General features: G+C 71.1%; 54 protein-coding genes (1 of these 54 cut by a window edge). 21 read left to right on the top strand and 33 right to left on the bottom strand.

The genetic code is table 11. From position 1 onward, the window contains the following. The 12 genes from AUV07_RS16935 to AUV07_RS16880 form a co-directional block, all read right to left on the bottom strand. A protein-coding gene (locus tag AUV07_RS16935) for a DNA-3-methyladenine glycosylase (protein WP_062637918.1) crosses the window boundary here: on the bottom strand, nt 1-457 show its 5' portion. 266 nt of this gene lie to the left of the window's left edge; only the first 457 of its 723 coding nucleotides appear in the window; its start codon is at nt 455-457; its stop codon lies off the left edge, out of view. A 1-nt stretch (nt 458) separates the two neighbouring features. Further along, nucleotides 459-2,315 carry a hypothetical protein gene (locus tag AUV07_RS16930; RefSeq protein WP_102209777.1) on the bottom strand — a complete coding sequence of 619 codons (1,857 nt, stop codon included), beginning with the start codon at nt 2,313-2,315 and terminating at the stop codon, nt 459-461. After that, the gene (locus tag AUV07_RS16925) at nt 2,305-3,129 is read right to left on the bottom strand and encodes a TIGR03943 family putative permease subunit (protein WP_062637916.1); all 825 of its coding nucleotides are present in this window, start codon (nt 3,127-3,129) and stop codon (nt 2,305-2,307) included. The genes AUV07_RS16930 and AUV07_RS16925 overlap by 11 nt, the downstream gene beginning before the upstream one ends. Further along, nucleotides 3,122-4,162, bottom strand: a complete 1,041-nt coding sequence (locus tag AUV07_RS16920) for a permease (protein ID WP_062637914.1) — start codon at nt 4,160-4,162, stop codon at nt 3,122-3,124. The genes AUV07_RS16925 and AUV07_RS16920 overlap by 8 nt, the downstream gene beginning before the upstream one ends. Then, the gene (locus tag AUV07_RS16915; RefSeq protein ID WP_025102734.1) at nt 4,159-4,575 is read right to left on the bottom strand and encodes a Fur family transcriptional regulator; all 417 of its coding nucleotides are present in this window, start codon (nt 4,573-4,575) and stop codon (nt 4,159-4,161) included. Before AUV07_RS16915 ends, AUV07_RS16920 begins: the two co-directional genes overlap by 4 nt. 120 nt (nt 4,576-4,695) lie before the next feature. Next, nucleotides 4,696-5,541 carry a metal ABC transporter permease gene (locus AUV07_RS16910; RefSeq protein ID WP_062638045.1) on the bottom strand — a complete coding sequence of 282 codons (846 nt, stop codon included), beginning with the start codon at nt 5,539-5,541 and terminating at the stop codon, nt 4,696-4,698. 23 nt (nt 5,542-5,564) lie between these two features. Continuing rightward, nucleotides 5,565-6,416 (bottom strand): metal ABC transporter ATP-binding protein, encoded by an 852-nt coding sequence (locus AUV07_RS16905; protein WP_062637912.1) that lies wholly within the window; start codon nt 6,414-6,416, stop codon nt 5,565-5,567. After that, nucleotides 6,413-7,411, bottom strand: a complete 999-nt coding sequence (locus AUV07_RS16900) for a metal ABC transporter substrate-binding protein (RefSeq protein WP_062637910.1) — start codon at nt 7,409-7,411, stop codon at nt 6,413-6,415. Before AUV07_RS16900 ends, AUV07_RS16905 begins: the two co-directional genes overlap by 4 nt. A 63-nt stretch (nt 7,412-7,474) precedes the next feature. Beyond that, on the bottom strand, nt 7,475-9,166 hold the full coding sequence (locus AUV07_RS16895) for a glycoside hydrolase family 13 protein (RefSeq protein WP_062637908.1): 1,692 nt from the start codon (nt 9,164-9,166) through the stop codon (nt 7,475-7,477). 38 nt (nt 9,167-9,204) lie between these two features. After that, a complete protein-coding gene (locus AUV07_RS16890) occupies nt 9,205-10,083 on the bottom strand; it encodes a carbohydrate ABC transporter permease (RefSeq protein ID WP_025102739.1) in 879 nt (292 codons plus the stop codon). Then, on the bottom strand, nt 10,083-10,997 hold the full coding sequence (locus AUV07_RS16885; RefSeq protein WP_062637906.1) for a carbohydrate ABC transporter permease: 915 nt from the start codon (nt 10,995-10,997) through the stop codon (nt 10,083-10,085). The genes AUV07_RS16890 and AUV07_RS16885 overlap by 1 nt, the downstream gene beginning before the upstream one ends. Next, nucleotides 10,994-12,319 carry an ABC transporter substrate-binding protein gene (locus tag AUV07_RS16880; protein WP_062637904.1) on the bottom strand — a complete coding sequence of 442 codons (1,326 nt, stop codon included), beginning with the start codon at nt 12,317-12,319 and terminating at the stop codon, nt 10,994-10,996. Before AUV07_RS16880 ends, AUV07_RS16885 begins: the two co-directional genes overlap by 4 nt. Nucleotides 12,320-12,415: 96 nt before the next feature. Here AUV07_RS16880 and AUV07_RS16875 point away from each other — a divergent pair, with 96 nt between their 5' ends. Then, nucleotides 12,416-13,630, top strand: coding sequence for an ROK family protein (locus AUV07_RS16875; protein WP_062637902.1), 1,215 nt, complete (start codon nt 12,416-12,418; stop codon nt 13,628-13,630). 229 nt (nt 13,631-13,859) lie between these two features. Here AUV07_RS16875 and AUV07_RS16870 read toward each other — a convergent pair whose 3' ends face one another. Continuing rightward, a complete protein-coding gene (locus AUV07_RS16870; RefSeq protein ID WP_062638044.1) occupies nt 13,860-15,008 on the bottom strand; it encodes a TDT family transporter in 1,149 nt (382 codons plus the stop codon). A gap of 72 nt (nt 15,009-15,080) precedes the next feature. Between AUV07_RS16870 and AUV07_RS16865 the strand changes: the two genes are divergently transcribed. Then, nucleotides 15,081-15,971 carry a LysR family transcriptional regulator gene (locus AUV07_RS16865; protein ID WP_062637900.1) on the top strand — a complete coding sequence of 297 codons (891 nt, stop codon included), beginning with the start codon at nt 15,081-15,083 and terminating at the stop codon, nt 15,969-15,971. Between the two features lie 80 nt (nt 15,972-16,051). Here AUV07_RS16865 and AUV07_RS16860 read toward each other — a convergent pair whose 3' ends face one another. The 4 genes from AUV07_RS16860 to AUV07_RS16845 all read right to left on the bottom strand — a co-directional run bounded on the left by AUV07_RS16860 (nt 16,052) and on the right by AUV07_RS16845 (nt 20,722). Further along, nucleotides 16,052-17,416 carry a dihydrolipoamide acetyltransferase family protein gene (locus tag AUV07_RS16860; protein WP_062637898.1) on the bottom strand — a complete coding sequence of 455 codons (1,365 nt, stop codon included), beginning with the start codon at nt 17,414-17,416 and terminating at the stop codon, nt 16,052-16,054. 28 nt (nt 17,417-17,444) lie between these two features. Further along, nucleotides 17,445-18,410 carry an alpha-ketoacid dehydrogenase subunit beta gene (locus AUV07_RS16855; protein ID WP_062638040.1) on the bottom strand — a complete coding sequence of 322 codons (966 nt, stop codon included), beginning with the start codon at nt 18,408-18,410 and terminating at the stop codon, nt 17,445-17,447. 11 nt (nt 18,411-18,421) lie between these two features. Beyond that, nucleotides 18,422-19,549: a thiamine pyrophosphate-dependent dehydrogenase E1 component subunit alpha gene (locus AUV07_RS16850; RefSeq protein ID WP_062638042.1), complete on the bottom strand. Its 1,128-nt coding sequence runs from the start codon at nt 19,547-19,549 to the stop codon at nt 18,422-18,424. Nucleotides 19,550-19,654: 105 nt separating this feature from the next. Continuing rightward, nucleotides 19,655-20,722 carry a histidinol-phosphate transaminase gene (locus tag AUV07_RS16845; protein WP_062637896.1) on the bottom strand — a complete coding sequence of 356 codons (1,068 nt, stop codon included), beginning with the start codon at nt 20,720-20,722 and terminating at the stop codon, nt 19,655-19,657. A 67-nt stretch (nt 20,723-20,789) separates the two neighbouring features. Here AUV07_RS16845 and AUV07_RS16840 point away from each other — a divergent pair, with 67 nt between their 5' ends. From AUV07_RS16840 to AUV07_RS16830, 3 genes are read left to right on the top strand one after another with little or no spacing between them, the layout of a single operon-like run. Then, nucleotides 20,790-20,996 carry a ribbon-helix-helix protein, CopG family gene (locus tag AUV07_RS16840; protein ID WP_029989149.1) on the top strand — a complete coding sequence of 69 codons (207 nt, stop codon included), beginning with the start codon at nt 20,790-20,792 and terminating at the stop codon, nt 20,994-20,996. Nucleotides 20,997-20,999: 3 nt separating this feature from the next. Next, nucleotides 21,000-21,383: a type II toxin-antitoxin system death-on-curing family toxin gene (locus AUV07_RS16835; RefSeq protein WP_082750084.1), complete on the top strand. Its 384-nt coding sequence runs from the start codon at nt 21,000-21,002 to the stop codon at nt 21,381-21,383. 34 nt (nt 21,384-21,417) lie between these two features. Then, nucleotides 21,418-21,822: a phage holin family protein gene (locus AUV07_RS16830; RefSeq protein WP_062637894.1), complete on the top strand. Its 405-nt coding sequence runs from the start codon at nt 21,418-21,420 to the stop codon at nt 21,820-21,822. A gap of 26 nt (nt 21,823-21,848) precedes the next feature. Here the strand turns inward: AUV07_RS16830 and AUV07_RS16825 are convergent, their stop codons facing one another. Then, nucleotides 21,849-23,144 (bottom strand): hypothetical protein, encoded by a 1,296-nt coding sequence (locus AUV07_RS16825; protein WP_062637892.1) that lies wholly within the window; start codon nt 23,142-23,144, stop codon nt 21,849-21,851. Then, the gene (locus AUV07_RS16820) at nt 23,141-23,395 is read right to left on the bottom strand and encodes a hypothetical protein (RefSeq protein WP_062637890.1); all 255 of its coding nucleotides are present in this window, start codon (nt 23,393-23,395) and stop codon (nt 23,141-23,143) included. The genes AUV07_RS16825 and AUV07_RS16820 overlap by 4 nt, the downstream gene beginning before the upstream one ends. Nucleotides 23,396-23,559: 164 nt before the next feature. Between AUV07_RS16820 and AUV07_RS16815 the strand changes: the two genes are divergently transcribed. Continuing rightward, nucleotides 23,560-24,099, top strand: coding sequence for a low molecular weight protein-tyrosine-phosphatase (locus AUV07_RS16815; protein WP_197462170.1), 540 nt, complete (start codon nt 23,560-23,562; stop codon nt 24,097-24,099). Continuing rightward, nucleotides 24,096-25,478, top strand: coding sequence for an adenylosuccinate lyase (gene purB / locus AUV07_RS16810; RefSeq protein WP_062638036.1), 1,383 nt, complete (start codon nt 24,096-24,098; stop codon nt 25,476-25,478). The genes AUV07_RS16815 and purB overlap by 4 nt, the downstream gene beginning before the upstream one ends. A gap of 13 nt (nt 25,479-25,491) precedes the next feature. Here the strand turns inward: purB and AUV07_RS16805 are convergent, their stop codons facing one another. Then, a complete protein-coding gene (locus tag AUV07_RS16805; RefSeq protein WP_082803024.1) occupies nt 25,492-26,820 on the bottom strand; it encodes an alkaline phosphatase family protein in 1,329 nt (442 codons plus the stop codon). Nucleotides 26,821-27,108: 288 nt separating this feature from the next. On the opposite strand from AUV07_RS16805, the gene AUV07_RS16800 reads away from it, so the two are divergent. Next, nucleotides 27,109-29,328, top strand: coding sequence for an outer membrane protein assembly factor BamB family protein (locus AUV07_RS16800; RefSeq protein ID WP_082803023.1), 2,220 nt, complete (start codon nt 27,109-27,111; stop codon nt 29,326-29,328). Between the two features lie 19 nt (nt 29,329-29,347). Here the strand turns inward: AUV07_RS16800 and AUV07_RS16795 are convergent, their stop codons facing one another. After that, on the bottom strand, nt 29,348-30,322 hold the full coding sequence (locus tag AUV07_RS16795; protein WP_062637884.1) for an Lrp/AsnC family transcriptional regulator: 975 nt from the start codon (nt 30,320-30,322) through the stop codon (nt 29,348-29,350). A gap of 167 nt (nt 30,323-30,489) precedes the next feature. On the opposite strand from AUV07_RS16795, the gene AUV07_RS16790 reads away from it, so the two are divergent. From AUV07_RS16790 to AUV07_RS16770, 5 genes are read left to right on the top strand one after another with little or no spacing between them, the layout of a single operon-like run. Continuing rightward, a complete protein-coding gene (locus AUV07_RS16790; protein WP_197462169.1) occupies nt 30,490-31,866 on the top strand; it encodes an ABC transporter substrate-binding protein in 1,377 nt (458 codons plus the stop codon). After that, nucleotides 31,863-32,825: a carbohydrate ABC transporter permease gene (locus AUV07_RS16785; protein ID WP_062637880.1), complete on the top strand. Its 963-nt coding sequence runs from the start codon at nt 31,863-31,865 to the stop codon at nt 32,823-32,825. The genes AUV07_RS16790 and AUV07_RS16785 overlap by 4 nt, the downstream gene beginning before the upstream one ends. Then, entirely contained in the window at nt 32,822-33,691 is an 870-nt protein-coding gene (locus AUV07_RS16780; RefSeq protein ID WP_062637878.1) for a carbohydrate ABC transporter permease, read from the top strand. The genes AUV07_RS16785 and AUV07_RS16780 overlap by 4 nt, the downstream gene beginning before the upstream one ends. Continuing rightward, on the top strand, nt 33,688-35,076 hold the full coding sequence (locus AUV07_RS16775) for a Gfo/Idh/MocA family protein (protein WP_062637876.1): 1,389 nt from the start codon (nt 33,688-33,690) through the stop codon (nt 35,074-35,076). Before AUV07_RS16780 ends, AUV07_RS16775 begins: the two co-directional genes overlap by 4 nt. Then, nucleotides 35,073-37,256: an alpha-N-acetylglucosaminidase gene (locus AUV07_RS16770; RefSeq protein WP_062637874.1), complete on the top strand. Its 2,184-nt coding sequence runs from the start codon at nt 35,073-35,075 to the stop codon at nt 37,254-37,256. The genes AUV07_RS16775 and AUV07_RS16770 overlap by 4 nt, the downstream gene beginning before the upstream one ends. Here the strand turns inward: AUV07_RS16770 and AUV07_RS16765 are convergent. The 3 genes from AUV07_RS16765 to AUV07_RS16755 are packed head-to-tail and all read right to left on the bottom strand — an operon-like array spanning nt 37,219 to nt 39,696. Further along, the gene (locus AUV07_RS16765) at nt 37,219-38,640 is read right to left on the bottom strand and encodes an MFS transporter (protein ID WP_062637872.1); all 1,422 of its coding nucleotides are present in this window, start codon (nt 38,638-38,640) and stop codon (nt 37,219-37,221) included. The two genes, AUV07_RS16770 and AUV07_RS16765, sit on opposite strands and share 38 nt — an antisense overlap. Before the next feature lie 49 nt (nt 38,641-38,689). Continuing rightward, entirely contained in the window at nt 38,690-39,049 is a 360-nt protein-coding gene (locus tag AUV07_RS16760) for a hypothetical protein (RefSeq protein ID WP_062637869.1), read from the bottom strand. After that, entirely contained in the window at nt 39,046-39,696 is a 651-nt protein-coding gene (locus AUV07_RS16755) for a hypothetical protein (RefSeq protein ID WP_062637867.1), read from the bottom strand. Before AUV07_RS16755 ends, AUV07_RS16760 begins: the two co-directional genes overlap by 4 nt. A gap of 290 nt (nt 39,697-39,986) precedes the next feature. Between AUV07_RS16755 and AUV07_RS16750 the strand changes: the two genes are divergently transcribed. After that, a complete protein-coding gene (locus AUV07_RS16750) occupies nt 39,987-40,913 on the top strand; it encodes a hypothetical protein (RefSeq protein WP_062637866.1) in 927 nt (308 codons plus the stop codon). Here the strand turns inward: AUV07_RS16750 and AUV07_RS16745 are convergent. Beyond that, the gene (locus AUV07_RS16745; RefSeq protein WP_062637864.1) at nt 40,901-41,740 is read right to left on the bottom strand and encodes a sulfurtransferase; all 840 of its coding nucleotides are present in this window, start codon (nt 41,738-41,740) and stop codon (nt 40,901-40,903) included. The two genes, AUV07_RS16750 and AUV07_RS16745, sit on opposite strands and share 13 nt — an antisense overlap. Nucleotides 41,741-41,846: 106 nt before the next feature. Between AUV07_RS16745 and AUV07_RS16740 the strand changes: the two genes are divergently transcribed. The 3 genes from AUV07_RS16740 (at nt 41,847) to AUV07_RS16730 (ending at nt 43,398) form a co-directional block, all read left to right on the top strand. After that, nucleotides 41,847-42,497 (top strand): GTP cyclohydrolase II, encoded by a 651-nt coding sequence (locus tag AUV07_RS16740; protein WP_062637862.1) that lies wholly within the window; start codon nt 41,847-41,849, stop codon nt 42,495-42,497. A 17-nt stretch (nt 42,498-42,514) separates the two neighbouring features. After that, on the top strand, nt 42,515-42,985 hold the full coding sequence (locus AUV07_RS16735; RefSeq protein WP_062638035.1) for a MarR family winged helix-turn-helix transcriptional regulator: 471 nt from the start codon (nt 42,515-42,517) through the stop codon (nt 42,983-42,985). Between the two features lie 62 nt (nt 42,986-43,047). After that, nucleotides 43,048-43,398: a helix-turn-helix domain-containing protein gene (locus AUV07_RS16730; protein ID WP_062637860.1), complete on the top strand. Its 351-nt coding sequence runs from the start codon at nt 43,048-43,050 to the stop codon at nt 43,396-43,398. A 70-nt stretch (nt 43,399-43,468) separates the two neighbouring features. Here the strand turns inward: AUV07_RS16730 and AUV07_RS16725 are convergent, their stop codons facing one another. Together AUV07_RS16725 and AUV07_RS16720 are read right to left on the bottom strand one after the other, a co-directional pair. Further along, a complete protein-coding gene (locus AUV07_RS16725) occupies nt 43,469-44,071 on the bottom strand; it encodes a ClpP family protease (protein WP_025102764.1) in 603 nt (200 codons plus the stop codon). Then, nucleotides 44,068-44,682: a ClpP family protease gene (locus AUV07_RS16720; protein ID WP_062637858.1), complete on the bottom strand. Its 615-nt coding sequence runs from the start codon at nt 44,680-44,682 to the stop codon at nt 44,068-44,070. The genes AUV07_RS16725 and AUV07_RS16720 overlap by 4 nt, the downstream gene beginning before the upstream one ends. A gap of 136 nt (nt 44,683-44,818) precedes the next feature. Here AUV07_RS16720 and AUV07_RS16715 point away from each other — a divergent pair, with 136 nt between their 5' ends. Beyond that, nucleotides 44,819-45,289, top strand: coding sequence for an acyl-CoA thioesterase (locus tag AUV07_RS16715; protein WP_081811533.1), 471 nt, complete (start codon nt 44,819-44,821; stop codon nt 45,287-45,289). 94 nt (nt 45,290-45,383) lie between these two features. Here AUV07_RS16715 and AUV07_RS16710 read toward each other — a convergent pair whose 3' ends face one another. Then, entirely contained in the window at nt 45,384-46,790 is a 1,407-nt protein-coding gene (locus AUV07_RS16710; protein WP_082803021.1) for a hypothetical protein, read from the bottom strand. Between the two features lie 150 nt (nt 46,791-46,940). After that, the gene (locus AUV07_RS16705; protein ID WP_062637854.1) at nt 46,941-48,179 is read right to left on the bottom strand and encodes a trans-sulfuration enzyme family protein; all 1,239 of its coding nucleotides are present in this window, start codon (nt 48,177-48,179) and stop codon (nt 46,941-46,943) included. A gap of 112 nt (nt 48,180-48,291) precedes the next feature. Between AUV07_RS16705 and AUV07_RS16700 the strand changes: the two genes are divergently transcribed. Together AUV07_RS16700 and AUV07_RS16695 are read left to right on the top strand one after the other, a co-directional pair. Then, a complete protein-coding gene (locus tag AUV07_RS16700) occupies nt 48,292-48,759 on the top strand; it encodes an Lrp/AsnC family transcriptional regulator (protein WP_025102769.1) in 468 nt (155 codons plus the stop codon). 42 nt (nt 48,760-48,801) lie between these two features. Then, nucleotides 48,802-50,511, top strand: coding sequence for an AMP-binding protein (locus tag AUV07_RS16695; RefSeq protein ID WP_062637852.1), 1,710 nt, complete (start codon nt 48,802-48,804; stop codon nt 50,509-50,511). A gap of 3 nt (nt 50,512-50,514) precedes the next feature. On the opposite strand, the gene AUV07_RS16690 is transcribed toward AUV07_RS16695, so the two are convergent. Both AUV07_RS16690 and AUV07_RS16685 read right to left on the bottom strand, forming a co-directional pair. Next, entirely contained in the window at nt 50,515-50,916 is a 402-nt protein-coding gene (locus tag AUV07_RS16690) for a hypothetical protein (protein WP_146008259.1), read from the bottom strand. A gap of 114 nt (nt 50,917-51,030) precedes the next feature. Continuing rightward, on the bottom strand, nt 51,031-52,503 hold the full coding sequence (locus AUV07_RS16685) for an MATE family efflux transporter (RefSeq protein ID WP_062637849.1): 1,473 nt from the start codon (nt 52,501-52,503) through the stop codon (nt 51,031-51,033). 170 nt (nt 52,504-52,673) lie between these two features. On the opposite strand from AUV07_RS16685, the gene cycA reads away from it, so the two are divergent. Beyond that, nucleotides 52,674-54,143, top strand: a complete 1,470-nt coding sequence (cycA, locus tag AUV07_RS16680; protein WP_062637847.1) for a D-serine/D-alanine/glycine transporter — start codon at nt 52,674-52,676, stop codon at nt 54,141-54,143. Nucleotides 54,144-54,147: 4 nt separating this feature from the next. Here cycA and AUV07_RS16675 read toward each other — a convergent pair whose 3' ends face one another. Beyond that, on the bottom strand, nt 54,148-54,600 hold the full coding sequence (locus tag AUV07_RS16675) for a DUF2871 domain-containing protein (RefSeq protein ID WP_062637845.1): 453 nt from the start codon (nt 54,598-54,600) through the stop codon (nt 54,148-54,150). A gap of 78 nt (nt 54,601-54,678) precedes the next feature. Continuing rightward, nucleotides 54,679-55,302, bottom strand: a complete 624-nt coding sequence (locus AUV07_RS16670) for a response regulator (RefSeq protein WP_025102775.1) — start codon at nt 55,300-55,302, stop codon at nt 54,679-54,681. Between the last annotated feature and the right edge of the window lie 24 nt (nt 55,303-55,326).

Below are 55,326 nucleotides of genomic sequence, written 5' to 3'. Positions count from 1 at the left end.
GTCCGAGCCGCCCTGGTCCGCGCGCGAGGTCCCGGAGGGCGGTGCGGCCGAGCGGCGGGACCGCCCGTCGTCGTCGGGCCACCGCCTCCACGCCGGACACGATCTCCCCGGCACGGAGCAGGACGCCGTCGCCCTGCCCCTCGGGGCCACAGGCCACATTGACGCAGGAGTGGATGCCGTGACTCAGGTACACGTAGAGATGCCCGGGCTCGCCCCACATCGTGGCGTTCCGGGCCGTGCGCCCCATGCGGGCATGCGAACCGGGGTCGGCCACCGCCCCCGTGCCCTGCCCGTGATACGCCTCGACCTCGGTGATGCGCACGCGCACCTCGACCGGGAGGCCGTCCTCGATGACGACGGTCCGCAGCTCCGCGCCGAGCAGCGTCGGCGCGACGTCCACGGCGGAACGCATCACGTCCTCACGGGTGGCGCGGCGCAGGGCCTCCGGCTCCGTCACGTCAGAACCGCGGCGCCGTCTGGCACCAGGACGCGTCGAAGCCGGTCAGCGCGACGATCTCGTCCCCGGTCTTCATGTCGATCAGGTGCGTCTCGAGCTCCTCCGGGAGGGGCAGCAGCATCCCGTCATAGGCGTTGTCGGCCATGTCCGGGGCGATCACGACGGCGGCGTACTGGCCGCTCGGCGACGCGCAGGCCTGGAGGATCGAGTCGGCGGCACTCACCTCCACGAGCGGGGTCGCCGCACCGGAGTCGTCGACGCGGATCACGGCCTGGCCCACCGGGAGACCGCCCTCGTCCCGGGCGACGACGTGTCGCAGGGTCCCCCCGGGGAACGGGGTGATGGAGGTGGCGCTGCCGTAGTCCGGCTCGGAGGGGGCGAGCGGCTCCTCGGATCCGTCTGCGAGGTCGAGCTCGACGACCGACCCGTCCAGCCGCTCGACGATGGCGGTGTACGTGCCGCGGGAGATGCCCTGGATGGTCGTCGCGAGGCCGAGGGACTGCACGCCCGTGTCGGCGGACTGATCGACGAGCGAGAGCGCCCCGTCGAAGTCGATGAACAGCACAGCGGCGCTGTCGGGCACGAACTGCCACACGAAGACGCTCACCTCCTCGTCGCCGACCTCGATGATGCGGGGCTCGTCGTCGCCGCTCAGCGATTGGGTGACGAGCACGCTCGCCCGCCCCTCGGTGTCGCTGAGTTCGCGATCGGAGTAGCTGTAGCCGACGAGGTTGCCGCGCTCGGACACCTGGATCGCGCCCACGTAGCCCTCGCCGGGCAGCGGGAGTTCGCGCTGATCGGAGCCGTCCCTGTCCATCACGAGCATCCGCGACTGGTCGTCGTCCTCGACAGCGGCCACGAGCTGCGTGGACGTGGCCCGGAAGTCGTCGATGCGCGGGTGGGAGAACACGGGCTGCGCGTTCTCTCCGGTCAAGTCGGTGCGGAAGATGATGTCGTCGCCGTCGGGGTCGCGGCGCAGGAGGAAGATCGACGACGACGGCGTCTCGAAGGACGTCGTGAGGTCCGCGGCGGGGCCGCCCCCGGCGCCGGTCACTCCGGCCACGGTGACCGTGTAAGTCGTGTCGTCGTCGAGGGGCACGGTGAAACGCACGCCCACCCCGCGGCCGGCGGCATCGACCGTGAACGGCACGGAGGGCTCGACGGTGACCTGCTCGGGGTCGATGGCGGAGAGGGGCTGGTTCGCGGTGAGGATGACGCGGCTTCCGGACGATTCGATGGCCTGAGCGGCGTCGACCTGCACGTCGGTGACCCGCGGGCCCTGGAGGAGGCTCACGATTCCGAGTCCCGTGCCGACGAGGACGAGCACTCCGACGACGGCGCCGATCGTGACGAGGAACCGTCGGCGGGACCACGGGGCGCTCCGCGGCGCCTCGTCGTCGGCGGGGAGGTCGGTCGTGGGCGTCCAGCCCGGCTCCGCCGCGTCGTCCCGGGCACCGTCTGCTCGGGAGGCGGACGTCGGGCCCGCGGGGGTGAACACCGGTTCGGGCGCCTGCGGGATCGCGGGGATGCCTGCGGCCGACTCCTCTGCCGCACGCTCCGCGGCTTCGCGCTCCGCGGCACGCTCCGCCGCAGCACGCTCGGCCGCCGCACGCTCCGCGGCTTCACGCTCCGCTGCTTCACGGTCGACGGCCGCCTGCTCGGCCGCGACCTCCGCCGCCATGCGCTCCACGGCCGCACGCTCCTCGGCGACCTGCTCCGCTTCGGCCTGCTCGACAGCGGCGCGCTCGGCCGCGGTCTGCTCCTCCGCGGCGCGCTCCTCCGCTTCCCGGGCGGCGCGCAGCTCGGCGCGGGTCCGCGGGACGGCGGGCGGCTCCGGCCGCTCGTCGTCAGTACTCATACGGGTCCTTCGGCTCGTCGATCGCCACCACATCGGTCGGCTCGATGTGCAGGGAACCGTCGTCGTCGGCGCGGACCTTCCCCGTGATCTCGACCCATTGTCCGGTCTTGTAGGCGTCGGCGTCGACGCTCACCGGCAAGGCGGCGGTCTGGGCGTCGATGACGCAGTGCGTGATGACGAGACGGGTGAGGTTGACGCCGTCTCCCTCACCGGGCGTGACGAAGCCCTGCAGCGTGACGTCGGCCCCGTCGTAGGCCGCGGTGTTCGTCGCGGCGGCGAAGACGCTCGCCCAGTCGCCCACACCGAAGGTCGAGGTGTCCGCGACCCCGAGGGCGACGGTGTCGGCACCGGCGAACAGCGCGGTCTCCTCTCCGGCGCGAGACATCGCGAGCTCCACCGAGAGCGAGGCGGGAGGCAGGACGAGCGCGGAGACGACGACCCCGGTCGCGACCACGCCGCCGGCCAGCGCACCGACGCCCGCGAGACGCCGGCGCGACAGCCCGGACGGGCGGTCGGCTTCGTCGTCCACGGACGCCGCCGGCTCGGCGGAGCGCGAGGCCGCGGGACCGTGGTCGTGTCCGTGGTCGTGTCCGTGGTCCTCCTCGGCTCCCAGCGGCAGCGCGCACGACCAGATCGCCCCGGCGAGCGTCACGACGGCGGCCGCGCACGCGAACCACACCGACTCCGGGCTGATGTAGAGGCTGAGACGGTCGGTCACCGCGAGGCCGAGGGTGACGACCGCGACGACGGATGCCAGGCCGATTCCCAGCCACCGGGTGGCGAGGGCGCGGGAGCGGGCGGAGAACTCAGGCAAGGACGTTCACCCCGATCCCGATCGCGAAGGCCGATGCCAGCACGACAGCGGTGATGCCCACGAGCGTGCGGGTGGTGAAGGTCGTGCGCATCAGCGCGAGCATCTTGATGTCGACGAGCGGGCCGACCAGGAGGAACGCCACGAGCGCACCCGAGGAGAAGGTCGACGCGAACGACAGCGCGAAGAAGGCGTCGACGTTGGAGCAGATCGCCACGACGATCGCGAGCAGCATCATCGCGACGATCGACAGCACAGGGTTGGCGCCGATCGTGAGCAGGACGTCGCGCGGGATGAGCACCTGCACGGCCCCGGCGAGCGCGGAGCCGATCACGAGCGCCGGCATCACGGCCCGCAGCTCCACGAGGAACTGCGTGAGGCTGCGGCGCACGGGAGTCCCCGGTTCGTGCGTGACGCGCTCGCACGTGTCGACGAAGCGCTGTGTGAGCAGCGACTCCGGCGAGGGGTGGCGGCTGTAGATCCATCCGATCAGGTTCGCGATGAGGTAGCCGCCGACGAGGCGGGCGACGAGGATGCCGCCGTCCCAGCCGAAGGCGGCGTGCGTCGTGAGGATCACGATCGGGTTGACGATCGGCGCCGCGATGAGGAAGGTCAGCGCCTCCGCGGGGGCGAGCCCGCGCATCATGAGCCCGCGGGCGAACGGGACGTTTCCGCACTCGCAGACCGGGATGAGCATGCCGAGCAGGGAGAGCACCGCGCGACGGGCCCAGGCGCGGCGCGGGAGCCAGCGGTGGATGACGTCCGCCGGGAGCCAGACCTGCACGACGATCGACAGGAGCACGCCGAGCACGACGAAAGGCAGCGCCTCGATCAGCACACTGAGGGCGAGCGTCAGGCCGTCCTGCGCGCGGGTGGGCAGCGAGGCGGGGAAGAGGGTGGGGAGGAAGCCGTCGATGAGGAACAGGGCCCCGATGATCACGACGCCGATGCCGACGGCGATCCACGTCGAGCGCGGCGAGGGCGCTCGACGGTGCGTGTGGCCCGGACGGGTGGCCGTTCGTGCCGGGGCGGTCACGCTGTCGCAGCCCTCTCGGCGTCGCGCTTGTTGGCGCAGGGGGTGCAGAGCCCGAAGATGTCGACCACGTGGGCGGCTTCGGTGAAGCCGTGCAGGGCGGCGGTGCGGTGCGCCCACTGCTCCACGTCCTTCGCCTCGATCTCGACCGTGAGGCCGCAGGATCGGCAGATGAGGTGGTGGTGGTGGCCCTGGGTGGTGCACGCCCGATAGAGCGCCTCTCCCTCGGGGCTCTGCAGCGAGTCGGCGTCGCCCGCGGCCGCGAGCCCGGCGAGGGCGCGGTAGACGGTGGCCAGGCCGATCCCGGTGTTGTCGTCGCGGAGCGTCGCGTGCAGGCTCTGCGCGCTCACGAAACCGCGCGCGTCGGCCAGCGCTTCGCGCACACGTTCGCGCTGCCAGGTGTTCCGCTGAGCCATGCCATCGATTCTAGGCCGGGACGGTTGGCGAGGGCTGGGAGCGCCCCCACCGCGGATTCGAATCGCCCGATTGGCGGCATCTCCGGCCGAAATGGAGCCAGGTGCGCGATTTGAACGGGGTCAGACGCGGGTGACCCGGGACCGGACGCGCTGCACGATCCAGCACACGACGTAGATCGTGAAGGACAGGGTCGTGATGTAGGGGCTCACCGGGAGGGTTCCGGCGAGCGCGAGGAGGATCCCGCCGACGGCCGACACGAACCCGAACACGGCCGCCAGCACCGGCACCGCGACCGGGCCCGCCGTGATTCGCATGGCGGCGGCCGCCGGTGTCACCAGCAGCGCCATCACCAGCAGCGCGCCGATGATGTGCACGCTCACCGCGACGATGAGCCCCAGCAGCACCATGAACAGCAGGCTCACGGTGCGGGTGGGCACCCCGCGGGCGGCCGCCGACTCCGGGTCGAGCGAGTCGAAGCGCAACGGATTCCACATCACGAGCAGGCCGAGCAGCACCACGAGGCTGATGCCGATGAGCCAGCCGAGATCCGGGCTCGAGACCGACACGATCTGCCCCGTCAGGAGGCTGAACCGGTTGGCGCTCCGGCCGTCGTACAGCGACAGGAACAGGATGCCGAGACCGAGCCCGAACGGCATGAGCACGCCCACGATCGAGTTGCGGTCCCTGGCCTTGGCGCCGAGGACCCCGATGAGGATCGCCGCCACGAGGGCTCCGCCGAGGGAGCCGAGCACCACGCTGCCGCCGAACAGCAGCGCCGCCGCCGCTCCCGCGAAGGAGAGCTCGCTCACCCCGTGCACCGCGAAGGCGAGATCGCGCTGCATGACGAAGACCCCGATGAGGCCGCCGACGAGGCCGAGCACGGCACCCGCGATGATCGAGTTCGAGAGCAGGGCGACGAGCTCGCCGTAGTCCTGGAAGGAGAAGACGTCGCCCCAGCCGACCATCGGGACGAGGGCGGACGCGGCGGTCATGCGGCGCCCCCGTGCTCGTGGTCGTGATCGTGGTGCGGCTCCGCGTCGGGGACGCCGACCACGACGAGCCGGTCGCCGGCGCGCAGTACGAACACCGGGGTGCCGTAGAGATCCGTCAGCACACGGGTCTGCAGGACCTCCTCCGGAGTCCCGAGGAGGAACCGACCCCCGGCGATGTAGAGGATGCGGTCGACGCGGTTCAGGATCGGGTTGACGTCGTGTGTGACGAAGAGCACGGCGGCCCCACGCTCCCGACGCTGCCGGTCGATGATGTCGGTGACGGCGACCTGGTTGGCGAGGTCGAGGTTCGACAGCGGCTCGTCGCAGAGCAGCAGCGCGGGCTCGTCGGCCAGCGCCTGTCCGACCCGGAGGCGCTGCTGCTCTCCGCCGGAGAGCAGGCCCACGCGGCGGTCCGCGTAGGAGGTCGCCCCGACCGCGGCCAGCAGCCCGTCGACCTTCGCCCGGTCGCCGCGGTGCGGGACCGGGAAGCCGAAGCGGCTGCCCTGCACGCCGAGGGCGACGAGGTCACGGGCCCGCATGCTCGTGTCGGGCGCGAGCGCGCGCTGCTGCGGGATGTACCCGATGCGGGCGTTGCCGCGGTGCACGGGCTCGCCGGCCACGCGGATGCTGCCGCGGGACAGCGGCTGGAGTCCCAGGATGCTGCGCAGGAGCGTCGTCTTCCCGGAGCCCGACGGGCCGAGCACGGCGATGAACTCCCCGGGCTGCACCGTGAGGTCGAGTCCCGACCAGAGCTCGCGGTCTCCCCGCTGCAGGGCGCCGTCGGCGATCTCGAGGACCGGACCGGTCTCCCTCGCGGGTCGCTGAGCCTGTGAACGGGCTCCGCTCACGACTGCACGGCGGCGGCGAGGCTCTGGATCGCGTCACTCATCCACTCAGAGTACGACGATCCGTCCTCCAGCAGCTCCGTGAACGCGACGACGGGCACCCCGGCGTCCTCCGCGGCCTTCTCCACGCGCTCCGTCTCCGCGCCGCCGGTCTGGGCGTTGGTGAGCACGGCGGTCACATCGCCGGACCCGACGACCTGCAGCGCCTCGAGCAGCACGGCGGGCGCGACATCGCTGCCCTCCTCCACCGACTCCGCGAAGCCCTCGGGGGTGACGTCGGTGAGCCCGGCGGCGGTGGCCAGGTACCCGGGCAACGGCTCGGTCATGAACACCGTCGCACCGGCGGCGTCCGCCTTGATCGCCTCGAGGTCGCCCTCGAAGCCCTCCAGCTCCGCGACGAGCTCGTCCGCGTTCGTGCGGAACGTGTCGGCACCGTCGGGGTCGATCTCGGTGAGCTCGTCGGCGATCGCCTCGACGACGTGGATCATCGTGTGCGGGTCGAACCACACGTGCTCGTTGAAGCCCTCGATGTGATCGTGGCCGGCGTGCTCGTCCTCGCCCTCGGCGTGCTCGTGATCGTGCGGCTCCTCGGTCGCGGCCTCGTCGTCGCCGTGATCGTCGTGGCCCTCGTTGCCCGGGTAGTCGTGCGAGAACTCCACCGCGGTGACGACGTGCGGGTCCTGCGCATCCTGCAGGAGGCTGTCGATGAACGCGTCGTAGCCGCCGCCGTTCTCCACCACGAGGTCGGCCTTCTGCAGCGTGAGGCGGTCGCGAGCGCTCGCCTCGTAGGAGTGCGGGTCCTGGGTGACCGAGTCGATGATCGAGGTGACGTCGACCCGGTCTCCGCCGACCTGCGCGGCGATGTCGCCGTAGACGTTGGTGCTCGCGACGACCGTCACCGCGCCGTCGTCCTCCGCCGCGCCGGACGTCGACGAGCATCCGGCCAGGGAGAGGGCGGCGACGGAGGCGAGCGTGAGGGCGAGGGCGGGCTTCTTCATGGGTCCCACTCTAAACGCTAATGAGAACCGTTATCAAACCGTCCCTCGCCCGCCGGCGCCGCCTCAGTTCGTAAGTGCCCCCGGGGCGACCCACACCGTGGCCTCGCCCGGCAGTGCGGACCCGTCCAACGCGACAGTCGACAGCACGGCGTCGTCGGCCGCAGCGCCCAGATCGAACGGCACGGTGCCGAAGTTCGTCACGACCTCCCACCCGTTCGGGCGGCGGAACCGCAGCACGTCCTCCCGACCCGTGTCGAACCACTCGAGCGTCTCCCCGGTCTGCAGCAGTCGTCGCAGCCGCAGCGCCTCGCGGTACAGGTTGAGGGTCGAGCCGGGGTCGGCGTCCTCCACCTCCACCGCATGCTCCGCGAACCAGGCGGGCTGCGGCAGGTGCGCGCCGGCTGCGCCGAAGCCGTACGAGCTGCCGGACGCCGTCCACGGCAGAGGCACGCGGCAGCCGTCGCGGCCCAGGCCGTCGAAGTCCGCGCCGCGGAAGAACCCGGGGTCCTGACGCTGATCGGGCGCGATCTCCGCGACCTCGTGCAGGCCCAGCTCCTCGCCCTGATAGAGGTAGGCGCTGCCGGGCAGGCCGAGCAGCAGCAGCGTCGCGGCGTGCGCCCGACGCAGGCCGCCCTCGCGGTCGAGGCCCTCCTCCGGGCCGCCGGCGCGCACCCACTCGGTGCCCTGCTTGACCGCGCGGCCGCGCAGCGGCGGCAGGCCGTAGCGGGTGGCGTGCCGCGTCACGTCGTGGTTCGAGAGCACCCAGGTGGTCGACGAGCCCGCAGCCTGCGCCTGGGCGAGGTTGTCGGCGATGATGCGCTGGAAGTCGGCCGCGTCGAAGTCGGCGACGAGCAGGTCGAAGTTGAACGCCTGCCCGAGCCCCTCCGCGGACGCGTACTTCGCGCGGCGCTCCGGGGTCTCCACCCACGCCTCGGCGACCGCGGTGCGCGGCGGGTCGTACTCGTTGAAGACCGCGCGCCACTGGGCGTAGATCTCGTGCACGTCGTCGCGGTCGATCATCGGATGCGTGCCGGAGGTGCGGTCCATCGCGTCGAGCTCCGCGCGGGACGGCAGCGGCTCGGTGAGGTCCTTCGTCAGCATGTGGGCCACGTCGATGCGGAAGCCGTCCACGCCGCGGTCCGACCAGAAGCGGAGCGTCGTGAGGAAGTCCTCGCGCACCTCCGGGTGGTCCCAGTTCAGGTCGGGCTGCTCGACGGCGAAGTTGTGCAGGTACCACTGGCCGTCTGCGACGCGCTCCCAGGCGCTGCCGCCGAACACCGACACCCAGTCGGTGGGCGGCTCCGCGCCGTCGGGGCCGGTGCCCTCACGGAAGATGTAGCGCTCGCGGGCGGCCGAGCCGCGGCCGGCGGCGAGTGCCTCCTGGAACCAGGCGTGCTGGTCGGAGGTGTGGTTGGGGACGATGTCGACGACGACGCGGATGCCCCGCGCGTGCAGCGCCTCCACCATGGCGTCGAAGTCGTCGAGGGTGCCGAGACGCGGGTCGACGTTCCGGTAGTCCGCCACGTCGTAGCCACCGTCGGCGAGTTCCGACGGGTAGAACGGGCTCAGCCACACCGCGTCGATGCCGAGCTCGGCGAGGTAGTCGGCGCGCGACACGATGCCGGGGATGTCACCCAGGCCATCGCCGTCGGCGTCCGCGAAGCTCCGCGGATAGATCTGGTACACGGCGGCCTGACGCCACCAGGTCGCGGTCTTGTCGTCTTCGCGGGTCGCGGTGAGCAGCGAATCGGTCATGAGGAAGAGGCTCTCCTTGTTTCTTGCGGGGGGTCGGGTCAGCCCTTGACGGCACCCTGCGTGACGCCCTCCATCACCCAGCGCTGAGTGAAGAGGTAGGCGACGATCGCGGGAGCCATGGCCATCAGGTACGAGGCGAAGGCGACGTTGTAGTTGTTGCTGAACTGGTTCTGGAAGAGGTTCTGCCGCACCGGGAGCGTCTGCAGCGCCGGATCGGAGATGATCAGCGACGGCATCATGAAGTCGTTCCAGGCGTAGAGGAAGGCGAAGATGCCGACCGTGGCGCTCATCGGCGCGAGGAGCGGGAAGATGAGCCGCCAGAACGTCTGCCAGGTCGTGGCGCCGTCGATCCGCGCGCTCTCCTCCAGCTCGATCGGGATCGACCGCAGGAACGCCGTGAACAGCAGCACGCTGAAGCTGAGCTGGAACATCGTGGCGAGGATGATCACGCCGAACGGGTTGTCGAGGCCGACGCGTCCGGTGAGCTGGATCTGCGGAAGCGCCACGACGGGGAACGGGATGAACATCGCCGCCAGCAGATAGAAGAAGGAGTACCGGAACAGCCGGCGGTCCCAGTTGCGCACGATCGCGTACGACGCGAAGGCCGCGAGGACGATCGTCGCGATGACCGTCCCCGCCGTGACGAGCAGCGAGATCGCGGCGCCCACGGGGAACTTCGTGAGCGTCCACGCCTGGACGAAGCCGTCGAGGCTGAACGGCGCCGGCAGCGAGAACGCGTTGCCGTCGACCGCCTGCCCGGTCGTCTTGAACGCCATCGAGATCGTCACGTACAACGGGATGAGGATGGTCGCCGTGCACAGGATCAGGATGATGGTTCCCGACCAGTTGACGCGCTCCATCTTCTGCCGCTTCCGGCGTCCGTCCGCGGGGATGGTGGTGAGGGTCTCCGTCGACATCAGAACGTGTTCCTTCCGCGGGTCAGCGAGAGCTGGAGGACGGAGATGAGCACGGCCACGATGAAGAAGATCGTGGCGTTGGCCATCTGGTAGGCGTAGTCGCCGCCGTTGAACCCCGCGATGATCGTCATCGCGACGCTGCGGGTGGCGGTGCCCGGGCCGCCGTTGGTGAGGCCGACGATGATGTCGTAGGCGTTGAGGAAGCCCTTGAAGCCGAGGATCACGTTGATGACGACGTATCCGGCGACCAGGGGGATCGTGATGCGGGTCAGCTGCTGCGTGCGGCTGGCGCCATCGATGCTCGCCGCCTCGTACACCTCGCCCGGCACCGACAAGAGTCCGGCGATGTAGATGAGGAGGGTACCGGGGACCGCCTGCCAGGCGGTGACGATGACGATCGCGACCCAGGCGAGATCGGGATTGGCGAGCAGGCTCGTCTCCAGCCACGGGATGCCGGTGGCCGCGCCCGCCGCGGGGATCGAGTTCGAGAACAGGAAGTTGAAGACGTAGGCGATGATGATGCCCGAGATCACCATCGGGATCACGAAGATCGTCCGCAGCCCCGTCTTGAACCGGATGCGGGAGGTGAGGCCGACCGCCAGCAGGAACGCGATGACGTTGACGACAATCACGGTCGCGATCGAGAACCCGAAGGTGAAGAGGTAGCTCTGCAGGATCGCCGGGTCGCTGAACAGCGCGATGTAGTTCGTCAGCCCGTTGAAGCTCCACTCGCCGATGCCGATGGAGTCGGTGAAGCTGAAGAAGATGCCGATGACGCCGGGGACGGTGATCGCGAGCGTGAAGATCACGAGGGTCGGCAGGAGGAACAGGTAGTAGATCGGCTCGACGCGGCGGGCCTGGCGGCGGATCTTTCGCTGCTTTCCGGTGACGATAGCGGTCGTGGTCGTGCTCATGGCGCGGACTCCTCTGTCTCGCCCGATGCGGAGTCCTCGGAGCTCGGGATCGGGGCGCGGAAGGCGATGCGGGCCCAGTCCGCGTCCATGGTCCGGAGGATGGACGACGGGGCGGCGCCGAGGACCATGGCCTGCGCGTAGTTGAAGATCGGGAGGGTCTTCGGGACGAGCACCGAGGGGCCCTGATAGATCCGCCCCTCGTCGTAGTACTCGATCATGCCCTCGATGCGCGGGTCGTCCGGCGGCGCCGCGTCGGTCGTCGGGGTGAAGCCGAGCTGCGAGGCGTTGTACTCCTCGATGTTCTCGGGGAGGTAGAGGTACTCCAGGAAGTCGCGCGCGGCCTCCTGGTGCCGGGACTCCTCAGGGATCATGACTGCGAGGTCCATGTTCACACGGACCGCGAGGTCGTCCGGGTCGTCGGTCATGGGCAGCGGGAAGGTGCCGAGATCGAGGTCGGGGTCGGTCTTGGCGATCTCGCTGAACGCCCACGGCCCCTGCAGGTACATCGCGGCCTCGCCCTTCGCGAAGGCGAGGTTCCCGTCTCCGTACGCCCGGCTCGCGGCGTCCTCGTTCGTGTACTCGTTCGCGAGCACCATCATCCTGTCCATCGGCTCCGCGAAGTCCTTCTCGAAGGAGACCTCCGAGTCCGGGCCGACATCGGTGCCCTCGGCGGCGAGCGCGTCGAAGAACGCCAGCACGTCGAGCGAGCCGCCGACGGCGTAGTCGTACCACCCCTGTCCGACCGTCCAGTCGTCCTTGAAGGTGGCGTAGAACGGATCGATCCCGGCCTCGCGGAGACGGTCGCTGACGGCGAGGAGCTCGTCCCAGGTCTGCGGTACCTCCAGGCCCTGCTCCGCGAAGATCTGCTTGTTGTAGATGACCGAGGCGGCCATGACCGAGTACGGCAGGGCACTGGTGCGGCCCTCGCAGGAGCCGTACTGGTCCATGAGCGGCTGCAGGTCCTCGCGGATGCCGGCGGCCGCCTCGGTGTCGGAGAGGTCGGTGAGCGCGCAGCGCTGCACGAACCGGGCGACCTCGTAGTTGTAGTTGGCGAGCATGATGTCGGGCGGGTTGCCCCGGACGAAGCTCGCGGAGACGACATCGACGCCGGACGTGTCGATCTCCACCCGCACGTCGTCCTGCGACGCGTTGTACTCCGCGACGAGTTCCGTCATGAACGGGATGGCCTCGCGCTTGCTGAACGTGAAGCGGATGGTCTCCGCTCCCCCGCCGGCGGCGCAGCTCGTGAGCGCCGCACCGGTCAGAGCGAGGCCGAGCGCTCCGGCGGTCCAGCGCACCGCCCGTGGTCGTGTGGCAGACACCGTCGTCCTTTCGTAGATCCGCGGAGTAAATCTAGTGAGCGAATTTAGTCCGTCTAGAGGTACTGTCTCATCTGGACGACAGAAAGGTCAAGGGGAGTGGCAGAGGTCTCGACAGGACTCGGCACCGGCCGCGCGAGTGTGAGCGCGGTGCTCGACTTCGCCTGGACGGCCGGCGAGTTCACCGCCACCGAGGCGATGGCCGGCACCTCGCTCACCCGCTCCACGGCCATCGACGCCATCGACACGCTCGTCACCGCCGAGGTGCTGCGCGAGCTGCCGAACGCCCGCGCCATCGGCGACTACCGCTCCGGACGCCCGGCGCGCCGCTTCGCCCTCGCGGCGGATCTCGGTGTGGTGATGGGCATCGACGCCGGGGACACCCACCTCGCGGTCACCGTCGCGGATCTGCTCGATCGCACGCTCGTGCATCATCGCGTGGAGGTCGACCCCGCGCAGAGCGTCGACGACCGCCGGGCGACGATCCTGCGGCACCTCGCCGCCGCGCGCGACGAGGCCGGGGTGCCCCCGGAGCGCGTGCTCGCCGTGTGCGCGGGTGTCGCCGCGCCCGTGAACCGCGACGGCATCTCACCCCCGCACCCCGACGGCTTCTGGGAGCGCACGAACCCCGGCCTCGCGGAGGCTCTGCGCGACTGGGCCCCGGTGGTCGAGGTCAAGAACGACGCCCAGCTCGCCGCGATCGCCGAGGGGACGCTCGGGGTCGCCGTCGACTGTCGCGACTACGTGGCCCTGCTCGCCAGCGAGCGCTTCGGCGGCGGCGTGGTCGTGGACGGGCACGTGCTGCACGGTGCCCACGGCGGCGTCGGCGAGGGCGTGGTGTTCGACCACATCGTCGGCGTCGGATCGGCGGTCGGGCTGCGGTACGCGCTGGAAGAGCAGGCCCGGGATGCCGTCGCGGACGGCGAGGCCCCCGCCGACGGAGCCCTCGGCCGGCTCGTGGCGGACGGGCCGGTCGACCCCCGACTGGTGCTGACGCTCGCCGCCTCCGGAGACCCCGACGCCCTCCACGTCGCCGAGCGCGTGGGCGCGACCCTCGCCAGGGTCGTCGGCGTGCTCGGCAGCATGTACGACCCCGCGCGCGTGATCGTCTGCGGGGCCGTGGCGGAGAGCATCGAACCCGTGCTGGCCGCCGCCCGCCGCATCCTCCCCGACGAGCTGCACCTGCCCGCACCCGAGATCCTCGCTTCGACGCTCGGCGCGGAGGTCGTGTCGGCCGGGGCCATCGCGACCGCCCGGAAGGCTGCCAGGGAACGGGCCGTCCCCCGCCTCGCGGAACAGCGTCTCACCGCCTGACCTCCCTCTCCCTTCTCCCTCTCCCTCCTTCCCTCGCGAAAACAGGCGCCCGCGCGAGTTCAGGCTCTCCCACCCCTGACAGCCTGTTCTCGCGCGAACGCCTGTGTCGGCAGCCTGTCGCGGGGACAGGCCCCCGCGCGAACTCAGGCGAACGCGGGAGTTCAGGCTCTCCGCCACTCCAGAGCCTGTTGTCGCGCGAGAGCCTGTGTCGGCGACACGCGCTGGGGGGTCAGTCCGGCTTGACGGACGCGGGCACCAGCAGCCGCCCGCTGAGGACAGAGCCGTGGAATGTGCGACTGGCGACGATCACCCAGGCGAGGACCAGCACCCCGTACGCGGCGACGGCGAGGACGTCGATCAGGACGAGGCCGCTGTGCACGGCGAGCCCGCTGAGCCCCGTGACGCACGTCCCGATCGGGAATGTGAACGACCACCAGGTGAGGCTGAACGGCAGGCCGCGGCGAGCCGTCCGCAGCGTGACGGCCGACGCGATTCCCGCCCAGAGCAGGGCGAACCCGATCATCGCGAAGCCGTACACCTGCGCCCCCACCACCAGCACCCGGGCGGTGAAGGGATCGACGACGGTGTCGGCGTTCGTCGCCAGCAGGGTCGCCGCGGTCACCGACTGCCCGAGCGGGCCGAGCACGATCCACAGCGTCGGCACCAATGCCGCCGGCCCCACCTCATGGTGCATGAGGCGATTCCAGATCAGAGTGATGATGATCATGGACGCCACCAGGCTCACGCCGAAGAGGGCGCCGCACAGCGTGAGGAGCCCTTCTCGGACCGGTCCCGCCGGACAGTACGGGAGGAGGAGGGCGCCCGTCGACGCCGACACCATCGGCGGCACCACCGGCATGAGCCACCCGCCGAAGGCCGCGGCGGGGGCGTTCACGTGTCGGGTGAAGGCGAGGAAGGGCACGAGCACGGCCGTGCAGACGCCCAGCACGGTGCCCAGCACCCAGAGCACGGCATCGAGTGCGACCGCAGCCGTGACGCCGATGAGATCCTTGCCCAGCAGGACCGCGCCGGCTCCGACGGTCAGGAGCGCCATCGGGGGCGCCCCGTAGAAGTGCGCCATCACCGGATGCCGGTGATGCGTGCGCGCCACCGCTCGATACCGCAGCCAGTGCCACCCCGTCGCCGCCGTGATGGCGACGAGGAGGACGGTCGCCGCCAGCCAGACGATCGTCGCGGCGGCGCGAAGACCCGGGGGCTGTATGGGGAGCGACGCGGCCGCCGTGGCGACGATCCCCGTTCCCATGACGGAGGCGTACCAGTTCGGCGTGAGATGCGAGAAGAGGGCGAGGGGCCGGTCGAGGTCGCGGAAGAGCCCGCGGGGACGCAGGACGGCGGGCGCAGAAGTCGACGCTCTCATGACGTCGATCCTCCGCCGCCCGGTTCTCGAGCCGCTACGGCGATCGATGTGGCGGGGGTACAATCGGCGCTTGTGACGCAGCGACGGCTGACCGACCGGCTCCTCGATCTCGACACCCTCGAGGTCCTGCACCATGTCGCCGAGACGGGCTCCCTCACCCGGGCGGCGGCGATGATCGGCGTCACCCAGCAGGCCGTCTCCGCCCGGGTCCGCAGCGCGGAAGCAGCCGTCGGGCATCCCCTCGTGCGGCGCTCGGTCCACGGGTCGTCGCTGACCGACACGGGCAGGATGATCGTCGAGCTCGGCGGGGCGGTCCTCGAGGCATCACGGCGCCTGGAAGCCAGCGTGCAGGCGCTGCGACAGGAGTCGAGCGCGCTGGTGGTGGCCGCGTCGCAGACCATCGCCGAGCTGCTCATGCCGGACTGGCTGCTCCGCCTGCAGGCCGTGGAGCCCCCGACGGCCGTCCGGCTCATCGCGGGGAGCTCCTCCCGCGTGTCGGAGCTCGTCCGCGGCGGCGATGCGCACCTCGGGTTCGTGGAAGGGCCGACGGTCGATCCCGGGCTGTCCTCGGTGGTCGTCGCGGAGGACGAACTGGTCGTGGTGGTCGCCCCCGATCACCCCTGGGCCGGGACCACGATCGAGGCGCAGGAGCTGGCCGAGACCGCGCTGCTGGTCCGCGAGCCGGGGTCGGGCACGCGGGCCACCCTCGAACAGTGGCTCTCCGATCGGGGGCTCGGGCTGGCGGCCCCCGCTGCCGTCCTCGAGACGACGGGGATCATCCACGCGAACGCTCGGGCCGGTCTCGCGCCCGCGGTGATGAGCGTCCGATCCGTGCAGGTGGACGTCGCGAGCGGGGCGCTCGTCCGTGTCCCCGTGTCCGGCCCGCCGCTGACCCGCGCGTTCCGCGCCGTCTGGCGAGACCTGCCACCCGCCGGAGCGACCCTCGTGTCGCTCGCCCGCTGACGCAGGCGGTCGCGCGGGAGCAGGCACTCTCCCTCAGGAGCGCCTGTTCCCGCGCGGATGCCTGTTGCGGCGCAGGGGCCTCAGTCCACCAGGAGCGCGGGCTCCTCGAGGATGGAGGCGACGTCGGCGATGAAGCGGCTCATGCCGTCGCCATCGATCACGCGGTGGTCGAACGAGCCGGCGACCGTGGTCACCCAGCGCGGGCGCACCTCGCCGTCGACGACCCAGGGCTTCTGGCTGATCGTGCCCATGGCGACGATGCCGGCCTCGCCCGGGTTGATGATCGGCGTGCCCGCGTCCATCCCGAACACGCCGATGTTCGTGATGGTGATGGTGCCGTTCTGCTGGTCGGCCGGCGGGGTCTTCCCCTCGCGCGCCGTGAGCGTGAGCCGGTTCAGGGCGCGGGCGAGGTCCTTCATGCTGAGGTCCTGCGCGTCCTTGATGTTCGGCACGAGCAGACCCCGGGGCGTGGCGGCGGCGATGCCGAGGTTCACGTAGTGACGCACGGCGATCTCGGCCCCGGCCTCCGTGTCGATCCAGGCCGCGTTGACCATCGGCGTCCGGCGCACCGCCCAGATCACCGCGCGGGCCATGATGAGCAGCGGCGAGACCTTGATGTCGGCGTAGTCGGGCGAGGCCTTGAGGCGCTTGACGAGGTCCATCGTGCGGGTGGCGTCGATCTCCTTCCACACCGTCACGTGCGGGGCGGAGTACGCGCTCTGCACCATCGCCGACGACGTCGCCTTGCGCACGCCCTTGACGGGGATGGACTCGGTGCGGTCGTCGCCGGCCGCCGACGGGCGCACCGGCGCGAGGCCGCGCGCCAGGCCGGACGGGGCCTGCGGTGCCGGGACGGTCTCCTCGCGCACGCTCCCCCACTCCGGGGTCTCGATGTTGCGGAAGACGCTGGCCTGGGAGGCGTGCTTCATCACGTCGTCGCGGGTGACCTCGCCGTCGGCACCCGTGGGCGTCACGCTCGTGAGGTCGACGCCGAGGTCGCGGGCGAGCTTGCGGATCGGCGGCTTCGCGATCACGCCGACGGACGACCGGACGGGGCGCTCGGCCGGGCGCTTGCGCCGCGAGGTCGCGCCGCTGCCGGAACCGTAGCCGACGAGCACCGACCCGCCGCCCTCCTCAGGTGCGGGCGCCTCCGCCGTGGCGACGGTGCCGGGTGCGACCGAACCGGTCCCCGAGCCGGCCGCGGGGTCGGTCAGGAAGGTGATGATCGGGGTGCCGACCTCGACCGTCGCCCCCTCGTCGACGAGCAGCTCGCCGACCACGCCCGCGTGCGGGGAAGGCAGCTCGACCAGGGACTTGGCGGTCTCGATCTCGCAGATGACGTCGTTGATGGCCACCCGGTCGCCCGGGGCCACCTTCCACGCGACGATCTCGGCCTCGGTCAGCCCTTCGCCGACGTCCGGGAGGGGGAAGTTCTGCGTGCTCATGACGGGTCCTTTCGGCGGATGCCGGGTGTCAGTAGGCCAGGGAGCGGTCGACGGCTTCGAGGATGCGGTCGGCATCCGGCAGGTAGGCGCCTTCGAGCTTCGCGGGCGGGAACGGGGTGTCGTACCCGGAGACGCGCAGCACCGGCGCCTCGAGGGCGTAGAACGCGCGCTCCATCACGGTCGCGGCGATCTCGCTGCCGAGGCTCGTGAAGCCCGGAGCCTCCTGCGCGTAGACCATGCGTCCGGTCTTGCGCACCGACCCGAGGATCGGCTCGTAGTCCACCGGCGACAGCGAGCGCACGTCGACGACCTCGCAGCTCGTGCCCTCGGCCTCGGCGAGCGCGGCGGCCTGCAGCAGCGTCGTGACCATGGCGCCGTGTCCGACGAGCGTCACGTCGGTCCCGGTCCGCACCACCCGCGAGGAGTGCAGCGGGACGGCGGGGGCGTCGAGCTCGACCTCGCCCTTCGGCCAGTACCGGCTCTTCGGCTCCAGGAAGATCACCGGATCGTCCGACGCGATGGCCTCCTGGATCATCCAGTAGGCATCGTTCGCGGTGGACGGCGACACCACGCGCAGACCGGGGGTGTGCGTGAAGTACGCCTCCGGGCTCTCCTGGTGGTGCTCGACCGCGCCGATGTGCCCGCCGTACGGGATGCGGATCACGACGGGCAGCCGCAGCGACCCCTCGTGCCGGTTGGTGAGCTTGGCGAGCTGGGTGGTGATCTGGTCGAACGCGGGGAAGACGAAGCCGTCGAACTGGATTTCGACGACGGGACGGAACCCCGCCATCGCGAGGCCGATCGCGGTTCCCACCAGGGCCGACTCCGCGAGCGGGGTGTCCAGCACGCGCTGCTCCCCGAAGTCGCGCTGCAGGTGCTCGGTGATGCGGAACACACCGCCGAGCTTGCCGATGTCCTCGCCCATGAGGATGACCTTGGGGTCGTCCTCCATCGCCTTGCGCATTCCGGCGTTCAGCGCCTTGCCCAGCGGCATGGTCTCCCGGGTCACTGGCCCTCTCCTTCGAACGACGCCTCGTAGCGGGCGCGCCACGCTTTCTGCTCCTCGATCAGCGGATGCGGCTCGCTGTACACGTGGTCGAACATGAGGTCGGCGCGGGGCGGGCCGAGCTGCACGGTGCGGGCGCGGAGGTCTTCCGCGGCATCGGCGGCCTCGGCGTCGACCTCGGCGAAGAAGCCCTTCTCGGCGCCGCGGTTCTCCAGGAAGGCGCGCATGCGGACGATCGGGTCACGCCCGGCCCACGCGAGCTCCTCGTCGTCGCCGCGGTACTTCGTGGGATCGTCGCTGGTCGTGTGCGCGCCGAGCCGGTAGGTCACGGCCTCGATGGCACGGGGTCCGCCGCCGGCGCGCGCCTCGTCGAGGGCCACGCGGGACACCGCGTAGCTGGCGAGCACGTCGTTGCCGTCCACGCGGACGCTCGGGATGCCGTACCCGGCGCTGCGCTGCACGAGCGGCACCCGGGACTGCGTGGTGACGGGGACCGAGATGGCCCAGTGGTTGTTCTGCAGGAAGAAGAGCGTCGGGGCGTGGTAGCTGGCCGCGAACACCATGGCCTCGTGCACGTCGCCCTGGCTGGAGGCGCCGTCGCCGTAATAGACGACGACCGCCTCGTCGCGCTCGGGGTCGCCGGTGCCGGTGCGGCCGTCGAACGTGAGGCCCATCGCATAGCCGGCGGCGTGCAGCACCTGGGAGCCGAGGACGAGCGTGTAGAGCCGGGTGTTGCCGTTCTTCGGGTCGGTCGGGTCCCAGCCGCCGTGGGAGACGCCGCGCATGAGCTTGATGATGTCCACCGGGTCCACGCCGCGGATCCGGGTGACCGCGTGCTCGCGGTACGAGGGGAAGATCGTGTCCTGCGCGCGGGCGGCCCGACCGGAGCCGACCTGCGCCGCCTCCTGTCCGCGGCTCGGCGGCCACAGGGCGAGCTGGCCCTGGCGCTGAAGGTTGGTGGCCTGGGTATCGATCGCGCGGATGCCCACCATGTCGCGGTAGAACTGCGCGAGCTCGTCGTCGGGGATGGCCTCGATGAGCGGCAGATACTGCTCCGCGGCCGGCGTCGGGGCGACCTTTCCGGTCTCGTCCAGAACGCGCACGAGGGGGGTCTCAGAGGTGCTCACGGCCCCCACGCTACCCGCGTCGGCATGCCGGGCCACGCATACCTAGGACGCCCTCGTATCTCCCCGGAACCCCGAGATTCCGCGGCTCGCAGGGCGGTGCCGCGGTCAGCGGAGGGTCGCCGCGACCTCGAGCACGCGGGCGACGGCCGCCTCCTCGCCGACGGAGATCCGGATGCCGTCACCGGAGAACGGACGCACGATCAGGTCGGCGTCGACGAACGCCGCCGCGACCTCGTCGGTGCGCGTGCCGGTCGGCAGCCAGACGAAGTTGCCCTGGGCGTCCGGCACCTCCCAGCCCTGCGCGCGGAGCCCCTCGACGAGACGGGTGCGGCGTTCGACGATCACGGCGACGCGCTCCAGGAGCTCGGCTTCGGCGTCGAGGCTCGCGATGGCGGCGTTCTCGGCCGCGGACGTGACCGAGAGCGGGATGCCGGTCGTCCGTGCCGCGTCGAGCACCTTCTCGTGGCCGATCGCGTAGCCGACCCGGAGCCCGGCCAGACCGTAGGCCTTGGAGAACGTGCGGAGGACGACCACGTTCGGGTGCGCCTCGAAGACGCGCTCGGCCAGGCCGTCGACGGCATCGGGGGCGGTGACGAACTCGGCGTAGGCCTCGTCGAGGATGATGAGCACGTCGGACGGCACGCGGTCCACGAACGCCGCGAACTCGGCAGAGGTGACGATGGGTCCGGTCGGGTTGTTCGGCGTGCAGACGATGATCGCGCGTGTGCGGTCGGTCACGGCGTCGGCCATCGCGTCGAGGTCGTGGCGGGAGTCGGCCGTCAGCGGCACCTGCACCCCGGTCGCGCCCGCGACCAGCGGCAGGCTCGGGTACGCCTCGAACGACCGCCAGGCGTAGACGACCTCGTCGCCGACCGACGCGGTGGCGAGGACGAGCTGATGCAGGATCGCGACACTGCCGGAGGCGACATGGACCTGCTCGGGCTCGACCCCGTAGCGGGCCCCGAGCCGCGCACGCAGGCGGCCGGCTGTGGCATCGGGATACCGGTTCATCGGCGTCGTGTGCTGCAGCGCGTCGAGGACCGAGGGCAGCGGGTCGAACGGGTTCTCGTTGCTGGAGAGCTTGAAGGCCTCGGGACCGGCCTGCTTGCCCTGGCGATACGGCGCGAGGGAGGCGATGGCGGGACGGATGCGGGGCAGGGTCGGCTCGGTCACGCGTCGAGTCTAGGACGTGCTGCCCGCCACCCTTTCGAGGCGGAGGGCGCGGTGATACCATTCTGGTATGGCTATGACGGTGCGACTCCCTGAGGAACTCGATGCGCGGCTCGAAGACATCGCACGAGCCCGGCACGTCTCCAAGCACGCCGTGATCATCGAGGCGGCCACCCGGTTCGCGAACAGCGAGTCCAAGACCGATCGAGTTCTGGCGCTCGCGGACGAGGTGACCGAACGCTACGGCGACGCCATCACGCGCCTCGAAGACGCCTGATCGATGGCCACCGAGTACATCGAGCCCGAGCAGGCCCTCGCGCTGATCGCGAAGCTCGGCCTGCATGTGCGCGACGAGGGGCTGCTCTTCTCCGCTCTGGCGCGACCCGCCGCCGGCATGTTCGGCGTCGATGCGTATCCGACGTTCGCGGAGAAGGCGGCGGCCCTGATGAGCTCCGTCGCCCAGAATCACGCACTGTTCGACGGGAACAAGCGCACAGCGCTCTATCTCACCTTCATCTTCATCCGGCTGAACGGCTACGACATCACCTTCACGAACGACGAAGCCTTCGAGTTCGTCATCGATGTCGCGCAGAGCCGGATGGATCTCGGGGAGATCGCCCAAGTTCTCGCCGCCCACATCCGTCCGGTGGACGACCGCGGCTGACACCGCGGGCCCCGCGTGGGAGACTGAACGCATCATGCGCTTCATCATCCGGGTCGTCGTCAACGCGTTCGCCATCTGGGTCGTCACGCTCATCCCCGTGCTCCAGGTCACGGTGCGCGCCTTCCCGCCGGGCGAGACGCTGCAGCTCGTCCTGACGCTCCTCGCGGTCGGCGCCCTCTTCGCGCTGGTGAACACCATCATCGGCACGATCGTGAAGATCGTCGCCTTCCCGCTGTACATCCTCACGTTCGGCCTCATCGGCTTCCTCATCAACGGCTTCCTGCTCTGGCTGACCGCGTGGATCACCAGCAGCTTCGGGTGGGGCCTGTCGGTCGAGTCGTTCTGGTGGGGCGTGCTCGCCGCGCTGATCGTCTCGATCATCAACGGCATCTTCGGCTTCATCCTGCGTCCGCAGAACAAGCGCTCCCGCCGCGACTGACCCCGTCTGCGGAGGGCGCGTACGGCTCACGGATCGGGGAGCACCCGCTCCGCGCGGTACTCGGTGCGTTCGACGGTGACGGCGCGGTCGAGGTCGGCCCAGTAGGCGTCGAGAGCCACCGCCCGCGGGTCGGCGGAGGCGTCCACCATCGCCGCGGTCTCGATGTAGTTCTCCAGGGAGTGGGTCTCGAGCGCGAGGTCCTGGCGACCGGCATCCGGATCGCCCACCCGGCTCGCGGTGAAGCTGTCGGCGGACCCCGTGCCCTCCCTCGCCCCTCCTGCGGCGAGCGCGGACACCGTGTCGTCGGTGTGCCGGAGCTGCACGAGCGTCTGGTCGGCGGACAGTGTCGGCTCGACCGGGCTCCCGGCGGTGATCTGGGTGGTCACATTGAACGCGCTCTCCATCGACAGGTGCGCCGCGATCATGCCACCCTGCGAGTGGGCGACGACGTCCACCCGATCCCCGGGTCTCGCACCCGCCGCGGCCAGCGCGTCGAGGGTCGCCTGATACGACGCGGACCGGCCCCCGGTGTAGAGCTCGATGTTCGACTTCATGTCCCACGCCTCGACACCCCCGCCCTCCCGAAGGGACATCGAGCGGCTGCCCGAGACGTAGGCGACGTAGCGCGGGGACTCACCCGGAACCGTGTACTTCTCGATCGCCACCTGCGCCCCGGAAGCGGAGGGCAGGCGCCCGAAGGCGCTGGCCAGTCCGTTCGGAGCCCCGGCCGGGCGGGAACGCGAGGTGACCGATACCCGCACCGGATCCGCCGTCGCGCCGAGTGCCATCCCCGGTCGCACCCGCCCCAGCCCCGACGTCATGCCGACGACAGCGCCGCCCAGGAACACCGGCGGAAGCAGTCCCCTGGCGTCGAACTGGTCGCCCAAGCCACGGAAGCGTCGGTCGTCCGCCATCCGCTCCCGCGCATCGGCCAGCGCGGCCAGACGCTCGTCACCGGCGAGGAGCAGCCGCAGGCGCCCCTCCACCGCAGCGGCCGCAGCCGTATCCGTCCGTGCCAGCGCCTCCGCCTGCGCCCGCAGCTCGACGACCTCGTAGACCTCGGCCATGAGGTCGAGATCGGCGGCCGTCTCCTGGACACGCGCCGCGAGCGCCTCCAGCGCCGTCACTGCGGACCGCAGGGACCATGCCGCCGAGGCCAGCGGGGTCCACGCGGCGGAGCCGAGCAGCGCCTCGACACGCCCCACCGCGTCCTGCACCTCCGCGCACACCGGCTCGGCGGCCCGCACGCGCACCGCGACCTCGCGGAGCTGCGCCGTGTCCACCGCGATCGCGCCGCCGTGGTCGATGTCGAGCCCGCTCATGCACCCTCGACCTCCCCTCGGCACGCCTGCAGCGTCCGGCGCACCGTCGCCGTGTCGTCCGACAGCCGCCAGAGCGCCCACCGCAGCGCCTCGACGCCGTCGGACTCCCAGGCACACGCGTCACGCAGCGCCGTCAGCGTGGAAGCGAGATCGTCGAGCCCCGCGATGGCGGCGTCCAGCTCGGACAGCACTCGGACCCGCAGCGCAGGATCGACACCGGGAGAGAGAGCGGTGAGGGCGAAGGACGACATGCCCCCAGCCTTCCGCCGGACCGCGTCCGTTGCGGCCAGGGCCCCGTCGGACGGCCACGACCAGTGGAGAGCCGGTTCTCCCCCAGGACCGTGCAGGAGGGTCGAGCCGCCCCGCGATCCGGTGCCCGCTGTGCAGGAACGGCATCGACCGGCAGAATGGATCCGTGACAGCCCGAGATCCCTTCCGCGTGATCTTCGTCTGCACCGGCAACATCTGCCGATCCCCCATGGCGGAGGTCGTGTTCCGGGACCTCGCGGAGCGGCAGGGGCTCGGCTCCCAGATCGTCTCGCGCAGCGCGGGCACCGGGGACTGGCACCTCGGAGAGCGCGCCGACCACCGCACCATCGACGCCCTCGCCCGCCGTGGCTATGACGGCTCGCTGCACCGCGCCCGCCAGTTCACCGCCGCCTCCTTCGCCGAGAACGACCTCGTGGTGGCCCTGGACCGCACGCACGAGCGCATCCTCCGCGAATGGGCCGCGGACGAGGACGAGGACGGCAAGGTGACCCTCCTCCTCGCTTTCGATCCCGACGCGTCGACGCACGACGTCCCCGACCCGTACTACGCAGGCCCGGAGATGTTCGATTCGGTGCTCGGTATGATCGAGACGGCGACTCGCGGCTTGTTCCGCCAGCTCGAACCCGCCCTGCGCCTGCCCCGCACGCCCCGAACCTTCGGGGCCTCATCAGGAGGACTCCCCTGACTTTCCAGCCTTCACTCCCGCCGCAGCCCCTCAGCCCCCTCGACGGCCGCTATCGCGGTGCCGTCACCGGGCTCGCCGACTTCCTCTCCGAGGCCGGACTCAACCGCGCCAGGGTCGAGGTGGAGGTGGAATGGCTGATCGCCCTCACCGACCGTTCGCTGTTCGAGACGACCCCGCTGTCGGACGACGACAAGGAGCGCCTGCGCGCCCTGTACCGCGACTTCGGGCAGGCCGAGATCGACTGGCTCGCCGAGAAGGAGGCCGTCACGCAGCACGATGTGAAGGCCATCGAGTACCTCGTCCGCGACCGGCTCTCCACGCTCGGCCTCGACCGCATCGCCGAGCTGACGCACTTCGCCTGCACGAGCGAGGACATCAACTCCGCGTCCTACGCCCTCACCGTCAAGCGCGCGGTCGAGGAGGTCTGGCTCCCGGCCCTCGACACCGTGATCGCGAAGCTGCGCGAGCTCGCGGTCGAGCACGCCGACGCCGCCATGCTGTCCCGCACGCATGGCCAGCCCGCCACGCCCTCGACGATGGGCAAGGAGCTCGCGGTCTTCGCCTGGCGTCTCGAGCGCGTGCGCAGCCAGATCGCCGGCTCCGAGTACCTCGCGAAGTTCTCCGGGGCGACCGGCACCTGGTCCGCCCACCTCGCAGCCGACCCGAACGCCGACTGGCCGACCATCGCCCGCGAGTACATCGAGGGACTGGGTTTGGGCTTCAACCCGCTCACGACGCAGATCGAGTCGCACGACTGGCAGGTCGAGCTCTACGACCGCGTGCGTCACGCCGGCGGGATCCTGCACAACCTCGCGACGGACATCTGGACCTACATCTCGCTCGGCTACTTCGCGCAGATCCCGGTCGCCGGCGCCACCGGCTCGTCGACCATGCCGCACAAGATCAACCCGATCCGCTTCGAGAACGCCGAGGCCAACCTCGAGATCTCGGGCGCCCTGCTCGCGTCGCTGGGCCAGACGCTCGTCACGAGCCGGCTGCAGCGCGACCTCACCGACTCCACGACGCAGCGCAACATCGGCGTCGCGTTCGGGCACTCGCTGCTCGCTCTCGACAACCTGCGCCGCGGCCTGAACGCGATCTCGCTCTCGCGCGACGTGCTGCTCGCCGACCTCGACGTGAACTGGGAGGTGCTGGCCGAAGCGATCCAGACGGTGATCCGCGCCGAGGTCGTCGCCGGCCGGTCGAGCATCCAGGACCCGTATGCGCTGCTCAAGGAGCTCACCCGCGGACACCGCGTCGGCGCCGCCGACCTCGCGTCGTTCGTGGAGGGTCTGGAGATCGGGGACGCGGCCAAGCAGCGGCTCCTCGCGCTGACCCCCGCGACCTACACCGGCATCGCGGAGCGCCTCGCCCGCTGACACTCCCGCGTCGTCAGTGCGGTCGGAGCGCCTCGACGAGGACGCGCCCTTGGGCAGCGGAGGGCGCGTCGAAACCCAGCAGCGCGGCGACCGTGGGGGCGATGTCGATGTGCCGCGGACCCTGTGCGACATGGTGCGGACGCACGCCAGAACCAGCGAGCGCGAGCACGGTGGTCATGGTGCGGGACACCCCGTGCACCCCGGACACGCCGTCCGACGGCGCGGCGCCGAGGCTCCAGCCCTCCTCGGGCTCGATCACCAGCTCGCCATACTTCTCCGACATGTGCATCGCCTGCTGATCGGCCTCGTCGTACACGGCAGCGACGTGGGGAAGTGCGGAGACCGCGGCCTCGATGGCGGGAACAGCCGCCGGGTCTCCCGCGGCCTCCCCGACGAGGTGCAGGGAGCCCACCCCTCCGACCACGATCACCGCATCCGTCTCGGGACGCGGTGACTGTCCGGCCGTCAGCATCTCCGCCTGATACCCGGCTCCGGCGATCGCGGCGAGCAGCTCGTTCCGCATGCCTTGCGTGAAAGTCTCCATGCCGTGGTCACCCGTCACCACGAACGCCGTACGCCCGAAGATCCCGGCATCCTTGGTCGCCTGCACCAGCCGTCCGATCTGCGCGTCGATCTCGGCGATCGCTGCCGGCATGTCCGGAGCGTCCTTGCCGTCGGCGTGGCCCAGGGCGTCGAGGCGGTCGCAGTAGACAGCGATGAGGTCGGGGATGCCGGCCATCTGCACCGCGGTTCCCGCACTCATGACCGGCTGGCCCTGCAACACGGCGACGGCGTCGTCCGTGCGGCGTGCGCAGTCCCCGCCGGGCTGCGTGTACAGGCCGGCGGGGTCGCCGAACGCGGTGCCGTGGTTCTGCACGATGAACCACTGGGACGACAGCACGGTTCCGCCCTGGGCCCTGATCGACTCGGCGATGGTCGGTACCGCCAGATCCCGCTGCTGCCCGACCGCCGTCCCCGCCACGGGATCGAAGAAATAGGCCGCGTTGTCGTGGGTCTCCGGCCACGCGCCCGTCGCGATCGACGACCAGGATGGGTTCGTGATCGACGTCATGACCCCCGTGGACTCACTGATCGCGCCGCGGGTGGCGAGTGCGCGGAGGTTCGGCATCGCACCTCCGGCCAGATAGTCCGGATCGAAGCCGTCCAGCGCGATGAGCACCACGTGATCGGCGAGCGGCGGACGCTCCCCCGGTCCGCCCTCGGGAGTTCCCGGGGCCGCGACCGCCGGGCCGGCAACCGCCGCCGCCCCCACGGTCACCGCCGCGGCGAGCAGTCCGAGCCCGCCCACCGTCCGCGTTCTTCTCCCCGTCGCGAATCCCATGCTGATCCTCCTCACGTCGCCGGACCGGCGTCCGTCGCCGCCCCTGCGACCGACGGTGTCCGGTTCCCCGGCGGGGGATCAAGCGGCGGACGTCCGGGCGCAAGAGATCGTCCATACCACCGGCTCCGGTGAGCGAATCGGGCACGATACCGGTCGCGCGGATGGCCGATTTCTTGCGAGCCGCCCCGCGTCGATGTCGATCCATCGCATTCCCCTCCGCGCGGGGACCGGCCGGGACCCGGTCCCGCTTGGGTGCTGCGGAGACGCCCACGACGAGGAGGAGCGGACATGGAGAGAACGGCAGGAGCGAGGCCCCCGGCGCAGACGCCGCTGACCAGGCGAGGATTCCTCGGCCTGTCCGCGGCCGGGATCATGCTCGGAGCGGCGGGCGGCTGGGGACCGTGGCCCGGCGGGAGCGTCGGCGCCGCCGCCGCGGACGACGAGACTGCGGGCACCCTGCGGTTCGCGGTCCTGACGGACACGCACGCCAACGAGGACGAGGCCGAGCGGATGGCGAACCTCCGCCGCATCTTCGACGCGATCCAGGCCGAGGATCCCGCCTTCGTCCTGCACTGCGGAGACATCACCGACTACGGCAGCGACGGCTCGTTCGCCGCCTACCGCGACCTCATCCCGGCCGCGCTCTGGGGACGCCTGCGCCACGTCCCCGGCAATCACGAGATCCGCTGGGACACCAGTGCGCGCCGCCGTTTCCGGCACTGGTTCGGCCCCACCAGTTACGGCTTCGACGCCGGCGACGTGCACTTCCTCGCGCTGGACCCCACCCAGCTGCTGCAGGAGCCGGGGCTTTTCGGCGATGGCCTCGCCGCGATCGAGGAGGAGTTGCGCGCGGCCGGCGACCGTCCGTCCGTCCTCTTCCTGCACTATCCGCTGGGCGGCGCGAACTACTACGTGAACGACACGGACGCGCTGCTGCGCACCCTCGCGCCCTTCCCCGTGCGCGCGATCTTCGCCGGCCACCGGCACCTCAACGAGATCGATCGCTTCAACGGCCTCACCCAGGTCACGACCAATGCCGCGCGCCCCGGCCCGTTCTATCTGCGGGTCACCGAAGGACGAGGGCAGACGGGGCGCACGCTGCTCGTCGAGCACGTGACGCTCGGCGCGACCGATGCCGCCGCGCCGACGGTCGAGACGCTCACCGAGATCCCCCTGGACGCGCCGTCCGCCCCCACCGCGCCGATCCACATCGCACCGCGGCCCGGTACGACGGGGATCGCCCTCACCGCCGTCGCCACCGGCGCGGCCGTGGCCGTCGATGCGCGGCTGCACCCGCAGGCCGTCTTCGGCGCACGCGATGAGAGCGCCTGGACGCCACTCACGGCCCGAGGGCGCTCCTGGCACGGCACCGTCGACCGCGCCGGTGCCGCCCCCGGGCGTCACCGCGTGCAGGTCCGTGCCGTCGACGGCGCGGGAGCGCGACGAGAGGAATGGGCGGAGGTGGAACTGCCCGGTCCCACGCGGGCCAGGCCCGCCTGGGAGCTCGTGATCGGCGGCCAGATCCAGGGCGCGCTCGCGGCGCGAGGGGCGACCGTCGTCGCGTGCTCCACGTCGGGTCGAGTGACGGCCGTCGACGCAGGCGGACGCGGCCGGCCGCGACCGCGGTGGACCGCCGACACCGGCCCCATCCATCGCGGCGCCGCATTCACGCCCGACGGACGACTCGTGCTCGTCCCGAGCGCCGACGGCCTGCTGCTCGCCCTCGACGCCCACACCGGACGCACCGTCTGGACCAGCCGGTTCCCGAAGCCCGTGCTCACCACGCCGCTCGTCGCCGCCGACGACGGCGGCGCGACCCGCGTCCTCGTCTCCGCCGAGGACACGCTGCGCTGCCTCGACAGGGACGGCACCACCCTGTGGGAGGCGCCGGTGCCGGTCCGCACCGCCGGACGTGCCGCCTGCGACGGCGAGCGCGTGTTCGTCGGGGCAGGCGACGGCCGCGGCTACGCCTACGATCTGCGCACGGGCGCCGTCCTCTGGTCGGTACTCACGACCGACCGCCCCGATCGCTACCGCCAACTCATCTACGGGCCGTGGGACGACTGGGTCGAGGTGCTCTCGACCGGGGCCGTCGTGTTCAGCACCGTCGTGGACGCGATCGCCGTGGACCCGCGCACGGGTGCGGTGATCTGGCGCACGCCCGGCAGTTACATCTTCGCGCCCGCACTGCCGCTCCCCGACGGCGGGCTCCTCCTCACCTCGGAATGGGGAGTCGTCGCCATCGTGGATGAGACCACCGGGGCCGTGCGATGGACAGCTCCGGCGGTGCCCCGGGCCGTCAATGCCGGCCCGGTGATCGACTCCCGCACGGGGACGGCCTGGCTCGTCTCGGTCGGCGGGCTGCTCGCCGAGATCCGGCCGGCCGATCGCAGCGTCGTGGTGGATCGTCAGCTCTTCACGGCGAACACGTTCTCGACCCCGGTCCTGGCCGCTGACCGGCTCGTGGTCGGCGCCCAGGACGGCGTGCTCCGCGCGTACTCCCTGTGAGCCCGCTGCGGTCCCACCGTCACACGGAGGGACCGCGAAGGAGCCCGGCGCGTTTGACGGACCGCAGGGCGACGGCCACATCCGCGTGCTGGAGTCCCGGTAGGCCGCCGATCGTCGCGGAGATGAACTCGTAGAGCGCCGCGTCCGACGCGAGAGCGACCTCGCCGCAGAGATTCCGGTCGCCGGTCGTCGCCGAGATCATCAGCACGGACGGATGCTGTGCCAACATCTCCCCCACGCGCCCCAGCTGCGTCGGGTTCACGCTGAGGGAGACGAAGGCGTTCACGGGCAGCCCCACCGTCTCCGGGTCGACCACCGCGCGCATGCGCAGCGCCCCCGACGCCAGCATGGCCTCGGTGCGTCGCCGGACCGTGACCGGGCTCGCCTCGCACCGCACGGCCAGTTGCTGCCACCCGAGCCTTCCGTCGGTACCCAGCGCGTCGGCGATCCGTGCGTCGAGCGCATCGAGCCGCACCGGGTCGCCGGGAAGCGGGTCCTGCCAGGGGTCCAGACGCTGGGAGCGTAGCTGCGCGGCGATCTCCTCGGGCAGCAGCTCCGGCAGCCAGCTGTGTGGCGTCGCGAACCGGCGCACCACTTGGTTGCTCCACACCGCCAGCACGCCGTCCAGCGACGGCAGCTGTTCGAGCGTGATCGCGAGCAGGTGGTCGTTGGAGGTGTAGTTGATCTCCGCGATGCAGTCGACGCTCCCCGTGACGAGCTTCACGGATCCGCACTCCGGCCAGGCCGCCAGTCTCAGCGCCGAGCGGTTCCCGTCGCCGGGACGACAGCGGAGCCGCACGAACAGCGACCGCGAACGCGCCGTGGCCTCGCCGTCCAGCACACCGATCGCCCGCACGGCGCCGTCGCCGATGAGCCGGGCGACCCGACGCGAGACTGTCGCCTCGGACGTGAAGACCGCGTCGCTGATCTGCGCGTTCGTGGCACGAGGATTGGCCATCAGAGCGCCGATGATGCGACGGTTGAGGTCATCCACAGACCGTACGTTACCTGCAGGCTGACCGTTTCAGAAGACAATCTCTTGCATGACAGTCGCGAATCTCACCTGAATCGCTCGCACTGCGGGAAGATCACAGCATCGCCGCGGCATCGTCGCCCGGCGGTTCTCCCGGCGCCTGGCGCCACGACCCGAGGAGTGTTGACGTGACCCGTTCGTCAGTGCCGCGCATCGCGGCTCCCCTTGCGACTCTCGCCGCACTGTCCCTGCTCGCCGGTTGCTCCGCCCCGACCGACGACACCTCGTCTGGTGACCGGAGCATCGTTTTCTGGACGCCGCAGACCACGCCCGAGCGACTCGCCGCACAGGAGGCGGTGGCCGACGCCTTCACGGAGAAGACCGGTATCGCCGTGGAGGTCGTGCCGATGGCGGGCGCGGACCAGGACCAGGCACTCGTAACCGGAGCGGCCAGCGGCGATGTTCCCGATGTGATCCTGCACGCCTCCACGCAGACCGGTGCCTGGACGTCGCAAGGCCTGCTCGACACCGCAGCGGCGAGCGCCGTCGTCGACGGCCTGGACCCCACGACGTTCAACGAGAACGCCCTCTCCGCCGTCACCATCGACGGCGAGGTCTCCGCCGTGCCCAGCGACGGCTGGTCGCACGTGATCGCCTACCGCGTCGATCTGCTCGAGGAGGCCGGGGTCGCGGTGCCGACGTCGGTGGAGGAGCTGGCCGCTGCCGCGACCACGATCAAGGAGGAGCTGGGGATCACCGGACTGGCGTTCGGCACCCAGGCGGGAACCGCGTCGGCGACCGAGGGCATCCAGTCGCTGTTCCAAAGTGCCGGCTGCGAGCTCGTGGAGGACGGCGAGGTCACCGTCGACTCGGCGGCCTGCACCGCCGCGGCCGAGCAATTCCTCGCGCTGCGCAACTCCTCCACGGCGGGGGACTTCGACGTCACCAGCGCGCGGGCCGCTTACCTCAACGGCGACGCGGCGATGCTCCTGTTCTCCACGCACATCTTGGACGAGCTGGCGGGCCTGGATCCCGCGACACCGGCGACCTGCCCCGAGTGCACCGATACCCCCGACTTCTTGGCGCAGAACACCGGGTTCGTGACCGCGCTCGGCGACGAACCACGCCAATACGGTGCCGTCCTGAGCTACGGCATACCCACCGGTGCCGACGGGGAGGCCGCGCAGGAGTACATCGAGTTCGTGCTCGACGAGGGCTACGCCGATACGCTGGGCGTCGCCACCGAGGGACGCATCCCGCTGCGCAACGGCTCCGCCGACGACCCCGAGGCCTTCGCCGCGGCCTGGGGCGGGCTGGGCATCGGACCCGCCCACGACCGGACGTCGGCCGAGATCTACGGCGACGAGTTCGTCGACGGCATGAGCGAGGGCATCAACTCCATCTACCTGTGGGGCATGGGCACGGATGACGCCACCCTCGCCGGGCTCGTGTCCAGCCAAGGCGTGCTGGCGAACCAGATCGAGGCGCTGTACAACGGCACCCCCGCCGCCGAGGTCACCGCCGCGATGAAGGCGGCCGTCGAGGAGGTCAAGGCGGGCCTGTGAGCACGACACCTCTGGATCATCGCCGGGAGCGGGAGCGTCATTCCCGCTCCCGGCGGGACGGCCGCAACGGCCTCCTGCTCACCGCCCCGACATTCCTCGTCATCCTGCTGGCATCGATCATCCCGCTGCTGCTGGTGATCGTCTTCGCGTTCAGCGAGGTCCGCCTCGTCGACATTCCCCGCCTCGGCTCCGAGCCGATCGAATGGACGCTCGACAACTTCCGCCGCGCGCTCGCGAATCCCTCATTCTGGCAGGCGCTCGGCACGACGCTGCTCTACTCCACTCTCACCATGGTGGGGTCGGTGGGGGTCGGCCTGGTGCTCGCCCTCGCTCTGCGCCGACCGTTCCGGGGTCGCGGCCTCGTTCGGGCGCTGCTCCTCGTGCCCTACGTGCTTCCCCTCATCGCCGCCGTCACGATCTGGCAGACGATGCTCAACCCGCAGTACGGCTTCGTCAACGCGTTCGGCCGGGAGGTGCTGGGCTGGGATCAGGCGATCGGCTTCCTCAATACGTCGTCCGCGCAGGTCTTCGGCGTCACGGTGCCGCTGTCGCTGCTCGTCGTGGTGGCGTTCGAGATCTGGACGTCCGCGCCCCTCGCGTTCCTCTTCCTCACCGCGCGGCTGCAGGGCGTCTCGCCCAGCATCGAGGAGGCCGCCGCCCTGGACGGGGCCAAGCCTCGACAGATCCTGTGGAGCATCGTGATGCCGCAGCTCAAGGGCGTCATCCTGCTGCTCTGCCTCCTGCGCTTCATCTGGACGTTCCAGAGCTTCAGCGAGGTGTACCTGCTCACCGAAGGAGCGGGGGGCACGCAGCTCATGGCCCTCAAGGTATACACCGAGCTGGTCACACGCGCCGACATCGGCAGCGCCTCCGCGTACGGCCTCCTCATGTCGGTGGTCCTCGTCGCCCTGCTCACCGTGTACGTCATCGCCACCCGCAGAAAGGTCGACACCGAATGACCCGCCGTCGCTCCTCGCTGCGCCCGAGCCGTGCCGCAACCGCGGCCCGGGTCGTGCTCATCGCCGTCGCGCTCGTCGTCGCGATCGGACCGGTGCTGTACGGGTTCGTCCTGTCCGTCCGGCCGTACTCGTCGATCGTCCAGGCGCCGCTCGATCTGATCCCCGCGCTGGACGAGCTCGACTTCTCTGGCTACACCACGGCCATGCTCGACCCCGACCAGGGCGGCTTCGGCCTCGGACGTTTCGTGCTCAACTCGCTGCTCGTCGGGCTGGGCACCGTGGTCCTGTCGGTCCTCGTCTCGATCCTCGGCGCCTATGCGGCCGCCCGGTTGCGCTACCGCGGCCGTCGAGGGATGAACGCGATCATCCTCGCGGTGTACCTCTTCCCAGGCATCGTGCTGTCGGTGCCGCTTTTCGTGCTGCTCGCCCGCGCCGGCCTGACCGGATCGCTGCTCGGCCTCTTCCTCGTCTACGTGGCGACTACGGTGCCCGTATCGATCTACATGCTGCGCAATTACTTCCAGGCACTGCCGGAGAGCGTGGAGGAGGCGGCGATCGTGGATGGCGCCTCTCTACCGCAGATGCTGCGGAGCGTGGTGCTGCCGATCGCCCTTCCCGGTGTGGTCGCGACCTCGATCTACGTCTTCATGATCGCCTGGAACGAGTACTTCTACGCGCTGCTCTTCCTCGTGCGCGACCGCACGCTGTGGACGGCTCCGCTCGGCATCTCGCAACTCGCCGACTTCAACGTGCCCGTCACGGCCCTCCTCTCCGGCTCGATCGCGGTCACTGTCCCCATCGTCATCCTCTTCTTCCTCGCGCAGCGCTATCTCGTCGAGGGACTCACGGCAGGAGCCGAGAAATGAGCGCACCAGCACGACCGCAGCGGATCGTCATCATCGGCGCCGGCGGCCGCGGCCGCGACGCCTACGGCCGCTGGGCGATCGCCCACCCCGATCGCGCGACCGTGGTCGCCGTCGCCGACCCATCGCCCGAGCGCCGGGAGGCGCTGGCGGACGAAGCCGGCGGAGCGCGCACCTATGACGACTGGCGCGCCGTCGTCGCCGATCTCGCCGTGCTCGACGCCGACGCCGTCGTGATCGCCGTGCCCGACCGGCTGCACGTGGATGTGGCGATCGCCGTGGCGGACGCAGGCCTGCCGTTCCTCCTGGAGAAGCCTGCCGCCCCGGATTTGGAGGAGCTGCGCCGGCTCGCGCAGCACGCTCGGCGGACGTCGTCGTCCCTTGCGATCGGTCACGTGCTGCGCTTCACTCCCTTCTGGCGATCGGTCAAGGCGCTCCTCGACTCCGGCGCGATCGGCCGCATGATGACCCTCGAGATCCGCGAGAACGTCGGCTACTGGCACTTCGCGCACTCGTATGTGCGCGGCAACTGGCGCAATAGCCTCACCTCGGGTCCGATGGCGTTGACGAAGACCTCGCACGACCTCGACCTCATCCGCTGGCTGGTGGGTGCACCGCCGGAGAGCGTCTACAGCGTCGGCGAGCTCAGCTGGTTCCGCGCGGAGAACGCTCCCGCCGGCGCACCGGCTCACTGCGTCGAGGGATGCCCTGTCGCACAGAGCTGCCCGTTCTTCGCCCCTCGCTACTACGTCGACGCCCTCGCCGGTGTCACGGGGCACCCGGTGCATCTGCTCGGCCCTGACACGTCTCCCGAAGGACGGATGCGCGCGCTCCGAGACGGCGACTACGGACGATGCGTGTATCGCAGCGACAACGACGTGGCCGACCACCAGCAGACGACGATGCGCTTTCGGGCCGGGGTTACGGCGACGCTGACCGCCTCGGCCTTCACCGCCGAGAACACGCGTCACCTGACCATCACCGGATCGGCAGGGCAGCTCTCCGGGCACATGGAGGACGGCGAGATCGTGGTCGACCTCTTCTCCCCGACTGCGCGAATCCCGGAGGGACTGCCGCTGGACTCCCACGTGGTGCGGCCGAAGTCGCCGCTCGCGCACGAGCGCCACACGTTGCGGGTGACGCTCCCGAACCCCGATCTCGGCGATCACGCCGGGCACGGGGGCGGGGACGCCGGGCTGATGGCCGCCTTCGTGGAGGCGGTGCGCCTGCGTACGGTCGGTGCCGGCGAGCTGTCGTTCGAGACAGCCCTGGACAGTCACCTGATGGCATTCTGCGCCGAGGAGTCACGGCGCACGGGAGCGCCCATCGATTTCCCCACGTGGAGTGCCGAGTTCGGGGGGCGACCCCGCGGTCGGCAGCGCGCATGAGCGGTGCGGCGGCGATGCGGCGGCTGATCGCGCGTATCGGCGGCGACGCGTCGTCGGTGCGGATCGAGGACGACCCGGGAGGGGAGCCGGGCACGGCCTCCTTCTCTGCGCAGGATGGCGTGCTGACGCTCCGCGGCCCGGATACCCCCGCCCTGGCGAGCGCCTTCGCGCGGGCGCTGCACGCGCGCGGAGAGCGGATCACGTGGGACACGCCGCACCTGAAGGGCGTACGCGGACCGTGGCCCGACGCCGACACGACCACACTGCGCACGCCCTTCGGCATCCGCTACTACCTGAACGTCGTGACCCACGGGTACTCGACACCGTACTGGGACTGGGCACGCTGGGAGAGGGAGCTCGACGGTATGGCGCTGCACGGCGTGACCCATCCGCTCATCCTCACCGGGTATGAGGCGGTGCTCGCCGAGACCTTGCGGCGCGCGGGCGTCGACGACGGCGACGTGCGGGACTGGATTGGCAGCGCCGCGCACCTGCCGTGGCTGTCGATGGGGGGCCTGCACGGCTTCGGCGGTCCCCTGCCCGCACGCTGGGACGAGCGGCGGCTCGACCTCGCGCGCCGGATCCTCGCACGAGCGCGGGAACTCGGGATGACGCCCGTGCTCCCGCTTCCGGGGGGACACGTCCCGCCGACGATCGCAGGACCAGACGCCGCGCAGATCGAGTGGCAGGGGTGGCGGACGCCGATGCTCGATCCCGCCTCCGCCGCGTTCTCGCGTTTTCTCCGACTGTTCCTCGACGTCCAGCGCGAGATGCTCGGCGATCCCGGATCGGAGCCGGTCTACGCGGTCGATCCGTACATCGAATCGCTTCCCCCGTCCGCCGATCCGGACGATCTGGCGGCGGCCGGGGCGGGTGTGCACGCGGCGATCTCCGACGTCTACCCCGCGGCGACATGGCTGCTGCAGGGCTGGCCGTTCCACTATCACCGGGCATTCTGGACGCCGGCACGGGTCGCCGCCTACCTCTCACGCGTCCCGCACGAGCGCCTGCTGCTGATCGACCTGTGGGGTGAGCACGCGCCGATGTGGCGCGACGGCATGCACGGACGGCGCTGGCTGTGGACGGCAGTGCACAACTTCGGCGGCCGGTTCGCGCTCTTCGGCGATCTCCGCGGTCTGGCCCGAGACATCGGCGAGCTCCGCCGGGAGCAGCCGGACCGTCTCGAGGGCATCGGTGTGGCACCGGAGGCGATCGAGAACAACACCGTCTTCTACGAGCTCGCGGCCGACCTCGTGTGGAACGACGTCGATGTCGACGCCTGGCTTGCCGCGTTCGCCACACAACGGTACGGCGTGGACGTCGCTGCTGCGCGGGAAGTCTGGCGGCTGCTCGGATCGACTCTCTATGGACGAGGGCGCACCCGTTCCATCCCGTCGCCGGTATTCGCGCGACCGTGGAGCGCGGCGCTGCCCTTCGCCGCGCAACGCCTGGCGGGCGAGGCACTGCCCGCCGCCCCCGCGCGCATGTCGGCGAACATCGACGCAGAGAACGACCCGTCGGTCCTCGCCGACCTTCCGTTGATCACCCGCGCCGCCCGGTTGCTCGTTGCACTCGACGTCCCACCGGAGCGCCGCTCCGTGCGCGCGCGGGATGCCGTCGAACTCACCGGTCATGTGATCGCCCAAGGAACGCGACGGCGGATTCGTGGCGTGCTGCGAGCCTTCACGGCCGGCGACGCGGCGACGGTACGGCGCGAGGGAGCGGCGCTGCACGCCGACCTCCTCGCCCTCGACCGGTTGGCCGCCACCCGGCCCGAGTCTCGGGTGTCCACCTGGATCGCGCAGGCCCGCGCCTGGGGCGACACCCCGTCGGAGCGCGACCGGATGGAACGGGACGCCCGCAGCCTCGTATCGGTGTGGGGGCACCAGGACAGCGGGCTGCACGACTACTCCGGTCGGCACTGGTCCGGACTCATCCGCGCGCTCTACGCCCCCCGTTGGGCGGCCTGGGTGGCGTGGCTGGCAGATGCGGTAGACCGCGGCGTCGAGCCAGACGAGGAGCGGCTGCACCGGACCATCGAGGAGATCGAGGAGCGCTGGCGGAACGGGCATGGCGCCGGCGACGACGACGCGGAGGACCCGCTGGCCGTCGTGACGGAACTGCTCCCGCTCCTCGCCTCCTTCAGCCGGAGTGCTCCTCGGCCCTGTCCTTCGGCATGAACGACGCCGCCAGGAGGGTGAGCACCGCGGTCACGGCGACCGCGACGAACACCCACACCGACGCGTGGACGATCGTGTCGGGGTCGTCGGGTCCCGCACCCTGCGCGATGACCGCGTTCGAGATCGCCCCGAACACGGCCACGCCCACGGCGCTTCCCGCTGACCGTGCGAACGCATTCATCCCGGTCACCGCGCCCCGCTCGCCCCAGCCGACCGAGGCCTGTGCGGCGATGAGGGTCGGGGCCGCACTCCACCCGAGCCCGAAGCCGAGGAGGAACGCGATGCCGGCGACGACGAACGGGTTCGGCCAGGAGGCGACGGCGGCGAGCGCGATGGCCGCGAGGGTCGTGATGCTCATGCCGATGAGCGTGGTGCGACGGAAGCCGATGCGCAGGTACAGCCGTCCGGCGTTCGCGGCGGCGAGCGGCCAGCCGAGGGTCAGAGCGGCCACCGCCAGACCCGACAGCAGCGGGGCGATCCCCAGGGACCCCTCGAGGTAGGCCGGGGCGAAGCTGGTCACGCCGAGCATGAGGGCCCCGATGCCGAGCGAGACCAACGTGGTCGTGAGGATGAGCCGACGGGTCACGAGCCGGAGATCGACGATCGGCTCCGCCACCCGGCGCTCGACGAACCCGAAGGCCCCCAGCGCGACCACCCCGATCCCGAAGCAGAGGGCACTCGGCACGGACAGCCACGCCCAGGCGTTCCCGCCCTCCAGCATGCCGAGGATGAGCGCGGTCAACCCGATGGTGAGCAGCACCGCGCCCCCGTAGTCGATGCTGTGCCGCTGGGTCTGCTTCTGCTCCTTGTACGTGCGCAGCAGCATCCAACCGGCGACCAGGCACAGGGGCACGTTGATCCAGAAGATCCATCGCCAGGCGTCGAGCTGGGCGAAGATGCCGCCGAGTGCGGGGCCCACCACCGAGGAGATGGCCCAGACGCTGGCGACGTATCCCTGCACCTTCGCGCGTTCGGCAACCGTGTAGATGTCGCCGACGATGGTCATCGACATCGGCGCGACGGCACCGGCACCGATGCCCTGGACGATGCGGAAGACGATCAGCGCCGGCATGCTCCAGGCGAACCCGCAGAGGACGGATCCGAGCAGGAAGAGGGCGATGCCGAGCAGGATGATCGGCTTGCGGCCCACGGTGTCGGCGAACCGCGAGTAGATCGGCACGCTCACAGCCTGCGCCAGCAGATACACGGAGAACAGCCACGGGAACTGCTGGTAGCTGCCGAGGTCGCGCACGATGCTCGGCACCGCGGTCGCCAGGATCGTGGCGTCGATCGCGATGAGGCCGGTGGCGAGCATGAGCGCGCCGAGGATGGGTCCCCGCTCCGACCGGAGTCCGATGGAGGCGCGGTCGACGGAGGCAGTCACTCCAGAGACAAGCGGAACGACCTCACCGATATTCCGCCCGACCTCCGCGTCACGACGAGGCGGGGCGTCCCGGCTCGTCGGTGGTGCCGTCGCTCGCGCCCTCGTCCTCCGCGTCGTACAGCACCGGGCGGTCGACGGTCTTCGTGACGTCGGCGGGATCGACCGCGAGCATGAGCATCGCGAGGATCAGAAGGGTCGCGATGAAGGCGCCGCCGCCCACGACGAGGCTCAGCGCCACCGGGGTGAGGCCCTCGTATGTGCCGTTCGCGATGGCGGTGTTCACGCGGAGGGTGAAGGCGCCGGTGGAGACCAGTGTGACCACCAGGGCGAACACGCCGCAGCCCAGGGCGATGCCGAGCAGGTGGAGGGGCCGCAGGATGTCCCGTCGGGTGGGCTTGTCGTCGCTCATCGCTCTCCTCCGTGCTCCACAGGAGCCGCATCGTTCTCGGGGGCGGCAGCGACGTCATCGGCGCCCGCGCGCTTCGGGGTGAGGCCGGCGATGCCGAGGAAGACGGCGACGATGGCCGCATACCCGCCGAACATCCCCACGCCGAGGATGATGCCGGACAGCTCGAACGTGCCCGCCTTCTCGATCGTGTACTCCTGGACGAAGCCCGACGGGATCAGCAGCAGGACGACCGCGAGGAGCACGCCCAGCGCCCCGACCGTGATCGCATCGGTGGCGAGCGCTCCCCCGACGCGGCGGGCGCGGATGCCGGCGAGCAGCTCGAGGCCGCCGCTGAGCACGCCCCAGGTGATGAGCACGATGAAGAACATGTCGTCCGTGCGCCAGGCCGGCACGCCCCCGGCCATTCCGGCGATCGCGCTCACGACCGCCAGGAGGATCGCCGACCAGCGCGACCCCGACGGGAGGACGAGCCAGGCCGCGAGGATGTGCACCAGGGCGGTGACCAGCGCGAAGCCGCTGAAGACGGCGAGACCGACCGCAGCGGAGTGATCCGAGGAGAAGGTGATCATGAGGGCGGCGACGGCTGCGAACAACGCGCGCAGCAATTGCACGTGGCGCATGGTGAACGCGCGAGCAGGGGCAGACATGACGGCCAGATCCTCCGGAGTTTCCCCACCAGTCTACGCGGGGCGGCGAGCCGCACGCGCCCAGGGATGCTCGTGAAGCCCGGCGGATCTCCCCAGATCGATTGCCGGGCTTCACGACATACGCAGCAAGGGGGGCATCACTGCGTCGGGCCGCTGCCGCAAGGTCGGGCACCCTCCCCGCGACATCACAGCCCCGTGACCCACTTACCCACCTGGTCCCCTGAGGTGCGCGCGTGCGGTCTTATGCTCACTCTAGAGGTGTGTTCTTCACATACCGGGTGGGGGCTGTGATGAGTTTTGGGGACGACGAGAAAAGAGCGGCGACGCCGGACACGTTCGCGGCGGCACTGCGCGATGCGATCAACGCGAGACCGGTGACGCTGTCGTGGTTGCAGCGGCAGCTCCGCGACCGGGGCAACCGGGTCTCGATGGCCACGCTGAGCTACTGGCGGTCGGGGGCCCGCCGCCCGGAAGGACCGCAGTCCCTCGCCGCCCTCGCCGACATCGAGGACCTGCTGTGCCTCGAGTCCGGCGCGTTGAGCCGGCTCCTGCGTCCACACCGCACGGGCCCCCTGGGGCCGCGGGGGTTCCCCCTGGAGCAGGTCGACATGGAGCGGGCCGTCCGCGAGGTCTATGCGGCCCTCGGCGCCACGTACCCGGACCCGTCGCGGGAGCTCACCGTCCACTCCGTCACGGATGTGGACGCCGACGGCGAGGTGTCCTCCTGCCTCACCCGCAGCATCGTGCAGTCGACGAGCGGCGTGATCACCGCCATCCCCGTCCTCGACCTCACCCCCGGCGTCCCCGGGCCCCCACCGCTCCTCACGGCCGTGGCCGGCGGGCGGATCACCGCGCGCTACTCCCACCCGAACGGTGAGGCGCACGGCGCGCTGATCGAGCTCGACGTGCCGCTCGAGGCTCCGGACACCGCAGTCGTCGAGTGGTCGGTGCAGTACGAGCCGGGCCGCCCCTCGGATCGGGACACCGGCCACGCCCTGTCCCGCCAGGCACGGGAACTCCTCGTGTGGACGCGCTTCCATCCCGATGCCGTGCCGGACTGGTGCGAGGAAGTCGTCGAGACCGCCGGAGGCACCGTCGTCACCGCGCTCCCGCGACCTCGCGGCACGTCGGTGCATCAGGTGCGCCGCGCGTTCGGTCCCGGTGCCCTCGGTCTGCGCTGGGGGTACGGCCGGCGCGACGGCGATCAGCCCGGCTGATCACCCGTCGCGACCGGTCGTCCCGGCGTGTTCGACCACTGGCTCCAGGAGCCGGGGAACACCTTCGCCGGGATGCCGACCTCGTGCAGCACGAGCGCGGTGTGCGCGGCCGTGATGCCAGACCCGCAGTAGGCCGCGACCGGCGTCTCCGCCGTGATGCCGACCTCCGCGAGCGTCGCCAGGACCGTGTCGCGGTCGCAGATGCGCCCGCTCTCGTCGAGGTGCCGCGTGGTGGGGAGGTTCCGGGCACCGGGGATGTGTCCGGCGATCGGGTCGAGCGGCTCGGTCTCGCCGCGGTAGCGCTCCGGGGCGCGCACGTCGAGGAGCACCCCGGTCGCCGGGAACGCCGCCGCCTCGTCGATCGAGAGGGCGTCCTGGCCGGGGTCGGCGAGGACGACGTCACCGGTCTCCGGCACGACGTCGTCGGTCGCCAGGTCGTATCCGGCCGCGGTCCAGGCGCGCAGCCCGCCATCGAGCACCCGGACGTCGACCCCGGCCTGCCGCAGCAGCCACCACGCCCGGGCCGCCGCGAGTCCCTTGGTGTCGTCGTAGGCCACGACCGTGTCGCCCTGCCGCACCCCCCAACGCCGGGCCGCCGCCTGCAGGGTCTCCGTCGAGGGGAGCGGATGCCGCCCCTCGGCGGGCGCTCCGGGTGTGGAGAGCTCCTGATCCAACGACGCGAACACGGCACCGGGGATGTGGCCAGAGCGGTAGTCGCCCGGGCCCGCCTCGGGACGGTCCAGGCGCCAGCGCACGTCGACGACCCGGATCGGGGCGCCGTCCTCGAGGAGGTCGTGGAGTTCTGCCGCGGAGACGAAGTGACTCATGGTGCGAGGCTACCGAGTGCGCGGCGCCACGCGTCGATCGCCGTCACGGACCGACACGGTCCTCGCGGCCCGGGAATAGCCACGCGCCGACGACGTTTCCCCTCACATGATTGAAACTTCAACGGTCGCCGCGGAGCGTACCCGCGTGCGGGTGCCCCTGCGCTTCGCGGACGGCTTCACCACGACGGCCGACGTGGTGACCTTCGATGGCCTCGTGGACGGACGTGAGCACCTGCTGCTCGGCCTCGGCGACTGGCAGGCGGCTCTCGCCCGCTCCGCCGACGGCGGGGACGCCCCGCTCGTCCGCCCGCACAGCGAGTGCCTCACGGGAGACGTGTTCGGCTCCGAGCGCTGCGACTGCGGGCCGCAGCTGCGGGAGGCCGTCGAGCGGATCGCCGCCGAGGGCGGCTTCCTCCTCTACCTCCGGCAGGAAGGCCGTGGCATCGGGCTCTACGCCAAGCTCGACGCGTACGCCCTGCAGGACGCCGGCCTCGACACCTATGAGGCGAACGTGGCCCTCGGCCGCGGCGAGGACGAGCGGGACTACACCGTCGCGGCGCAGATGCTGCGCGCGCTGGGCGTGGACCGCATCCGTCTGCTGAGCAACAATCCCGACAAGGCCGCGCAGCTCGACGGCCTCGGCATCCATGTCACCGAGCGGGTGCGCACCGAGGTGCACCTGTCCGAGGCGAACTCGCGCTACCTCCAGGCGAAGCGCGACCACACGGCGCACACGATCGACCTGACCGCGGCGTGACCTCCGAGGAGCACGACATGAGCGAGACGCGGCACCCGCGGCGGCTCGACGACGACGAGCTCGCGACGTGGCTCCCGATCATCCGGTTCGTCCAGCTGCTGCCCCAGGTCCTCGACCGGGCGCTGAAGGACGAGGTGGGCCTGAACCACGCCCGCTACGCGATCCTCGTGACCCTCGCCGGGCAGGGCGAGGACGCCGTCACCATGACCGAGCTCGCGCGCATCGCCGGACTCAGCCGGTCGCGGCTGAGCCACGCCCTGGACTCCCTGGAGGAGCGCGGGTGGGTGGAGCGGACGTCGTGCTCCACGGACAAGCGCACGCTCTCCGCGACGCTGACCCCGGCGGGCCGGGAGATGCTCCGGACGGCCGCGCCCGTCCACGTGGCCCAGATCCGCGAGCTCATCCTCGACCCGCTGTCCGCGGAGGATCGGCAGCGGCTGCAGGACATCCTGGGCGCGCTGCTTCCCGGCGTCACGGCGGCGCTGTGAGCTGCGTTCTGCTCTGAGCAGAACGTCTCGATCGCCGCACAGACGGCGGCTTATCGTGAGGCATGGCCGACATCGTCCCGTTCCCCCGTGCCCCGCATCCCGTCCGTCCGCCGTCGAACGGCCCCGAGCCGCTGTGGCGCGACCTGCTCGGGGATCAGCTCCGGCGGCGGCGCCATGACCGCGGCGAGACGCTCAGCGAGACCGCGGAGAAGGCCGGGGTCTCGCCGCAGTACCTCTCCGAGGTCGAGCGCGGCCGGAAGGAACCGTCCAGCGAGATGATCGCCGCGATCGCCGGGGCCCTGGACGCCACCCTCGTGGAGCTCACGAGCGCGGTCGCCGAGGAGCTTCGTCAGGCCACCCCCGCCGCGGCGGTGGTGTCGGCCTCCCGCGGCGCCTTCGCCCTCGCCGCCTGACCCGTCTCCCCTGCACGACCGGAGTCCGGGTGCACGACGGATCCTGGAGATTCGTCGTGCACCCGTCACCTCATCGTGCCTCCGGATCCCGGGGACCGAGCACGGTGTCGATGAGGCCGTAGTCGAGGGCGGCGGCGGCGGTGAAGACCCGGTCCCGGTCGGTGTCGGCGCGGAGCTCCGCGAGGGAGCGGCCGGTGTGCCGACCCAGGATCGTCTCCATGTCCGCGCGCACCCGCACGACCTCGTCGGCCGCGAGGATGAGGTCCGGGATGGCTCCGCGCGACTGACCGGCCGGCTGGTGCAGCACGATGCGCGCGTGGGCGAGGGCCGCCCGCTCCCCCGGCGCTCCCGCCGCGACGAGGAGCGCCGCCGGGCCGATGGCCTGCCCGACGCACGTCGTCGCGATCCGCGGACGGATGTGCTGCATGGTGTCGTAGATCGCCAGCGCGGCACCGGGATCCCCGCCCTCGCTGTTGATGTAGAACTGGACGCCGGTCTCCGGGCTGTCCGCGTCGAGGTGCAGGAGCTGCGCGATGAGGGCGTTCGCCACCCCCGCGTCGATGCCCGTGCCGAGGTAGATGACCCGCTCGGCGAGCAGATGCGAGTACACGTCCATGACCCGCTCACCCCGCGGGTGCTGGGCGATGACGTTCGGGATCGTGTAGCTGCTCATGCGTCCGCCCCCAGTCCCACCCGCGCACGACGACGCGGCAGGATCTCCGCCGTCGACTGCACGATCTCGTCGATGAACCCGTAGTCCTGAGCCTCGCCGGCGGTGTACCAGCGGTCGTGGAGGGAGTCCTCGAAGATCCGCGCGAGGGGCTGACCGGTGTCGTCGGCGATGAGGCCGAGGACGGTGTCGCGCATGTGCCGGAGGTCGTCCGCCTGCGCCTCGATCTCCACCGCGGATCCGCCGATCCCCGCCGAGCCCTGGTGCATGAGGATCCGCGCGTGCGGGAGAGCGCGCCGCTTTCCCTTCGTCCCCGCGGAGAGCAGGAACTGCCCGGCGCTGCAGGCGAGACCGAGGGCGAGGGTGGAGACGTCGTTCGGGATGAGGTGCATGAGGTCGCGGATCGCCAGCATCGATGGCACGGACCCGCCGGGCGAGTGGATCCAGAGGGCGATGTCGGCCGCCGGATCCTCGGCGGAGAGGCCGAGGAGCTGCGTCATCAGGAGGGTGCCGTTGTCGTCGTCGAGGGCGCCGTCGAGGACGAGCACCCGCTCGTGGAACAGGGCGCGCCGGGCCTCGGGGCCGAACTGCGGGAAGGGCTTTTCTTCGCTCATGTCCCCAGCATCCGGCTCCGGCTGCGGCCGCGGAAGCGGATCCGCCCGGAGCAGATCCGCTCTGGGCGGCGGCGTGTGCACCCGCCGGAAAACGCGACGTAACACCGCCGACGCACGACCCGCCTAGCCTCGGGGCATGGCGAAACAGAAAGCACCCGCATGGCAGTCCGAGGACGGCCTGAACTTCCGCACCCGCAAGTGGGTGCGCCCGGAAGACCTCAACGCGAACGGCACGCTGTTCGGCGGAAGCCTGCTGAAGTGGATCGACGAGGAGGCCGCGATCTACGCGATCGTGCAGCTCGGCAACTACCGCGTCGTCACCCGGCACATCTCCGCCATCACGTTCGAGGCGTCGGCGGTGCAGGGCGACCTCATCGAGATCGGGCTGCAGGCCACCCGTTTCGGCACGACCTCGCTCACGATGCGGGCCGTCGCGCGCAACATGATCACGCGCAAGCGCATCCTCACCATCGACGAGATCGTGTTCGTCAGCATCGGCGAGGACGGCCTGCCCACCCCCCACGGCTACGACGAGATCACCTACGATCGCGACCGCATGCCCACCGAGCGCATCGCCACCGGCACGATCCCCCTCCCGAAGCGCTGACCCGCTCTCGCCGACCCACCCCCTTGAGGTCGACCCACCCCCAAAAGTGCGTCACTTACGGGGGTGGGTCGTACGGAAGGGGGTGGGTCGACGGTCAGCGGTGGGTGACGCGGTGACCGATCCAGAAGCCGATCGCGATCAGGCCGACCAGACCGATACCGAGGATCCACGGGAGCAGAGAGGGTGCGGCGCCGGCCGTGGCCGTCGCGAGGGTGCCGGAGCCATCGGCGATGCGTCCGTTGCCCGCCGCGAGGTCGGCCGCGCCCGCGTCGAGCTTCGCGCTTCCGGCCGCGAGGGTGCCGGAGCCCTCGGCGACCGCGTCGGCGCCGGTACGGAGTTCGGTCATCCCGGACCGGAGGTCGCCGGCCCCCGACTGCAGCGCGCCGACGCCCGTGGCCAGAGTCCCGGCCCCCTCGTCGAGCCGCGCCGCGCCGGCGCTGAGCTCCGCGGTGCCGGAGTACAGCGACGATGCTCCGGTCGACAGGGTCTGCAGCCCGGACGAGAGATCCGCCGCGCCCGCCGCGAGCCGGGAGGTGCCGTCCTGCAGCGTCTGCGCTCCGGCGACCAGGGCGGGAGCGCCCTTCGGGGAGACCAGGGCCACGGTTCCCGGCCAGCCCTTCGAGGAGTCGCCGTTGATGAGCGCACCGACGCCGGCCGTGACACGGGCGGAGCCGTCGGCGGCACCGATGAGTCCCTGTGCGAGGCCCGGAGCAGCCGCGGCGGGGGCGGCCAGCGCGCCGACCTGCTTCTCGACGCCGGCGGCGAGCGCCGCGAGCTGCTGGAGCTGCACGTCATCAGGGTGTGCAGCGAGGAGTCCCTGGAGTCCGGCCGCGAGCGTCCGCGCATTGCCGGGAGCGCTCGTGGCGACGCCCGTCAGCAAGGCCTTCGTCTCCGGATGGGCGAGTTTCTGCACATCGGCACTCACTCCGTCGCGCAGGGTGGTGCTGAGGGTCGTCGCCCCCTCGAGCACGCCGTTCGCGTACCGGTGCGCGCCGTCGACACCGGCGGCGAGCGAGGTCGCGCCGTCGACGAGCTGCCGGGCTCCGGCATCCGCCGCCGCCATCTTCGCCGCGAGTTCCTGCGATCCGGCGAGCGCCGTCTGCGCTCCGCCGCTCACCCGTCCCGCACCGTCGAGAGCGGTGGCGGCTCCGGCGGCCAAGGTGCCCGCGCCCTCGGCGAGCGTGGTGGCACCCGCGGCAGCGGTGGTCGCGCCGTCACTGAGCTTCACCGATCCCTGCTGTGCCGTCGCGGTGCCTGCGGCGAGATCCTGCGTGCCCGCGGCCAGCTCGTCGGCCCCCGCGGCGAGGTCGGCGGCTCCGGCGGCGAGGTCCGCGGATCCCCCCTGCGCGGTGGTGGTGCCGTCCGCGAGTTCCGAGGCGCCCGCGGACACCTTGCTCATCGTGGCGAAGAACAACAGCACCATCGCCGCCAGCAGAAGGCTGAGGACGATCACGGCGATGCGCATGCCGAGGCCGTGCGCGTGGGTCTTTTCACTCGTCATTGAGGACTCCCGAGGTCAGTGGCGTCGTTGCCACCCGCGACTGTAGGCCCGCACTCTCCGCCACCCCCCGGTTTTGCCGCCAGGTACCAAGTCCCACCTCGGGCGACACTCAGTTTCTTGTCGTCCTCACACAATCGCCGACCCGGCCCCTTATGCGCGAGCCACCCCCATATGTGACGCACTTTCGGGGGTGGGTCGCGCGGAAAGGTGTGGGTCGGCGAGAGTGGCGAAGGCGTTCGCGAGGTCGGCGAGGAGATCGTCGACGTCCTCGAGGCCGATGGACAGACGCAGGACGTCGGCGGCGGGACGCGCCTCCGCGGGGACCGGGCGGTGCGTGAGCGCGGCGGGGTGCTGGATGAGGGAGTCGACGCCCCCGAGCGACACGGCGTGCGTGAAGAGGCGGGTCGCCCCGGCCACCGCTGCGGCCGCTGCATAGCCACCGCGCAGCCGCAGGGCGATCATCGCCCCCGGCCCGCGGAGCTGCCGTTCCAGGATGCCGCGCGGATCCCCGTCGAGCCCGGGATAGAAGACCTCGGCGACCTCGGGCCGATCGACCAGCCACTGCACGATGCGACGAGCGCTCTCCTGCTGGTGCCGCACGCGGACCGGCAGGGTCGTGAGACCGCGGTGCAGCAGGTACGCACCGAGCGGGTGCAGGAGCCCCCCGGTCACCGCACGCACGCGACGCAGCGCCTCCGCGGTCCTCTCGTCACAGGCGACGACGCCGGCGATGACATCACCGTGGCCGCCGAGGTACTTGGTGGCGCTGTGCAGCGACATCGCCGCGCCGTGGTCGATCGGGTTCTGCAGCACGGGGGTCGCGAACGTGTTGTCGACCACGACCGGCACGCTCCCCGCCTGCCGCACGACCTCGGCGATGTCCGCGACCTCGAGGGTCGGGTTCGCCGGCGTCTCCACGACGACGAGTCCGGTGTCGGCGCGCAGGGCGGCGGAGACCTCGTCGGGACGGCAGTACGTCGTCTCCACCCCGAGCAGGCCGGACCCCAGCAGGTGGTCGGTCCCTCCGTAGAGCGGACGCACCGCGACGACGTGCCGCGCTCCCGTGGCACCCGTGTGCGCGAGAATCACGGCGGTCATGGCCGCCATCCCGGAGCCGAAGGCGACGGCGGCCTCGGCGTGCTCCAGCTCGGCGAGCGCATCCTCGAAGCGCCCGACCGTCGGATTCCAGAGGCGGGCGTAGACCATGCTGCCGTCCTGCGGCGGGCGGCCCCCGGTCGCCATCGCCTCGTACGAGTCACCGCCGCGCTCGACGTCGGGCAGCGGATTCGTCGTGGAGAGGTCGATCGGCAGGGCGTGGACCCCGAGCGCCTCGAGGTCGGCACGGCCGCTGTGGACGGCCACGGTGTCGGGATGCAGCGGTGCAGTCATCCCTCCACGCTGGCCGAATCGCGGGGTTCTCGCTGGTCTTCGACAGAACAACTCATCGAATCCGGGATCCTCGCTATTCTGTGCAACATCCGGCCGTACCGAGGAGGGCACGTTGGCGAAAGCGCAACTCGACGAGATCGACCTGGAGCTGCTCGCCGCCCTGAGCCGCGATGCAGCCGTCACCAACAAGGCTCTGGCCCACCGCCTCGGACTCGCGGAGTCCACCTGCGCCCACCGGATCCGCGGCCTGCGCGAGCGTGGAGTCATCCGCGATACGCGCGTCCGCCTCGACGGCTCCGCTCTCGGCTACCCGCTGCAGGCGATCATCAAGGTCCGCCTCGCGCATCACACCGGACCCAAGGTCACGGCGCTCTTCGACGCGCTCGTCGCGATCCCCCGTGTGCTCCAGGTGTTCCACGTCGCCGGGGTGGACGACTTCCTCGTGCACGTCGCCGTGCAGGACGCGACCGCTCTGCGCGACATCGTGCTCGAGCACATCACCGTCCACCCCGTCGTGCGCGGCACCGAGACCCAGCTCGTGTTCGAGCTCCGCGACGGCACGGGTTTCCTCCCCCGCTGAACGAGGGGGCAGGATGGAGGGACGCCGTTGCAAAGGAGCACCATGAGCCGTCGTGCCACCCCCGCCACCGAAGCGATCCGCGGGATGAGGGACCTCCTCTTCACGCACGCCACGGACTACGACGCCGCGCGCCGCGAGTTCGCCTGGCCCGACCTGACCGCCTTCAACTTCGCGCTCGAGTGGTTCGACGTCATCGCCGGGGAGAACCCCGACCGTCCGGCCGTGCAGATCGTCGAGGCCGACCTCAGCCTCCGCTCCTGGACGTACGGCGAGCTCTCCGCCCGCTCCGACCAGGTCGCCGCCTGGTTGCGCGGCCTCGGCATCGGCCGCGGCGACCACGTGATCGTCATGCTCAACAACACGATCGAGCTGTGGGAGGTGATGCTCGCGATCACGAAGCTGGGCGCGGTGTCGATCCCGACCTCGACGCTGCTGTCGGCCTCCGACCTCGCGTACCGCATCGAGCACGGCCGCGCCGGCGCCGTCGTCACCCTCGGCACCCTGGCCGACCGCCTCGAGGGGATCGACCCCGCGGTCCTGCGCATCGGCGTGGGCGCGCCGTTGCCTGCCGACTGGAAGCGGTTCGCGGATGCCGCCGCCACCACGCAGGAGTTCGTTCCGGACGGCCCGACGCCCGCCGGCGACACGGCCCTGCTGTACTTCACGTCCGGCACGACGAACCGCCCGAAGCTCGTGCAGCACACCCACGTCTCCTACCCCGTCGGCCACCTCTCCACGATGTGGTGGCTCGGCGTGCGCCCGGACGACGTGCACCTCAACATCTCCTCCCCCGGGTGGGCCAAGCACGCCTGGTCGAGCTTCTACTCCCCGTTCCTGGCCGAGGCGACGGTGTTCGTCTACAACTACGACCGCTTCGACGCGAACACGCTCATGGAGGTCATGGACACCCACCACGTCTCGACGTTCTGTGCCCCGCCCACCGTCTGGCGCATGCTCATTCAGGCCGACCTCTCCCGGCTCGCGCACCCTCCGCGGGAGCTCGTCGGCGCCGGCGAGCCGCTGAATCCCGAGGTCATCGACCGGGTGCGCGAAGCGTGGGGCGGCACGATCCGCGACGGCTTCGGGCAGACGGAGATGACCGCCTGCATCGGCAACTCCCCGGGGCAGACGGTCAAGGTGGGATCGATGGGCCGTCCGCTCCCCGGGTACCCGGTCGTGCTGCTCGATCCGTCGACGGGCGAGGTCGTGGAGCACGAGGGCGAGATCGCGCTCGACCTCGCGCAGCCGCCGCTCGGCCTCATGGCGGGGTACTACGACGACCCGGAGAAGACCGCGGAGTCGCGGGCCGGGGGCTTCCATCACACCGGAGACATCGCCGTGCGCGACGCCGACGGCTACCTGACCTACATCGGGCGCTCCGACGACGTGTTCAAGGCCTCCGACTACAAGATCTCGCCGTTCGAGCTCGAGTCCGTGCTGCTGGAGCACGACCTCGTCGTCGAAGCGGCCGTCATCCCCAGCCCCGACCCCACGCGCCTCGCGGTGCCGAAGGCGTACGTGTGCCTGACGCCGGACGCGGGCGCGGACGAGGCCGCCGCCGCGCGCGCCGTGTTCGGCTACGCGCACGAACGGCTGTCCTCGCACCTGTGGGTGCGGATCATCGAGTTCGTGCCCGAGCTGCCGAAGACGATCTCCGGGAAGATCCGCCGCGTCGAGCTGCGGGCACGCGAGAGCGCCCGCGTGGCCGCGGGCGACGAGGCGCGGCAGCACCGCGACCGCGACTACCGCTGAGCGCTAGGAGACGACGGCGACCGGAGCCGTGGGCGTCGCGGTCGAGCCGGTCTTGAGCGTGGCCGTCGTCGTGGTCGCCGGCGCCGGCTTCACGCGCGCGGCCCGGCGTCGCGACTCGAAGCCGCCCGCCGTGAGCATCGCGCGCACGATCCCGCCGATCACGAGCATGCCCATGAGCGACGCGCCCGCCGCGATCAGCGGAAGCCACTGATTCGCGAAGCTCGCGGTGAAGCTCATCAGCGCGCACACGATCCACAATCCGACCGCGCCGCCCGCGAGCCCCCCGGCTCCGCGGATGATCGCGATCGCGGCCACGATCGCGCAGACCGCGGCGAGCGCCGCACCCACGTATCCGATCGGTACCAGAATGGCGGCCAGGTCTCTGGCCACTCCCACTGTCGTCATGACGACCCCCCGTCCGGCGGAACCCCTCCGCACCTTCGACATTAGAAGTGTCTCTCCGGAAGGCCATCCGTCTCAAGTCCGATCCGGGTCATCCTTCCGGTGGATATCCGCGGCTCAGCGCCGGACCGGCCACCGCAGCCGGCGCGGGCGCACGACGCGGACGGGGCGGGTGACGACCGCGTCGACCACCATCGAGCCGTCGGTGGGGCCGACGATCGCGATCGCGGAGGTCTCCGTGGCCTCGGCCGGGGCCACGGGTTGCCTCGCGAGCGCGCGATGCGCCTTGACGTAGGCCGGCACGAGGAGCACGATCGCCCCCACCCAGGCGAGCGGGTTACTGAGGGCCACGCCGTCGAACCCGATCATCGCCCCGAGGACGACCGCGGCGACGACGCGCATCACGAGCTCGATCACGCCGGTGACCGTCGGCACCAGCGTGTGGCCGAGCCCCTGCAGCGCGCCGCGGAGCACGAAGAGCATGCCGAGCGCCCAGTAGCCGCAGCCGTTGATGATGAGCATGCGGTGCGCCATGGCGACGACGTCGTCCGAGCCGTCGCCCACGAACAGCCGGACCATCGGCGCGCCGAACGCGATGAGCAGCCCGCCGAGGACGATCGCCGCGGCGACCGCCATCCAGGTGGCCTCGACCACGCCGCGCCGGATGCGGTCGGGGCGGCGGCCGCCGTGGTTCTGGGCCGCGTACATCGACACGGCGAGCCCGAGCGAGGAGAGCAGGGCGACCGCCAGGCTGTCCACGCGGGATGCGGTCGTGTAGGCCGCCACCGCGTCGGCGCCGATCGTGTTCAGGGCGACCTGCACCGTGAGGGTCCCGATCGCGATGATCGAGGCCTGGAAGCCCATGGGGAGGCCGAGGCGCAGGTGGTCGGCGATGTCCGTGCGGGAGATGCGCCAGTCCGAACGACGCAGGTGCAGCATGGGCAGCCTCCGGCGCACGAACTCCAGACACAGGATCACCGAGACGGCCTGCGCGACCACCGTGGCGAGCGCGGCACCCGCGACGCCCCACTCCAGCGGACCGACCATGAGCACGACGAGGCCGACGTTGAGCGCACAGGAGATCGTGAGGAACACCAGCGGGGTCTTCGAGTCGCCGATGGCGCGGATGATCGCGGAGAGGTAGTTGAAGAACATCGTCGCGCCCGCGCCGAGGAAGCTGATCTGCGTGAACACCGTCGCCTCGGCCATGAGCTCGGGCGGCGTCTGCAGCAGCGCGAGGATCGGCCCGGCGATGAGGGGCGCGACCACCGTGAGGACCACGCTCGTGATGCCGCTGAGGAGCACACCCGTGGCGACGGAGCGGCGCACGGCGGCGTCGTCGCGCGCACCGAAGGCCTGGGCGATGGGGATCGCGAAGCCGCTCGTGAGACCCCAGGCGAAGCCGAGGAGGAGGAAGAGCAGGCTGCCCGTCGCGCCGACGGCGGCGAGGGACTGGACGCCGAGGTGGCGTCCGACGACGATCGCGTCGGCGAACTGGTAGAGCTGCTGCACGACGTTGCCGAGCAGCAGCGGGATCGAGAAGGCGAGGATGACGCGCCACGGACGGCCCGTGGTGAGGGTGGTGGCCATGAAGGAAGGGGCTCGCAGGGAAAGAGGGGATGGATCGGGGGTGGGCCCAGTTTATCGAATCGTTTCGGGCGAACGGAACACCCCGGACCGGATTGCCGTCGCCGGGGCGTCGATTTCGGACGAGCGGGCCCCGGTGGTTACTCTGCATCAGTCGAGGACGACCGGAGGAGATGAGCGTGACGAAGGAAGACACGGGGGCCATCCGCCAGGGGCAGACCGCAGCCGGAGGCGAGGAGCACCTGCGGCGCGCGCTCAGCAACCGGCACATCCAGCTGCTCGCGATCGGCGGGGCGATCGGCACCGGCCTGTTCATGGGCAGCGGCAAGACGATCTCCGTCGCCGGCCCCTCCGTGATCTTCGTCTACATGATCATCGGGTTCATGCTGTTCTTCGTCATGCGGGCGATGGGCGAGCTGCTGCTGTCGAACCTCAAGTACAAGTCGTTCAGCGACTTCGCGAGCGACCTGCTCGGCCCGTGGGCGGGCTTCTTCACCGGCTGGACGTACTGGTTCTGCTGGGTGGTCACGGGCGTGGCCGACGTGATCGCGATCGCGGGGTACACCGATGCGCTCCTCCCCGGCATTCCGCTGTGGATCCCGGGCCTCCTCGTGGTCGTGATCCTCCTGGCGCTCAACCTGCCCACCGTCGCGGCGTTCGGCGAGATGGAGTTCTGGTTCGCGCTCATCAAGATCGTCGCGATCGTCGCCCTCATCGTGACCGGTCTCGTCATGATCCTCACCGGCTTCTCGCACGACGCCGGCACCGCGAGCTTCGCCAACCTGTGGGAGCACGGCGGCATGTTCCCGCACGGCTTCCTCGGCTTCGTCGCCGGCTTCCAGATCGCGGTGTTCGCGTTCGTCGGGATCGAGCTCGTCGGCACCGCCGCCGCGGAGACGAAGGACCCGAAGCGCAACCTCCCGAAGGCCATCAACGCCATCCCGATCCGGGTCCTGCTGTTCTACGTGGGCGCGCTCATCATCCTCATGTCCGTCACGCCGTGGACCGAGTACGTCGCCGGGGAGAGCCCCTTCATCGCGATGTTCGCCCTCGCCGGACTCGGCATCGCCGCCACCGTCGTCAACCTCGTGGTGCTGACCTCCGCGATGTCCAGCGCGAACTCCGGCATCTACTCCACCTCGCGCATGGTCTTCGGGCTGGCGCAGGACGGCGACGCCCCCCGGTTCTTCGGTCGGCTCTCGAAGCGCCGCGTGCCGCAGAACGCCCTGTTCCTGTCCTGCATCCTGCTGCTGTCCGGCGTCGTGCTGCTCTACGCGGGCAAGGACATCGGCACGGCGTTCGAGATGGTCACCACGGTGTCGGCCGTGTGCTTCATGTTCGTGTGGACGATCTTCCTCTGCAGCTACCTCGTGTACCGGCGCCGGCGTCCGGAGAAGGCGGCGACCTCGGCGTTCAAGATGCCGGGCGGCGTGTTCATGGTGTTCGTGGTGCTCGCGTTCTTCCTGTTCATCCTCTGGGCGCTGACCACTCAACCGGACACCCTGATCGCCCTGCTCGTGACGCCGATCTGGTTCGCGATCCTCATCGTCGCCTGGCTGTTCGTGCGGAAGTCGCCGCACCACCGGGAGCGCCACGCCGCGCACATCGCGTACCTGCGCGACGACACGATCCCGGCCGACTGAGGCGTCAGGCGACCGACTCGAGGGTCGCGGGCTGTGCGGCCGCGACCTTCGGGGCGAAGACGCGGGGGCGGAGCGCGAGGAACAGCAGCACCATGCCGGCGGCGAGCAGCATGTGCCCCACGCCCGCGATGCCGGCGATCATCTTCGTCGACTCCTGGCCGAGCACCGTGAGGCAGCCGTGCCAGACGAGCATCGCCGAGGTCAGCACGAGCCCGGCGGTGTAGGTCCAGAAGAACCAGCCGAACAGGCGGCTCTCGGAGAGCGCGAAAGCCTTCTCCAGGAGCATCACCACGAGGAAGACGACGAAGCCCAGCACGAGCAGATGCGTGTGCACGAGTCCGAGCTGCGTCGGCTCCCCCTCGGGGAAGCCGTTGATCTTGGTGAACTCACGGTAGAAGAGTCCGGAGGCGACGCCCACCAGCATGGAGGCGAACGCGGCGGTGAAGAGCCTGCGCATGGGAGTCCTTTCTGTCTGCCTCCAGCCTCGCCGTGGGGCCGTCGCCGCGAATCCATCGAACGGTGGAGACCGCGGGCGTCAGAGCAGACCGGACTCCCTCGCGATCGCGACCGCCTTCGCGCGGCTGTCGGCCCCGAGCTTCTCGAAGACGTGCACGAGGTGGGTCTTCACCGTCGCCTCCGTGACGAACAGCGCCTTCGCGATCTCCCGGTTCGAGGCCCCGGTGTCGAGCAGCCGCAGCACGTCGAGCTCGCGCCCCGTGAGCTGCACCCGCGGGGCGCGGAGGGCGCGGCCGACGCGCGCCGTGAGCTCCGGCGTCAGCGCCTGCCCGCCCGACGCGGCCTGTCGCACGGCCCGGACGATGTCCTCCGGGTCGATGTCCTTGAGCAGGTACCCCGCCGCCCCCGCCTCGATCGCGCCGAGGATCTGAGCGTCGCGGTCGAACGTCGTGAGGATGAGCACCGCCGGAGCCGGGTCGAGCGCCCGGAGCGCCGCCGTCGTCTGCACGCCGTCCATGCCGGCCCCCAGCCGCAGGTCGCAGAGCACGACGTCGGGACGCAGGTGCCGGGCGAGGACGACCGCCTCCTCCCCCGACGCGGCCTCGCCCACGACCTCGGCGTCGTCGCGGCGGTCGAACAGCGAGCGCACGCCGGCGCGCACGATGGGGTGGTCGTCGACGAGCAGGATCCGCACGGGGGTCACGACCGACCTCCGAGGGGCAGGTGG

This window comes from Microbacterium sp. CH1, assembly GCF_001595495.1.
GTDB lineage: Bacteria > Actinomycetota > Actinomycetes > Actinomycetales > Microbacteriaceae > Microbacterium.
The sequence above is the reverse complement of the archived record's forward strand: the minus strand, read 5'-3'. Positions and strand labels throughout refer to the sequence as shown.

What these genes read in the sequence shown, in the direction of transcription:
- AUV07_RS16755 (WP_062637867.1), bottom strand. Translation starts at nt 39,696, where the DNA reads ATGTCTGCCCCTGCTCGCGCGTTCACCATGCGCCACGTGCAATTGCTG.
- AUV07_RS16780 (WP_062637878.1), top strand. Translation starts at nt 32,822, where the DNA reads ATGACCCGCCGTCGCTCCTCGCTGCGCCCGAGCCGTGCCGCAACCGCG.
- AUV07_RS16675 (WP_062637845.1), bottom strand. Translation starts at nt 54,600, where the DNA reads ATGCGCAGGCTCTTCACCGCCGCGTTCGCCTCCATGCTGGTGGGCGTC.
- cycA (WP_062637847.1), top strand. Translation starts at nt 52,674, where the DNA reads ATGAGCGTGACGAAGGAAGACACGGGGGCCATCCGCCAGGGGCAGACC.
- AUV07_RS16855 (WP_062638040.1), bottom strand. Translation starts at nt 18,410, where the DNA reads ATGCCGCTGGGCAAGGCGCTGAACGCCGGAATGCGCAAGGCGATGGAG.
- AUV07_RS16730 (WP_062637860.1), top strand. Translation starts at nt 43,048, where the DNA reads ATGGCCGACATCGTCCCGTTCCCCCGTGCCCCGCATCCCGTCCGTCCG.
- AUV07_RS16840 (WP_029989149.1), top strand. Translation starts at nt 20,790, where the DNA reads ATGGCTATGACGGTGCGACTCCCTGAGGAACTCGATGCGCGGCTCGAA.
- AUV07_RS16690 (WP_146008259.1), bottom strand. Translation starts at nt 50,916, where the DNA reads ATGACGACAGTGGGAGTGGCCAGAGACCTGGCCGCCATTCTGGTACCG.
- AUV07_RS16860 (WP_062637898.1), bottom strand. Translation starts at nt 17,416, where the DNA reads ATGAGCACGCAGAACTTCCCCCTCCCGGACGTCGGCGAAGGGCTGACC.
- AUV07_RS16770 (WP_062637874.1), top strand. Translation starts at nt 35,073, where the DNA reads ATGAGCGGTGCGGCGGCGATGCGGCGGCTGATCGCGCGTATCGGCGGC.
- AUV07_RS16695 (WP_062637852.1), top strand. Translation starts at nt 48,802, where the DNA reads ATGAGCCGTCGTGCCACCCCCGCCACCGAAGCGATCCGCGGGATGAGG.
- AUV07_RS16745 (WP_062637864.1), bottom strand. Translation starts at nt 41,740, where the DNA reads ATGAGTCACTTCGTCTCCGCGGCAGAACTCCACGACCTCCTCGAGGAC.
- AUV07_RS16870 (WP_062638044.1), bottom strand. Translation starts at nt 15,008, where the DNA reads ATGAGAGCGTCGACTTCTGCGCCCGCCGTCCTGCGTCCCCGCGGGCTC.
- AUV07_RS16800 (WP_082803023.1), top strand. Translation starts at nt 27,109, where the DNA reads ATGGAGAGAACGGCAGGAGCGAGGCCCCCGGCGCAGACGCCGCTGACC.
- AUV07_RS16825 (WP_062637892.1), bottom strand. Translation starts at nt 23,144, where the DNA reads ATGAGCGGGCTCGACATCGACCACGGCGGCGCGATCGCGGTGGACACG.
- AUV07_RS16735 (WP_062638035.1), top strand. Translation starts at nt 42,515, where the DNA reads ATGAGCGAGACGCGGCACCCGCGGCGGCTCGACGACGACGAGCTCGCG.
- AUV07_RS16710 (WP_082803021.1), bottom strand. Translation starts at nt 46,790, where the DNA reads ATGACGAGTGAAAAGACCCACGCGCACGGCCTCGGCATGCGCATCGCC.
- AUV07_RS16715 (WP_081811533.1), top strand. Translation starts at nt 44,819, where the DNA reads ATGGCGAAACAGAAAGCACCCGCATGGCAGTCCGAGGACGGCCTGAAC.
- AUV07_RS16740 (WP_062637862.1), top strand. Translation starts at nt 41,847, where the DNA reads ATGATTGAAACTTCAACGGTCGCCGCGGAGCGTACCCGCGTGCGGGTG.
- AUV07_RS16805 (WP_082803024.1), bottom strand. Translation starts at nt 26,820, where the DNA reads ATGGGATTCGCGACGGGGAGAAGAACGCGGACGGTGGGCGGGCTCGGA.
- AUV07_RS16720 (WP_062637858.1), bottom strand. Translation starts at nt 44,682, where the DNA reads ATGAGCGAAGAAAAGCCCTTCCCGCAGTTCGGCCCCGAGGCCCGGCGC.
- AUV07_RS16910 (WP_062638045.1), bottom strand. Translation starts at nt 5,541, where the DNA reads ATGGTCGGCTGGGGCGACGTCTTCTCCTTCCAGGACTACGGCGAGCTC.
- AUV07_RS16895 (WP_062637908.1), bottom strand. Translation starts at nt 9,166, where the DNA reads ATGACCGATTCGCTGCTCACCGCGACCCGCGAAGACGACAAGACCGCG.
- AUV07_RS16835 (WP_082750084.1), top strand. Translation starts at nt 21,000, where the DNA reads ATGGCCACCGAGTACATCGAGCCCGAGCAGGCCCTCGCGCTGATCGCG.
- AUV07_RS16885 (WP_062637906.1), bottom strand. Translation starts at nt 10,997, where the DNA reads ATGAGCACGACCACGACCGCTATCGTCACCGGAAAGCAGCGAAAGATC.
- AUV07_RS16900 (WP_062637910.1), bottom strand. Translation starts at nt 7,411, where the DNA reads ATGAAGAAGCCCGCCCTCGCCCTCACGCTCGCCTCCGTCGCCGCCCTC.
- AUV07_RS16750 (WP_062637866.1), top strand. Translation starts at nt 39,987, where the DNA reads ATGAGTTTTGGGGACGACGAGAAAAGAGCGGCGACGCCGGACACGTTC.
- AUV07_RS16760 (WP_062637869.1), bottom strand. Translation starts at nt 39,049, where the DNA reads ATGAGCGACGACAAGCCCACCCGACGGGACATCCTGCGGCCCCTCCAC.
- AUV07_RS16820 (WP_062637890.1), bottom strand. Translation starts at nt 23,395, where the DNA reads ATGTCGTCCTTCGCCCTCACCGCTCTCTCTCCCGGTGTCGATCCTGCG.
- AUV07_RS16930 (WP_102209777.1), bottom strand. Translation starts at nt 2,315, where the DNA reads ATGAGTACTGACGACGAGCGGCCGGAGCCGCCCGCCGTCCCGCGGACC.
- AUV07_RS16775 (WP_062637876.1), top strand. Translation starts at nt 33,688, where the DNA reads ATGAGCGCACCAGCACGACCGCAGCGGATCGTCATCATCGGCGCCGGC.
- AUV07_RS16915 (WP_025102734.1), bottom strand. Translation starts at nt 4,575, where the DNA reads ATGGCTCAGCGGAACACCTGGCAGCGCGAACGTGTGCGCGAAGCGCTG.
- AUV07_RS16725 (WP_025102764.1), bottom strand. Translation starts at nt 44,071, where the DNA reads ATGAGCAGCTACACGATCCCGAACGTCATCGCCCAGCACCCGCGGGGT.
- AUV07_RS16705 (WP_062637854.1), bottom strand. Translation starts at nt 48,179, where the DNA reads ATGACTGCACCGCTGCATCCCGACACCGTGGCCGTCCACAGCGGCCGT.
- AUV07_RS16890 (WP_025102739.1), bottom strand. Translation starts at nt 10,083, where the DNA reads ATGTCGACGGAGACCCTCACCACCATCCCCGCGGACGGACGCCGGAAG.
- AUV07_RS16685 (WP_062637849.1), bottom strand. Translation starts at nt 52,503, where the DNA reads ATGGCCACCACCCTCACCACGGGCCGTCCGTGGCGCGTCATCCTCGCC.
- AUV07_RS16830 (WP_062637894.1), top strand. Translation starts at nt 21,418, where the DNA reads ATGCGCTTCATCATCCGGGTCGTCGTCAACGCGTTCGCCATCTGGGTC.